49 protein-coding genes are annotated in these 57167 nt (G+C 69.3%); 20 read left to right on the forward strand and 29 right to left on the reverse strand.

Features of this window, described 5'->3' with window-relative positions; all coding sequences use genetic code 11:
* Nucleotides 1–1319, reverse strand: a 1319-nt coding sequence (locus tag AX721_RS00335; RefSeq protein WP_068873937.1) for a methyl-accepting chemotaxis protein, incomplete at its 3' end; no start/stop codon positions are given.
* A gap of 325 nt (nt 1320–1644) precedes the next feature.
* Complete coding sequence (locus tag AX721_RS00340; protein WP_068873938.1) at nt 1645–2238, reverse strand: helix-turn-helix domain-containing protein; 594 nt, start codon at nt 2236–2238, stop codon at nt 1645–1647.
* A gap of 294 nt (nt 2239–2532) precedes the next feature.
* On the opposite strand from AX721_RS00340, the gene AX721_RS27715 reads away from it, so the two are divergent.
* Complete coding sequence (locus tag AX721_RS27715) at nt 2533–3621, forward strand: PEPxxWA-CTERM sorting domain-containing protein (protein WP_068873939.1); 1089 nt, start codon at nt 2533–2535, stop codon at nt 3619–3621.
* Between the two features lie 3 nt (nt 3622–3624).
* A complete protein-coding gene (locus AX721_RS00350; RefSeq protein ID WP_068873940.1) occupies nt 3625–5586 on the forward strand; it encodes a toll/interleukin-1 receptor domain-containing protein in 1962 nt (653 codons plus the stop codon).
* Between the two features lie 5 nt (nt 5587–5591).
* On the opposite strand, the gene AX721_RS00355 is transcribed toward AX721_RS00350, so the two are convergent.
* The 5 genes from AX721_RS00355 to AX721_RS00375 form a co-directional block, all read right to left on the reverse strand.
* Nucleotides 5592–7349, reverse strand: coding sequence for a TRAFs-binding domain-containing protein (locus AX721_RS00355; RefSeq protein WP_068873941.1), 1758 nt, complete (start codon nt 7347–7349; stop codon nt 5592–5594).
* A 328-nt stretch (nt 7350–7677) separates the two neighbouring features.
* Nucleotides 7678–9009: a dicarboxylate/amino acid:cation symporter gene (locus AX721_RS00360; RefSeq protein WP_068873942.1), complete on the reverse strand. Its 1332-nt coding sequence runs from the start codon at nt 9007–9009 to the stop codon at nt 7678–7680.
* 137 nt (nt 9010–9146) lie between these two features.
* The gene (locus AX721_RS00365) at nt 9147–10136 is read right to left on the reverse strand and encodes a TerC family protein (RefSeq protein WP_068873943.1); all 990 of its coding nucleotides are present in this window, start codon (nt 10134–10136) and stop codon (nt 9147–9149) included.
* A gap of 52 nt (nt 10137–10188) precedes the next feature.
* Nucleotides 10189–10386 (reverse strand): YdcH family protein, encoded by a 198-nt coding sequence (locus AX721_RS00370; protein WP_068873944.1) that lies wholly within the window; start codon nt 10384–10386, stop codon nt 10189–10191.
* Between the two features lie 221 nt (nt 10387–10607).
* Nucleotides 10608–11024 (reverse strand): GFA family protein, encoded by a 417-nt coding sequence (locus AX721_RS00375; protein ID WP_068873945.1) that lies wholly within the window; start codon nt 11022–11024, stop codon nt 10608–10610.
* A gap of 110 nt (nt 11025–11134) precedes the next feature.
* On the opposite strand from AX721_RS00375, the gene AX721_RS00380 reads away from it, so the two are divergent.
* Nucleotides 11135–11761, forward strand: a complete 627-nt coding sequence (locus tag AX721_RS00380) for a TetR/AcrR family transcriptional regulator (protein WP_068873946.1) — start codon at nt 11135–11137, stop codon at nt 11759–11761.
* Here AX721_RS00380 and AX721_RS00385 read toward each other — a convergent pair.
* Complete coding sequence (locus AX721_RS00385) at nt 11758–12357, reverse strand: TetR/AcrR family transcriptional regulator (protein WP_068873947.1); 600 nt, start codon at nt 12355–12357, stop codon at nt 11758–11760. The genes AX721_RS00380 and AX721_RS00385 overlap by 4 nt on opposite strands.
* A 161-nt stretch (nt 12358–12518) precedes the next feature.
* Here AX721_RS00385 and AX721_RS00390 point away from each other — a divergent pair, with 161 nt between their 5' ends.
* The 6 genes from AX721_RS00390 (at nt 12519) to AX721_RS27720 (ending at nt 23245) form a co-directional block, all read left to right on the forward strand.
* Nucleotides 12519–13712: an efflux RND transporter periplasmic adaptor subunit gene (locus tag AX721_RS00390; protein WP_068873948.1), complete on the forward strand. Its 1194-nt coding sequence runs from the start codon at nt 12519–12521 to the stop codon at nt 13710–13712.
* A gap of 48 nt (nt 13713–13760) precedes the next feature.
* A complete protein-coding gene (locus tag AX721_RS00395) occupies nt 13761–16934 on the forward strand; it encodes an efflux RND transporter permease subunit (RefSeq protein ID WP_068873949.1) in 3174 nt (1057 codons plus the stop codon).
* An 11-nt stretch (nt 16935–16945) separates the two neighbouring features.
* The gene (locus AX721_RS00400) at nt 16946–18352 is read left to right on the forward strand and encodes an efflux transporter outer membrane subunit (RefSeq protein ID WP_068873950.1); all 1407 of its coding nucleotides are present in this window, start codon (nt 16946–16948) and stop codon (nt 18350–18352) included.
* A gap of 136 nt (nt 18353–18488) precedes the next feature.
* Nucleotides 18489–19571, forward strand: coding sequence for a recombinase RecA (gene recA / locus AX721_RS00405; protein ID WP_068873951.1), 1083 nt, complete (start codon nt 18489–18491; stop codon nt 19569–19571).
* A gap of 267 nt (nt 19572–19838) precedes the next feature.
* Nucleotides 19839–22496 carry an alanine--tRNA ligase gene (alaS, locus tag AX721_RS00410; protein ID WP_068873952.1) on the forward strand — a complete coding sequence of 886 codons (2658 nt, stop codon included), beginning with the start codon at nt 19839–19841 and terminating at the stop codon, nt 22494–22496.
* A gap of 92 nt (nt 22497–22588) precedes the next feature.
* Complete coding sequence (locus AX721_RS27720; protein WP_068873953.1) at nt 22589–23245, forward strand: PEPxxWA-CTERM sorting domain-containing protein; 657 nt, start codon at nt 22589–22591, stop codon at nt 23243–23245.
* A gap of 67 nt (nt 23246–23312) precedes the next feature.
* Here the strand turns inward: AX721_RS27720 and AX721_RS00420 are convergent, their stop codons facing one another.
* Complete coding sequence (locus tag AX721_RS00420; RefSeq protein WP_068873954.1) at nt 23313–23693, reverse strand: VOC family protein; 381 nt, start codon at nt 23691–23693, stop codon at nt 23313–23315.
* 121 nt (nt 23694–23814) lie between these two features.
* Here AX721_RS00420 and AX721_RS00425 point away from each other — a divergent pair, with 121 nt between their 5' ends.
* On the forward strand, nt 23815–24075 hold the full coding sequence (locus AX721_RS00425; RefSeq protein ID WP_068873955.1) for a hypothetical protein: 261 nt from the start codon (nt 23815–23817) through the stop codon (nt 24073–24075).
* Nucleotides 24076–24152: 77 nt separating this feature from the next.
* Here AX721_RS00425 and AX721_RS00430 read toward each other — a convergent pair whose 3' ends face one another.
* Together AX721_RS00430 and bla are read right to left on the reverse strand one after the other, a co-directional pair.
* On the reverse strand, nt 24153–25367 hold the full coding sequence (locus tag AX721_RS00430; RefSeq protein WP_068873956.1) for an NADP-dependent isocitrate dehydrogenase: 1215 nt from the start codon (nt 25365–25367) through the stop codon (nt 24153–24155).
* A gap of 78 nt (nt 25368–25445) precedes the next feature.
* Nucleotides 25446–26504, reverse strand: a complete 1059-nt coding sequence (bla, locus tag AX721_RS00435) for a class A beta-lactamase (protein ID WP_068873957.1) — start codon at nt 26502–26504, stop codon at nt 25446–25448.
* Between bla and AX721_RS00440 the strand changes: the two genes are divergently transcribed.
* The 6 genes from AX721_RS00440 to AX721_RS00465 all read left to right on the forward strand — a co-directional run bounded on the left by AX721_RS00440 (nt 26503) and on the right by AX721_RS00465 (nt 32417).
* Entirely contained in the window at nt 26503–27282 is a 780-nt protein-coding gene (locus tag AX721_RS00440; RefSeq protein WP_068873958.1) for an RNA methyltransferase, read from the forward strand. The genes bla and AX721_RS00440 overlap by 2 nt on opposite strands.
* Nucleotides 27279–28367, forward strand: a complete 1089-nt coding sequence (locus tag AX721_RS00445; protein ID WP_068873959.1) for a nitronate monooxygenase family protein — start codon at nt 27279–27281, stop codon at nt 28365–28367. The genes AX721_RS00440 and AX721_RS00445 overlap by 4 nt, the downstream gene beginning before the upstream one ends.
* Entirely contained in the window at nt 28364–29605 is a 1242-nt protein-coding gene (locus AX721_RS00450; protein ID WP_231733233.1) for a DUF1254 domain-containing protein, read from the forward strand. The genes AX721_RS00445 and AX721_RS00450 overlap by 4 nt, the downstream gene beginning before the upstream one ends.
* Before the next feature lie 47 nt (nt 29606–29652).
* Nucleotides 29653–30978, forward strand: coding sequence for a DUF1254 domain-containing protein (locus AX721_RS00455; RefSeq protein WP_068874004.1), 1326 nt, complete (start codon nt 29653–29655; stop codon nt 30976–30978).
* 358 nt (nt 30979–31336) lie between these two features.
* A complete protein-coding gene (gene rpsD / locus AX721_RS00460) occupies nt 31337–31954 on the forward strand; it encodes a 30S ribosomal protein S4 (RefSeq protein WP_068873960.1) in 618 nt (205 codons plus the stop codon).
* Nucleotides 31955–32042: 88 nt separating this feature from the next.
* Complete coding sequence (locus tag AX721_RS00465; protein WP_068873961.1) at nt 32043–32417, forward strand: hypothetical protein; 375 nt, start codon at nt 32043–32045, stop codon at nt 32415–32417.
* Here AX721_RS00465 and AX721_RS00470 read toward each other — a convergent pair.
* A complete protein-coding gene (locus AX721_RS00470; RefSeq protein WP_068873962.1) occupies nt 32376–33506 on the reverse strand; it encodes a mechanosensitive ion channel family protein in 1131 nt (376 codons plus the stop codon). The two genes, AX721_RS00465 and AX721_RS00470, sit on opposite strands and share 42 nt — an antisense overlap.
* Before the next feature lie 132 nt (nt 33507–33638).
* Between AX721_RS00470 and AX721_RS00475 the strand changes: the two genes are divergently transcribed.
* On the forward strand, nt 33639–35174 hold the full coding sequence (locus tag AX721_RS00475; RefSeq protein WP_156466931.1) for a hypothetical protein: 1536 nt from the start codon (nt 33639–33641) through the stop codon (nt 35172–35174).
* On the opposite strand, the gene AX721_RS00480 is transcribed toward AX721_RS00475, so the two are convergent.
* The 6 genes from AX721_RS00480 to AX721_RS00505 all read right to left on the reverse strand — a co-directional run bounded on the left by AX721_RS00480 (nt 35167) and on the right by AX721_RS00505 (nt 38683).
* Nucleotides 35167–35586: a thioesterase family protein gene (locus AX721_RS00480; RefSeq protein WP_068873964.1), complete on the reverse strand. Its 420-nt coding sequence runs from the start codon at nt 35584–35586 to the stop codon at nt 35167–35169. The genes AX721_RS00475 and AX721_RS00480 overlap by 8 nt on opposite strands.
* Before the next feature lie 9 nt (nt 35587–35595).
* Nucleotides 35596–35943 carry a Grx4 family monothiol glutaredoxin gene (gene grxD, locus AX721_RS00485; RefSeq protein ID WP_068873965.1) on the reverse strand — a complete coding sequence of 116 codons (348 nt, stop codon included), beginning with the start codon at nt 35941–35943 and terminating at the stop codon, nt 35596–35598.
* A gap of 67 nt (nt 35944–36010) precedes the next feature.
* Nucleotides 36011–36244: a BolA family protein gene (locus tag AX721_RS00490; protein ID WP_068873966.1), complete on the reverse strand. Its 234-nt coding sequence runs from the start codon at nt 36242–36244 to the stop codon at nt 36011–36013.
* Nucleotides 36245–36264: 20 nt separating this feature from the next.
* Nucleotides 36265–36882 carry a LysE family translocator gene (locus AX721_RS00495; protein ID WP_068873967.1) on the reverse strand — a complete coding sequence of 206 codons (618 nt, stop codon included), beginning with the start codon at nt 36880–36882 and terminating at the stop codon, nt 36265–36267.
* A gap of 7 nt (nt 36883–36889) precedes the next feature.
* Complete coding sequence (locus AX721_RS00500) at nt 36890–37369, reverse strand: hypothetical protein (protein ID WP_068873968.1); 480 nt, start codon at nt 37367–37369, stop codon at nt 36890–36892.
* 81 nt (nt 37370–37450) lie between these two features.
* Nucleotides 37451–38683: a serine hydrolase gene (locus AX721_RS00505; protein WP_068873969.1), complete on the reverse strand. Its 1233-nt coding sequence runs from the start codon at nt 38681–38683 to the stop codon at nt 37451–37453.
* Between the two features lie 87 nt (nt 38684–38770).
* Here AX721_RS00505 and AX721_RS00510 point away from each other — a divergent pair, with 87 nt between their 5' ends.
* From AX721_RS00510 to AX721_RS27725, 3 genes are all read left to right on the forward strand, one after another.
* Nucleotides 38771–39253 carry a CinA family protein gene (locus AX721_RS00510; protein ID WP_068873970.1) on the forward strand — a complete coding sequence of 161 codons (483 nt, stop codon included), beginning with the start codon at nt 38771–38773 and terminating at the stop codon, nt 39251–39253.
* Nucleotides 39254–39329: 76 nt separating this feature from the next.
* A complete protein-coding gene (locus AX721_RS00515) occupies nt 39330–40340 on the forward strand; it encodes a helix-turn-helix domain-containing protein (RefSeq protein WP_068873971.1) in 1011 nt (336 codons plus the stop codon).
* Between the two features lie 132 nt (nt 40341–40472).
* The gene (locus AX721_RS27725; RefSeq protein ID WP_082765418.1) at nt 40473–41195 is read left to right on the forward strand and encodes a PEPxxWA-CTERM sorting domain-containing protein; all 723 of its coding nucleotides are present in this window, start codon (nt 40473–40475) and stop codon (nt 41193–41195) included.
* 39 nt (nt 41196–41234) lie between these two features.
* On the opposite strand, the gene AX721_RS00525 is transcribed toward AX721_RS27725, so the two are convergent.
* The 11 genes from AX721_RS00525 to AX721_RS00575 all read right to left on the reverse strand — a co-directional run bounded on the left by AX721_RS00525 (nt 41235) and on the right by AX721_RS00575 (nt 57081).
* Nucleotides 41235–43907, reverse strand: a complete 2673-nt coding sequence (locus AX721_RS00525) for a TonB-dependent receptor (protein WP_068873973.1) — start codon at nt 43905–43907, stop codon at nt 41235–41237.
* Between the two features lie 138 nt (nt 43908–44045).
* Entirely contained in the window at nt 44046–44381 is a 336-nt protein-coding gene (locus tag AX721_RS00530) for a DUF1905 domain-containing protein (protein ID WP_068873974.1), read from the reverse strand.
* Nucleotides 44378–45421: an NADP-dependent oxidoreductase gene (locus AX721_RS00535; RefSeq protein WP_068873975.1), complete on the reverse strand. Its 1044-nt coding sequence runs from the start codon at nt 45419–45421 to the stop codon at nt 44378–44380. The genes AX721_RS00530 and AX721_RS00535 overlap by 4 nt, the downstream gene beginning before the upstream one ends.
* Nucleotides 45418–46590: an alanine racemase gene (locus AX721_RS00540; protein WP_068873976.1), complete on the reverse strand. Its 1173-nt coding sequence runs from the start codon at nt 46588–46590 to the stop codon at nt 45418–45420. The genes AX721_RS00535 and AX721_RS00540 overlap by 4 nt, the downstream gene beginning before the upstream one ends.
* A gap of 48 nt (nt 46591–46638) precedes the next feature.
* Nucleotides 46639–48834 carry a phosphoribosylformylglycinamidine synthase subunit PurL gene (gene purL, locus AX721_RS00545; RefSeq protein ID WP_068873977.1) on the reverse strand — a complete coding sequence of 732 codons (2196 nt, stop codon included), beginning with the start codon at nt 48832–48834 and terminating at the stop codon, nt 46639–46641.
* A 47-nt stretch (nt 48835–48881) separates the two neighbouring features.
* Entirely contained in the window at nt 48882–50135 is a 1254-nt protein-coding gene (locus tag AX721_RS00550) for a PepSY domain-containing protein (RefSeq protein WP_068873978.1), read from the reverse strand.
* The gene (locus AX721_RS00555) at nt 50129–52249 is read right to left on the reverse strand and encodes a TonB-dependent siderophore receptor (protein WP_068873979.1); all 2121 of its coding nucleotides are present in this window, start codon (nt 52247–52249) and stop codon (nt 50129–50131) included. The genes AX721_RS00550 and AX721_RS00555 overlap by 7 nt, the downstream gene beginning before the upstream one ends.
* Nucleotides 52250–52324: 75 nt before the next feature.
* Nucleotides 52325–53098 carry an SDR family NAD(P)-dependent oxidoreductase gene (locus AX721_RS00560; RefSeq protein WP_068873980.1) on the reverse strand — a complete coding sequence of 258 codons (774 nt, stop codon included), beginning with the start codon at nt 53096–53098 and terminating at the stop codon, nt 52325–52327.
* 8 nt (nt 53099–53106) lie between these two features.
* A complete protein-coding gene (locus tag AX721_RS00565; RefSeq protein ID WP_068873981.1) occupies nt 53107–54159 on the reverse strand; it encodes a phosphotransferase family protein in 1053 nt (350 codons plus the stop codon).
* A gap of 52 nt (nt 54160–54211) precedes the next feature.
* Nucleotides 54212–55042, reverse strand: coding sequence for a flagellin (locus AX721_RS00570; RefSeq protein ID WP_068873982.1), 831 nt, complete (start codon nt 55040–55042; stop codon nt 54212–54214).
* A 104-nt stretch (nt 55043–55146) separates the two neighbouring features.
* On the reverse strand, nt 55147–57081 hold the full coding sequence (locus tag AX721_RS00575) for a CocE/NonD family hydrolase (protein WP_068873983.1): 1935 nt from the start codon (nt 57079–57081) through the stop codon (nt 55147–55149).
* Nucleotides 57082–57167: the final 86 nt, after the last annotated feature.

The raw sequence follows: 57167 nt of genomic DNA on the forward strand, positions 1-57167 counted from the left end.
TCGTCGATCACGCCGATGATCTGGCTGATCTGGCTGGAGGAGTTCTCGATCTCGCTCATGGCGGCGACCGCGTCGCGGACGACCACGCCCGAGCGCTCGGCGTCGCCCTTGGCGGCGCCCACGGCTTCGCGGGACTGGGCCGCGCCCTCGGCGGTCTTGCGCACCGTGGCGGTGATCTGGTCGAGCGCCGCGGCGGTCTCTTCCAGGCTGGCCGCCTGCTGTTCGGTGCGGCGCGACAGGTCGTCGGAGGCCTGGGTGATCTCGCCGGCGCCGGACCGCACCGCGGTGGCGTTGGTGGCCACCTCGCGCATGGTGTCCTGCAGGGTGTCCATGGCGCGATTGAAGTCGGCGCGAAGCTGTTCGTAGTGCGACGGGAAAGCCTCCGTCAGGCGGAAGGTCAGGGCCCCGGCGGCCAGGCGCTCCAGGCCCTTGGCCAGGCCTTCCACGACCTTCGACTGCTCGGCGGCGGTGGCGGCGCGCTCGGCTTCGCTGGCGGCGCGGGTGGCGTCGGCGGCGCGGCGCTGCTCGCCGGCCTCGCCCTCAAGGCGCACCTTCTCGATGGCGGCTTCCTTGAAGTGCTGGACGGCGGCGGCCATGCGGCCCACCTCGTCCTTGCGACCCTGGGCCGGCACCTCGACGTTGTTGTCGCCCGAGGCGAGCTTGCCCATGGCGGCGGTCATCGCGCTCACCGGCTTGGCGATCGCGGCCGAAAGCAGGGCGCCCATCACCACCGCCAGGGCGATGGCCAGCAGGCTGCCCACGGCCAGCAGGGTGACGGCGAAGGCCTGCGCGGCCGACTGGCCAGCGGCGCGTTGCTTGCCCAGGGTGGTTTCCTGGTCGATCAGGGTCTGCACCGCGGCGCGGACGTCCGTCAGGCGGCCGGTGCTGCCCAGCTGCATCATCGCCGTCGCCTGCTGGGTGGGGTCCTGGCCCGCCGCGATCAGAGGCGCTTCCTCGGCCGCCACCTTGGCGCCGGCCTGCTTGATCTTCGCGATCAGCGCGGCGTCTTCGGGAGCGGCCTTCTCGAGTTCCCCGAGCGTGGTCTTGTAGCGTTCCTCGGCCTTTTCGATCGCCTTGAGGAATTCCGGATCGCCGCTGGCCACCAGGCCGCGGATGGCGTTCTGGCGCTCGACCCGCGCCATCAGCACCTCTTCGGCCAGGCGCAGCTGCTGGACGCTCGAGTTGTTCGCTTCGGTCGCCTGCTTGATGCTCATCAGGCTGACGAACACCGCCGCGCACATGGCGGCCACGACGGTCACCACGACCGCGAAGCCCACGACGAGCTTCTTCGAGATGTTCAGGTTGTTCAGGAGATTCATTGGGGTCTCGGCGTTCTGGCGGATCGGGGGCAAGGAGGCGGCGCGGGGTCAGCCCTCACGGCGTCCAGGGGTGCAATGGACGTACGGCGAGGTGCGGCAGCTGACAGTAGGGGGACTGAAACGACCGCATGGGAATCTCGCCGTTGCCGTGAGGGCTTGACGACGCCGGTGAGGCCCCGCCAATCCGGACAATCCCAAGGGCGGTTTGATTATTGGTAAATTGTGGGAACTGCCTTGGCCGATTGGCGATCGAAGGTCGCCGAATGCCTGCGGCACGACGTCGCAACACCTTGCGAATGCTCGGCGGGCCGATCCTTGGCCGAGACTAGACCTGCGCGCCGAAGGTCGTTTCGCCGGATGCCACGAGCAGCACCTTCGCCGGGGCCGTCGGCGCGACCAGCGCGTAGCCGGCGGCGGCGTCGAAATACACCCCGTCTCCCGCGCGCAGGCTCAGGGGCGCGTAGAGATGGCTGTGGAACTCCACCTCGCCGTCCAGGACCAGGGCATAGGCCTCGCCGCCATGGGTCGCGAGCGGGCCGTGGACGTCCAGCGTGCGCGCCGTGACGTCGACGATGATCGGCGACAGGCTCTTCGACAGCAGGTCCGCGGCGGCGCGACGGCCGGTATTCCCGGCCACCCGCGTCGGCGGCCCCTCGCCGGCGCGCATCACCGACCGGCGGCCGGAGGACGTGGGCTGGGCCTCCGCCTCGCGGGTGACCAGCCCCTCGAGGTCCACCTCGAGCGCGCGGCACAGTCGCATCAGCTTTTCGTAATTGAGGGCGTTCTGCCCCAGTTCGACCCGGGACAACGTCGAGATGGGTACGCCGCTCTCCTCGCTGAGGGCGGCGAGGCTCCAGCCGCGCGAGAGCCGCAGCTTGCGGATCGCTGCGCCGGTCCGATCCGACATGCGGGCGCGCATGACGTCGAGTCCCCTTTGCGTATGCGCAGCGAACCCTAGGCTGATTCACATAACGCGGCACGCGAGCCGAAGCCCGCCCCTGCCCATTATGGGTTGCGGCGCCGGGGTCGCGTGCAAAGCCCGGATCGACGCAAGGCGGCAAGTGTATCGGCGCGCTGGGCGAGCAACGCCGGTTCCGGTTTTCAACTCACACAAGAACCCAATCGCCCTCCAGTGCGCGTGTGGTAGGGTGAAAATTGAGTTAAGGCGGCTCTGCCTCCGCAGGACTGTCATTGATCTTTCAAGGGGGGGCTGATGCGAAGCCTTGCGTATGCGATCGCCTGTGGCGCCCTGCTGGTCGGGACGTCCGCACAGGCCGTTAGTCTCGACATCACCGGGCTGCAGTCCGGCAACATTACGCTGGGGGCCATGAACGCGCCCTGGGCGAACGGCATGATCGCCGACTTCGGCAACGATCTGGGGGCGGCCTACGGCGGCAGCACCGAGACCAAGGTCAAGGTGACGCCCGCCTACGCCAGCTTCGAGAGCGGCGTCGCGGTTTCGGGGCCGAACGCCTCGGCCCAGTCCCATTCCGGACTGGACGTCGAGATCTTCAACAACTCCGACAACCTCGTCTCCATCGACTCGGTGGGCTCGACCATCATTCCGGCGGGCCTCGGCTTCTACATGCAGGACCGGACGGGCGACCCCACCGGCGGCAATGCGTTCACGGGCTACGGCCAGGCGGGCTACTCGTCCTTCGGCTCGCTGTTCACCGAGGATCTGGCGGGCGCGACCTTCGCCACCGCCGGCTTCACCTTCGACATCTACGGCGACGACTACCTCGAGAACCCGTACGCCGAGGCGCTCTACACGCTCTCCGGCAACCTGACGCTGAGCTTCGATGAGGTCGGCAACGTCATCCAGGGCGGCGACATCGAGGCCGCGGGCCTCAGCCTCAACGGCTTCACCACCGCCTACGACAATCCGTTCGCTCTCGCCTACGCCTGGGGCGAGACCGACATCGAGATCATCCTGAACCAGATCCTCGAGACCGGGCAGTCGACCAGCCTCTACTACCGCACCACCGCCTACGCCTCGACCAACACCGCCTGCCTGGACGACGCGGTGACCTGCCTCGTCGCCTATTCCGGCTTCGGCGATCCCATCGGCCGGGGCGGCGGCGTTTCGCTCGCGGCCGCCCGCGGCGTGCGAACCCAGCTGGCCTACGACGGCATCACCGGCATCGTGTTCGATCCGCAGCTGATCGATCCGTTCCGGGTGAACTCCACGGTCATCGGCGGGGGCGCGGTGCCCGAACCGGCGACCTGGATGACCCTGATCCTGGGCTTCGGCCTGCTCGGAGCGGCGTTGCGGCGCCGGCGGGTGCTGGCGTACAGCTAAGGTATGACGCCACACGACGCGGACTCTCACGACCGACAGGACGGAGCCTACGCGTACCGGGCGTTCATCAGCTACAGCCACAAGGACAAGGACCTGGCGCAGCGGCTCCACCGCGAGGTGGAGTCCTATCGCATCCCGTCGAAGCTCATCGGGCGGCAGACCGGTGTCGGCAAGGTGCCGCGGCGCCTGCGACCGATCTTCCGCGACCGCGAGGAATTGCCGGCCTCGGGTGACCTGACGGCGGAGCTCAGCGGCGCGCTGCGCCAGTCGATGTTCCTGGTGGTGATCTGCTCGCCGGCCGCGGCCCGCTCGCGGTGGGTGAACGAGGAGATCCTGCAGTTCAAGCGCGTCCACGGCGATGCGCGGGTGCTGGCCATCGTCGCCGACGGCGAGCCCAATGCCACCGACATACCCGGCCGCGACCACCTGGAATGCTTCCCGCGGGCCCTGCGCTATCGCATCGGCGCCGACGGCGTGCTGTCCGACATTCCGGCCGAGCCCATCGCCGCCGACGTCCGGCGCGAGGCCGACGGGCCGCGGCTCGCCGTCCAGAAGCTGATCGCCGGCCTGACGGGCCTCAAGCTCGACGAACTGGTCCAGCGCGACACCCAGCGGCGGATCGCCCAGATGACCACCATCGCCGCGGGCGCGGTGGTGGGCATGGTGGTCACCGGCGGCTTGGCCTTCTACGCCAACTCGCTGCGGATCGAAGCCAACAAGCAACGCACCATCGCCCAGCACGAAGCCGCCGCCGCGCGGGCGGCCTCGGACTACCTCGTCGGCACCTTCGAGCTGTCGAACCCCGCCACCGAAAACCCCCGGACCATCACGGCGCTCACCATCCTCGGCCGCAGCGCCGACCGGGCGCGCCGCGAACTGGCGGGCCAGCCGGCGATCCAGGCCCGGCTGCTGGCCACGCTGGGCCGGGCCTACAACAATCTGGGCCTGCTGAACGAGGCGCGCACGGCGTTCGAACAGGCGATGCCGGTGATCAACCGGTCCGGGCCGGATGGCGCCGAGGCGATGCTGGTCCTGGCCACCACCTACGAGAAGCAGGGCCTGCTCGAGAAGGGCCTGGGGGCGGTGCGCCACGCCGAGGCGCTGCTGGGTCCCGACCCCAGGGCCAACGCCAGCCTCCGCGCCCAGGCCGCGCTCACCGAGGGCCGCATCCTGACCTCGGCCTCGAAGGTGAAGGAAGGCGTCGCCGCCTTCGACCGCGCGCTGGCCTACTACCGCGCCGCCGACGATGCGCCGGAGGGGGCCCTGGCCACCGTGCTGAACAACCGCGGCCTCCTGCTGTCGGACGACGGCCAGTTCGCGGCGGCGGAGGCGTCGCTGAAGGAATCCCTGGACCTGTTCAGCAAGGAGCTGGGGGCCAACCACCTCTACACGGGCAAGGCCTGGTTCGCCCTGGCGCAGAACGCCTTCAACGCCGGCGACCTGCGCACGGCCCGGGCGCATATCGCCAACGCCCTGCGCATCGAGCGCGGCGTGCTGGATCGCGACAACCCGATCCTGGCCGACACTCTCTCGATGCAGGGCCAGATCTACCAGGGCCTGGGCCAGATGGCCGAGGCGGAACGGTCGTTGCGCGAGGCGGTCTTCATCTATCGCGAGGCGTTCGACGGCCCGCACTACCTGATCGGCATCGCCGAGGTGTACCTGGCGCTGATCGAGTCCCAGCGCGGCGCCACGGCCCAGGCCCTCGCCACCCTGGACGACGCCAAGCGCAACTACGACGCCAGCTATGGCAAGCTCCACCCGAACCACGGCGACCTGCTGGTCAACCGCGCCAAGGTGCTGGCCCGCGCCGGCCGCATCGAACAGGCCCGCACCGACTGCGCGTCCGGCATGAAGATCCTGCGCGACACCCTGGGCGCGGAGGCCAGCTTCACGAAGCAGATGGCGGGCGAATGCCGCGCCCTGACGACCGCCGGCAAGACCCGCGTCGCGGCAGGCGGCTGAGCCGCTCAGTCCGCCGCCGGGTTCCGGGTCAGGCGATACAGCGGATAGACGCCGTAGCCCTTGGGCAGGGCGATCTTGCCCACGTAGTTGCAGTCGAACGGATGGTCCGTCTGCATCTCCAGCACCGCCGCGAACGGCTCGGTGACATAGACCGCGCCCGACGGCGTCACGGGCTCGATCCGCGCCGCGCGCGAGACCTCGCTGCCGTAGTAGGTGGTCCGCCGGGTGACGGGATCGTAGCCGGAATAGGTGGGGCCATAGTGCAGGGCGATCCGCATGGCCGTGCCCTCGCGCACGCCCAGCGCCTTGCAGTCCACCTTCTTCAGCTCCTCGCAGAGATCCAGCGCCGCCGCCGCGGCGGTCGGCGCGTCCTGGAACACGGCGAAGATGGCGTCGCCCCAGGTGTTGCCCTGCCGGATCACGTCGCCGTGGCCCTCCAGCGTGCGGGCCGCCCGCACCATCACGTCCTCCCAGAAGAGGGGAAGGGCGCGCTCGTCCAGCTTCGAAAACCCGGGGTAGTCGGTGAACATCAGCCCGTAGACGCCGCGCTCCACCTCCGACTTCGGCGGCGGCGGAGGCATGACGGGGCGGACGAGGGCGGGGGCGATGACCACCTCGGCCCGGCCGCCGGTGGCGCGCCAGGCGGTGACGTCCGAGCCGCTGAGCGTACGGTCGCCGCGCTCCTCCACGATCACCAGCTGGATCGCCTCGGCGTGGAGCTGGCGGGCCCGCAGGCGCGCCATGCCCATGGTCACCTTGGAGCCGTAGGCGAACTGCTCCATCTCGCCCATGTAGCTCATGTTGCTGGCGAAGGTCAGCGAGGCGGCGCGGTCCTTGATGGCGTGGTAGCGTGCCAACCAGCTTTCGCCGGCCGGCGCCACCGACTGTTCCAGGAAGTCGGGCTCGGCGAACGGCAGCACCACGTGCACCTCCGCCCCGCGCTCCAGCAGCAGCTCGGCGATCAGGATGTCGCTGCCGGCGGCCAGGGCGCCGTAGCCGAAGCCCACGTCCTCGCGCGCGATCACCTCGCGCATGCGGGCGGCCAGGTCGGCCTCCAGCTCCGGGGAGCCGACGAAGATGTTGCCGCAGAACATGGCCACCTTCGGCGGCTCGATCAGCTCCAGCAGGCTGTCCATCCCATGCCCGTCGCCCTCGGCGGCGATCAGGCGGCGCAGCTGCAGCACGGTGGTGGACCGGGCGCCGACGTCGGCGTCCGGCGCCTGCATGGCGCGCACGAGGGCCTCGCGCGCGCCGTCCACGTCGCCCAGCACCGCCAGCGCCTCGGCCAGGGTGGCCAGCGAAAAGTAGCCTGAGCGGCGCTCCGGCGCGGTCTCGGCCGCCACATGCCGCGCCAGCATCCGGGCCAGCCGCGGGCGGCCGGCGATCTTGGCCAGGGTGGCGGCGTTGATCGCCGGGTAGCTGGACTTCGAGAGCCGGAACACCTGGGCGTACAGCAGGCACGCCTCCAGCAACCGCTCGCGATCGGGCGCCCCGGCGTCGAACGCCTGATCCTTCAGGAGCCGGGCCTTGAGCGACAGGGGGTCGACCCCGCCGATCTCCGCCAGCCGGTAGTCGTCATAGAGCTTCAGGCCGCGCTCGGTGTCGCCTAGGCGGGCCAGGGTCAGCACCTCAAGATAGTTCAGCTCCGGGTGCAGGGTGTCGCCTCGACGCACCACCTCGTCGTAGGCGCCCAGGAGGTCGCCGCGGGCCAGGGCGGCGCGGACGGAGGCTGCCCGTCGTTCGGGAGTGGGCGGCGAACTCACGCGGTCCCGCCCGTCCGGCAGCCGGCGGGGGCAGGGGGCGAGGGCGGCCTCTCAAGCGTCAAACCCCGCACGCGCACGCCGTCCCCTTGTTGCGACGAGCGGCGCGGCCTTCGAGGTCGCCCCGACATCGTCCCCCAGGCGGTAACGCTATAGTGACAAGGCGGCCTCGTCCATGGATCGCTCGCGGCGAGGTGGCGCCGCCGCGCTCCTGGGTTGGCTAGAGCGCAATCCGCCGAAGTGGATGCCGGTTCGGCGAAGAGATTGCGCGCAGATCGAAGAGATAGAGCCTTCCGATCCCTTCAAATGGTCCCATTTGAAGGGGAAGGCTCTAGGCGACGGCGGCTTCCGCCGGCGCCGCCCGGCCGTCGTAGACGGCCTGGTCCAGGATGCCCTGCTGCTTGGCCACCAGGGTCGGGACCAGCGCCTGGCCGGCGACGTTCACCGCCGTGCGGCCCATGTCCAGGATCGGATCGATGGCCAGCAGCAGGCCCACGCCCTCCAGCGGCAGGCCCAGGGTCGACAGGGTCAGGGTCAGCATCACGGTCGCACCGGTCAGGCCGGCGGTCGCCGCCGAGCCGATGACCGACACGAAGACGATCAGCAGATAGTCCTGCAACTGCAGCGGCACGCCGTAGAACTGCGCCACAAAGATCGCCGAGATCGCCGGATAGATCGCCGCGCAGCCGTCCATCTTTGTGGTCGCGCCCAGCGGCACGGCGAAGGCGGCATAGGCCCGCGGCACGCCCAGCCCGGTCTCCGTCACCGCCTCGGTGACCGGCAGGGTCCCGATCGACGAGCGCGAGACGAACCCCAGCTGCATCGCCGGCCACGCCGCCCGGAAGAACCTGAGCGGGTTCAGGCCATGCGCCGCCAGCAGGGCCGGATAGACCACCAGCAGCACCAGGAAGAGGCCGACGTAGATCGCCACGGCGAACTGGCTGAGCTGGCCCAGGGCGTCCCAGCCGTACTTGGCCACCGCCGTGCCGAGAAGTCCGATCGTGCCCACCGGCGTCAGGCGGATCACCCACCACAGCACCTTGCGGATCACCACCAGGGCCGAGGCGTTGAACGCCAGGAACGGCTTGCCCGCCTCGCCGGCCTTCAGGGCGGCCGCCCCGACCACCAGCGAGATCACCAGGATCTGCAGCACGTTGAACGACACGCTGGTCGTCGCCGCGCCGTCCGCAAGCTTGGTCGAGGCGGTGAGCCCGAGGAAGTTGGCCGGGATCAGCCCGGTCAGAAAGTCCAGCCAGGTCCCGGTGGTCGCGGGCGCCTTCGCCGCTTCCGCGGCCACCCCGGCGTGGACGCCGGGCTGCAGCAGAACCCCGAGCGCGATGCCGATACCCACGGCGATCAGGGCGGTGATCGCGAACCACAGCAGGGTGCGCCAGACCAGGCCGGCGGCGTTCTGCAGCTGGGCCAGATTGGCGATGCTGGCCACGATGGCCGTGAACACCAGCGGCGGAACCAGCGCCTTCAGGAGCTGGACGAACGAGGCCCCGAGGATGCGCAGGGTCTCGGCCAGGCCGTGGCCCTGCTCGCCGGGCTCGACGCCCAGCTGGCGGGCCAGGAAGCCCAGCGCCAGGCCGACGACCATCGCCGCCAGGACCTGGACGCCGAAGCCGCTGACGAAACGGGAACTCTTTGCGGGCGTCGCCATGGCGCCAATGTAGGGGGCGCGCCGTTCCGCCGCCCGCGGAAAAGTCTGATCGAACCCTCAGGGAATCTCTTTGCCCAAGCCGTGAGCGCTCTTCGCTCCGCGTTCAGGAATCCTGGGGGTCGCTGGGCTGGCGCGCCTCAGTCGAGGCGCGCCTCCGCCGGGGCCATGCCCCGCGTCTTCCACAGCGACCAGCCCACGCCTGCGGCCAGCAGCGCCGCGGTGATCGCCAGCGAATAGGCCGCGGGGAACTTCTCCCAGCCCATCGCCTCGGCGAAGAACACCTTGCCGCCGATGAACACCAGGAGCGCGGCGAGCGCCTGCTTCAGATAGGCGAACCGCGCCACCACCGCGGCCAGGGCGAAGTACAGCGCCCGCAATCCCAGGATGGCGAAGATGTTGGACGTGTAGACGATGTAGGGGTCGGTGGTGATGGAGAAGATCGCCGGCACCGAGTCCACCGCGAAGATCACGTCGGCGATCTCCACCATGACCAGGGCCATGAAGAGTGGCGTGGCGAACCACACCAGCTTCCCGTTGCGGTCCGGCTGCTTCACGAAGAAGAAGTGGCCATAGAAGCCCTGGGTCAGCCGGATGCGGCGTGCGAGCCACCGATAGACGGTGCTGTCGTGCGGATCCTTCGGGGCGCCGTCCGCAAAGAACATCTTCACGCCCATGACGATCAGGAACGCCGCGAACACCCACAGCAGCCAGGCGAAGCTGGACACCAGGGCGGCGCCGAAGCCGATCATGATCCCGCGCAGCACGATGACGCCGAGCACGCCCCAGAACAGCACCCGGTGCTGGTAGGCGCGGGGAACGGCGAAGGCCGCGAAGATCGTCGCGATGACGAACACGTTGTCGAGCGCCAGGCTCTTCTCGATCAGGAAGCCGGTCACATATTCCAGCCCGGCCTGCCGGCCGAGCTCGGCCCACACCCAGGCCCCGAAGCCGAGGCCCAGGGCGATGTACCCGCCGGACAGCAGCAGGCTCTCGCGCACCCCGATCTCATGCTGATCGCGATGCAGCACCCCAAGGTCGAGGGTGAGCAGCACCACCACGAGCCCTGCGAAGGCCAGCCACATCCAGAGCGGCTGGCCGAGCACGGCCGCCGTGAGAAATTCGGTCATTCTCGGATTTCCAGGAGACGGGGAGGCGCGGGCTGCGCGCCTCCCCAGGGCCTCAGGCGTGGCTCATGCGGACGCTGACAGGCGCCAGCCCGGCCTCGGCCAGGAACAGCTCGTCCTTCACCTGCAGCTTGCGCCGTTTCAGGTCCTGGATGGCGAGCTGGTCGGGGGCCGGCTTGGCCTGTTCCCTGCGGATCAGCTGTTCGAGCTGCCGATGGCGATGACGCAGGCGCCAGATGCGATGGTGGTTCATTGTTGCTCCTCCGTTTGGAGGCGCGCCCGGGACCCGAACGGGGGGCTAGCTGGGGGAGAGCAACCGATCCGGACCCCAGGCGCACCTGTGCGGTCCGACATCACGATCACAGACGATCGTCAGAGGGGCCCGGTCCCGCAAGACCGAGATTGGAGCGCCGCCGAAGCTCCGCAAGCCCCGCCGCCGCAATTTTTTCGGCGGGGCCCAACGGCGGCGGCGCCTCACATCTGGGGCGGCATCCTGTCGAACGCCGGCAGGCCGGGCCGCGGGGCGTCCCAGCTCGCCGCGCTCGCCGCGTAGACGTGCATCTGCGGCTTGAAGACCTCGAGGTCGTCGAGGCTGGACGCGCGGAGGAACAGCATGCCGGGCAGGGCCGGGTTCGTGGAGAAGACCGGAGCGCCGCAGTTGGGGCAAAAGGCGCGGGTCACGGGATTGCCGCTGTCGGAGGGGCGCACATAGCCCTTCACGTCACCCGTGAGGCTCACGGACGACTCTGGAACGGCCAGATGGGACGAATGACCCGATCCGCTGGAGCGGCGGCAGTCCTCGCAGTGGCAGTGACCCGCCATCATCGGCTCGGCGTCGCAGGTATAGCGCACGGCGCCGCACAGGCAGCCGCCGGAGAAAGGCGTCGGCAACGGAAACTCCCTCGATAAAGATCGCTGACGCCCTTTGTGTTGGGCTCGCCCAGAATATGTTCAAGAACATATTCTGGGTCGCTGTAGTGGCTCCCGGGGGAGGTGTTGGATTGCCCTATCGGCCCGAGCACAAGTCCGAGACCCGCGCCCGCATCGTCGAGTGTGCGCGCGTGCTCTTCAATCGCCACGGCTACGACAACGTGACGATCGACATGCTGATGGAGGCGGCGTCGCTGACGCGCGGCGGCTTCTATCATCACTTCCGGAACAAGGAGGAGGTGTTCGGCGAAGCGGTCGCCAGCTTCCTGATGGGGCGCGGCGCGAGGTGGCGTGCGGAGGCGGGCGTCAATCCCCTGGATCCCGCCGTCGAAGACGGCGCCAACATGCTGCGAAGCTACCTGTCCGCCGAGCATCTGGGCGACTTGGAGGGGCAATGCCCGATGATCGCGCTGCCCTCCGACGTGGGTCGCGCGGGTCCGGCGGTGCGGGAGGCCTACAAATACCTGCTGGAGGCCATGGTCGGCCTTTATGAACGGGCCTTACCGAGCGGAACCATGGACCGAAGGACGACGGCTCTGGCCCTGGCCGCCCTGAGCGTCGGCGGCATGGTGCTTGCGCGGACCCTGCCCGAGAACGAACTGGTTGGCGAAGTTCGCGACGCCGCCTTGGCCAAGGCCCTGGAATTGTTGGGCCCCGGCCAGGCGACGCGAGCCGGGGCGCCGGGCGGGTCCGCCTAGCCCAGGAACGCCTTGATCAGCGTCCGCGCGGTGGTGGCCATCGAGCGGACGGGGCCGGATTCCTGCAAGGTCACGCGCGAGACGTGGCCGCCCTCCAGCAGCATCATCAGGGCGTCGGCCAGGCCGCTGTCCTTGGCGCCGGCCGCGGCCGCCATCTCGGCGAGCCGGCGGTGCATCTCGCGCTTGTGCTCCACGGCCACCATCCGCGCCGGGTGGTCGGGCTCGTGCAGCTCCAGGGCCGCGTTCGACAGCGCGCAGCCGTGGCTGTCCTCGCAGGTCTTGTTGGCGAAGCCCTCGAACAGCGCCTCCAGCTGGCGGCGCGGGTCGCCGGCGTAGGGGGCGATCACCTCGTCCCACCAGGCCAGGCCGTTGCGCGATTCCTCGCGCAGGCATTCGGCCACCAGTTCGTCCTTGGACGGGAAGTTCCGGTACAGCGTCATCTTGGTCGCGCCGGCCTCGGCCGCGATGGTCTCGACCCCCACGGCCCGGATGCCGCGCTCGTAGAACAGTTCCTTGGCCGTATCGAAGATCCGGTCGCGGGCCGACTTTCGCGTGAGGCCGGCGGTGTCCGCCGCGCCGCTGCGATCAGCTTCCATCCCCATTTTTATCGTTGTCCTTCCATTGACGTGCGAGTGACCGGTCAGTATCTATTGCGCAGATGATACCGAACGGTCTCGTCACATCTTCAATGTGCGCCTAGGCGAACCGGTTTTCAAGCGCCGGGCCCTGCGGCGCAAAATCACTCCCGGAGACGGTCATGCGTGTGTGGACCCTGGCGCGGACAGGCGCCCTTCTGGCTCTTTCTTTGTTCGTCGCCGGCTGCGGCGCCCAGGCCCAGGACAAGGCGGGCGAGCCCCCGCCGCCGCAGGTCACCACCGCCGCCGTGGTCACCCGGGACCTGCGCCCCTGGGACGAGTTCACCGGCCGGCTGGAGGCCGTCGATACGGTTCAGGTCCGCCCGCGGGTCGGCGGCTACGTGGATGGCGTCCGCTTCACCGAAGGCGCCGTGGTCCGGCAGGGCCAGGTGCTGTTCCAGATCGACCCGCGCCCGTTCCAGGCCGAGGTCGCGCGCCTGACCGCCGAGGTGGCGGCCAACCGGGCCAAGCTGGAGCTCGCCGCCGCCAACCGCCAGCGCGCCGAACGCCTGGTCGAGGAACAGGCCCTGTCGCGCAGCGAGTACGACCGCCTGGTGTCGGAGGAGAAGGCCCAGCGCGCCGTCCTGGACGCCGCCGCCGCGGCGCTGGACTCGGCACGGCTCAATCTGGAATTCACCCGCATCACGGCCCCGATCAGCGGCCGCGTCTCTCGGGCCATCGTCACGCCGGGCAACCTGGTCACCAGCGCCGACGTCCTGACCACCGTGGTCTCGGACACGCCGATCTACGCCACCTTCAACGCCGACGAGCAGACCTACCTGCGCTACGCCGCCTCGGCGCGCAGCCGGCCGGGGCCGGTCTATCTCGGCCTGATGACCGACGAGGGCTACCCGCATGAGGGCCGGCTGGTGTTCGTCGACAACGTCGTCAACGCTCGGAGCGGCACCATCCAGGGGCGGGCGCTGTTCCAGAACGCCGACGGCCGGTTCACCCCGGGTCTCTTCGCCCGCATCAAGCTGGTGGGCGAGACGGCCGAGCCGACGGCCCTGGTCCCCGACCGCGCCATCGCGGCCGACCTCGGCAAGCGCTTCGTCCTCGCCGTGGGGCCGGGCGACGTGGCCCAGTACCGGGCCATTGAGGTGGGCCCGCGGGTCGGCGACCTGCGGATCGTCCGCAGCGGCTTGAAGCCCGGCGAGGTCATCATCGTCGGCGGCGGCCAGCGCGTGAAGCCCGGCCAGAAGGTCGCGCCCACCCGCACCGTGATCAAGCTGCCCGAAGCCGAACTGGCCCAGGTCGAGGCCCGCCCCGCGCGGATCGCCCTGGCCGATACGAAGGCTGCGACGAGCGCCCGCTAGGCGTCGTCGCAAGCCCCCCTTTCCGAACTCACGCCCGGACTCCGTCCAATGAACTTCTCGCAGTTCTTCGTGAACCGCCCGCGCTTCGCTGCGGTGCTCTCGATCATCATCTTCGTGGTCGGCCTCATCGCCCTGCCGCGCCTGCCGATCAGCGAATATCCCGAGGTCGTGCCGCCCACGGTCGTGGTCCGCGCCGTCTATCCGGGCGCCAATCCCGCCACCATCGCCGAGACGGTGGCCTCGCCGCTGGAACAGGCGATCAACGGCGTGGAGGGGATGCTCTACCAGTCGTCCCAGACCACCGCCGACGGGGTGATGACGCTCACCGTCACCTTCGCGCTTGGGGTCGACCTGGATAAGGCCCAGGTCCAGGTCCAGAACCGCGTGGCGCAGACCTTGCCCAAGCTGCCGCAGGAAGTGCAGCGCGCGGGCGTGGTGACCAACAAGGCCTCGCCCGACCTGACCATGGTCGTCCACCTGATCTCGCCCGATCAGCGCTACGACATGCTGTACCTGTCCAACTACGCCCAGCTGCGGGTCCGCGACCAGCTCGCCCGCCTGGAGGGCGTGGGCGACGTGCAGATGTTCGGCTCCGGGCCCTACGCCATGCGCGTCTGGCTGGATCCCGAGAAGGTGGCGGCCCGCGGCCTGACCGCCGGCGACGTGATCCGCGCGATCCGCGAGCAGAACGTCCAGATCGCCGCCGGCCAGCTCGGCGCGCCGCCCGCGCCTGGGGCGGCGGATTTCCAGGTGGCCATCAACGCCCAGGGCCGCCTCAGCGACGAGGAGGACTTCCGCAACATCATCATCCGCACGGGCGCCGCCGGCGAGATCACCCGCCTGGGCGACGTCTCGCGCGTGGAACTGGGCTCCAACAGCTACGCCCTGCGTTCGCTCCTGAACAACAAGCCGGCCATCGCCCTGCCGATCTTCCAACGCCCCGGCTCCAACGCCCTCGATATCTCCACCCAGGTCCGCGAGACCATGGAGACGCTGAAGAAGGACTTCCCGGAAGGCGTCGACTATCGGATCGCCTACGACCCTACCGTCTTCGTCCGCGGCTCGATCGATGCGGTCACCCACACCCTGGCCGAGGCCATCCTGCTGGTGGTGCTGGTGGTGGTGCTGTTCCTGCAGAGCTGGCGCGCGTCGGTGATCCCGCTGATCGCCGTGCCCGTCTCGCTGGTGGGCGCCTTCGCCGTCATGCACATGATGGGCTTCGGGCTGAACACCCTGACCCTGTTCGGCATGGTCCTGGCCATTGGGGTGGTCGTGGACGACGCCATCGTGGTGGTCGAGAACGTCGAGCGGAACATCGAGCTGGGTCTGGCGCCCGCCGAGGCGGCCCGCCGGGCCATGACCGAGGTCACCGGCCCGATCATCTCCACCGCCCTGGTGCTGTGCGCGGTCTTCATCCCCACCGCCTTCATCAGCGGCCTGACCGGCCAGTTCTATCGCCAGTTCGCCCTGACCATCGCGATCAGCACCCTGATCTCGGCGTTCAACTCGCTGACCCTGTCGCCGGCCCTGGCGGCGGTGCTGCTGAAGCCGCATGGCGCGCCCAAGGACCGGTTCCAGCGCCTGATCGACCGCGGCTTCGGCTGGCTGTTCGGCCCCTTCAACCGCTTCTTCGCCCGCGCCTCCGACGGCTACGTGGGCGGGGTGGGGCGGCTGCTCGGCCGTTCGAAGGCCGCGCTGGCGGTCTATGTGGTGCTGATCGGCTTCACCGGCCTGGTGTTCGCCACCACCCCGTCCGGCTTCGTGCCGCCGCAGGACAAGCAGTACCTGGTGGCCGCCGCCCAGCTTCCGGACGCCGCCTCGCTCGACCGCACCGAAGCCGTCATCCGCCAGATGAGCGACATCGCCCTGAAGACCCCGGGCGTCGAGGACGCCATCGCCTTCCCCGGCCTGTCGATCAACGGCTTCACCAACAGCCCCAACGCCGGGATCGTCTTCGTCACCCTGAAACCCTTCGACGAGCGCAAGGGCAAGGCTCTCTCCGGCGTCGCCCTGACCGAGCAGCTCAACGCCAAGTTCGGGGCGATCCAGGACGCCAACGTAGCGGTCTTCGCGCCGCCGCCGGTGATGGGCCTGGGCCAGATCGGCGGCTTCAAGATCCAGATCGAGGACCGCGCCGGCGTCGGGGCGGAAGAGCTCTACAAGCAGACCCAGGCCGTGGTGGAAGCGGCCTCGAAGGAGCCTAGCCTGGCCGGCGTCTTCTCCGGCTTCCAGATCAACGTACCCCAGGTCACCGCCGACATCGACCGCGAGAAGGCGAGGGCGCAGGGCATGTCGCTGACCGACCTCTTCGAGACCATGCAGGTCTATCTGGGATCGCTCTATGTGAACGATTTCAACCGCTTCGGCCGGACTTATGAGGTAGACGTGCAGGCCGACCAGAAGTTCCGGCTGGATCCGGAGGACGTCCTGCGCCTGCAGACCCGCAACGGGGCGGGCGACATGATCCCGCTGGGCGCCTTCGTGACCCTGCGCCACACGTCCGGGCCGGATCGCGTGCCGCACTACAACGGCTACCTCTCCGCCGAGATCAACGGCGGTCCAGCCCCGGGCTACAGCTCGGGCCAGGCCGAGGCGGCCATGGAGCGGATCGCCCGCGAGACCCTGCCCAATGGCATGAGCTACGAGTGGACCGACCTGACCTACCAGCAGATCCTGGCGGGCAACACGGCGATCTACATCTTCCCGCTCTGCGTGCTGCTGGCCTTCCTGGTGCTGGCCGCCCAGTACGAGAGCTGGACCCTGCCGCTGGTGGTCATCCTGATCGTGCCGATGTGCCTGCTCTGCGCGCTGGTGGGCGTGCGGCTGACGGGCGGCGACAACAACATATTCACCCAGATAGGTTTGATTGTCCTCGTCGGCCTCGCCTGCAAGAACGCGATCTTGATCGTTGAATTTGCACGGGAAAAGGAGGCACATGGGGTCCCCACCTGGGACGCCGTGCTCGAGGCCTGCCGCCTCCGCCTGCGCCCGATCCTGATGACCTCCCTGGCCTTCATCATGGGCGTCGCCCCGCTGGTCTACTCCAGCGGCGCCGGCTCCGAGATGCGCCGGGCGATGGGCGTGGCGGTGTTCTCCGGCATGCTGGGCGTCACCCTCTTCGGCCTGATGCTCACCCCCGTCTTCTACCTCCTGATCCGCAAGACAGTCGGTCGCCGGGGCCCCCGCCTCGTCGCCGCCGACCTGCCGCACGCGGCCGAGTAGGAACCTCTGCGATGACCAAGCTCATTGGCCCCCTGGCGGCGGCGCTTCTGCTGTCCGCCTGCGCCGTCGGCCCGCGATACGAGGCGCCCAAGACCTCGCCGGCGACGTTCGCGGTCAAGTCCGAAACCTTCGCCGCCGCGCCCTTCGAGGCGGCCTGGTGGACCGCCTTCGAGGACCCGATCCTCGACGACCTGGAACGCCGGGCGCTGGCCGGAAACCTGGATCTGCGGGTGGCGGTGGCCCGGGTCCGCGAGGCCCGCGCCCTGTTTCGCGACGCCCGCCTGGACCAGCTGCCTCGCGTCACCGCAGCAGGCGGCTACGCCGATGGCCGGACGCCCCAGCCGGGCGGGCTGCCGGTCACCGACAGCACGTGGCAGGCCGGCTTCGACGCCGGCTGGGAGATCGATCTCTTCGGCCGCGTCCGCCGCCAGGTGGAGGCCGCCCGCGCCGACGTGGGGGCCGCCGAGGCGGATCTCCGCGACGCCCAGGTCCTGATCGCCGCCGAGGTGGCGCGGAACTACTTCGAGTACCAGGGCGCCCGCGACCGTCTGGCCGTGGCCCGCCGCAACCTGGAGACCCAGCGCGACACCCTGCGCCTGACGAGGTCGCGCTTCGACGTGGGCCTGGGCGACGCCGTCGGCGTGGCCAGCGCCCAGGCGGCCCTGTCGTCCACCGAGGCGAGCATCCCGCTCTTCACCATCCAGGCGACCCAGGCGGCGCACCGGCTGGCCGTGCTGGTGGGCGAGCGGCCCGGCGCCCTGGACGCCCAGCTGGCGCCTGAGCGTCCGCGCCGCGTGCTGGCCCGGGCCCTGCCGATCGGGGACGCCTCGGCGCTGCTTCGCCGCCGCCCCGACGTGGCCGCCGCCGAGCGCCGCCTGGCCGCCCAGACCGCCCGCGTGGGCGTGGCCACCGCCGATCTGTTCCCGCGGGTGACGGTCACCGGCTTCGTCGGCTTCCTGTCCGGCGACCTGTCGTCCCTGGGCGGCGACGCCAGCCGGATGTGGAGCGTCGCGCCCGCGGTCTCCTGGCCCGCCCTCGATTTCGGCGGCGCCCAGGCCCGCCTGCGCGTGCAGCAGGCGCGCAGCGAGGCGGCTCTGGCGACCTACGAGCAGACGGTCCTCTTGGCGCTGGAGGACGTGCAGAACGCCCTAGTCGCCTACGCCCAGACCCAGTCCCGCGTCGCGAGCCTCGCCCAGCGCTCGGCCGCCTCCAGACGCGCCGCCGAACTGGCCCGCGTTCGCTACCGCGAGGGCGCCACCGACTTCCTGACCCTGCTGGACGCGGAGCGGACCCTGCTCGAGGCCGAGGACGCCGAGGCGGCCGCCCAGACCACGCTGAACACCCAGGTGGTCGCCCTCTACAAGGCCCTGGGCGGCGGCTGGGAGTCCCCGCCCGCGACGGCCCTCGCCCGGAACTAGCTGCGTCAAATCCGGACGTAAGGCCGAAAAGAACATGTTGCGAACATAGAACGAAGCCGGTACGTCTGAGTCCTGCGAAGGGCCCGGTGGTTGGGCCCGTCCGATTGGCGGAATCGTGGGATAGAGGGTGCATGGCATGGCACAGTCGGCATTGAAGCTCGTGGGCAAAGAAGACGGTGAAAAGCAGCGCGCCCTCGAGGCAGCGCTGACCCAGATCGACCGGGCGTTCGGCAAGGGCTCGGTCATGCGGCTGGGCGAAAAGGGCAAGGTCGAGATGGAGTCCTACTCCACCGGCTCGCTCGGCCTGGACCTGGCGCTGGGCATCGGCGGCCTGCCCAAGGGGCGGATCGTGGAGATCTACGGCCCGGAATCGTCGGGCAAGACCACCCTGGCGCTGCACGTGGTCGCCGAGGTGCAGAAGTCCGGCGGCACCGCCGCCTTCGTCGACGCCGAGCACGCGCTCGACCCGGGCTACGCCCACAAGCTGGGCGTGAACCTGGACGACCTGCTGGTGGCCCAGCCCGACACGGGCGAGCAGGCGCTGGAGATCACCGACACCCTGGTGCGCTCGAACGCCGTGGACGTGATCGTGATCGACTCGGTGGCCGCCCTGACGCCGCGCGCCGAGATCGAGGGCGAGATGGGCGACAGCCTGCCCGGCCTGCAGGCGCGCCTGATGAGCCAGGCGCTGCGCAAGCTGACCGCCTCGATCTCCAAGGCCAAGACACTGGTCATCTTCATCAACCAGATCCGCATGAAGATCGGGGTGATGTACGGCTCGCCGGAGACCACGACCGGGGGCAATGCGCTGAAGTTCTACGCCTCGGTCCGCCTCGACATCCGCCGCACCGGCTCGGTGAAGCTGCGGGACGAGATCGTCGGCAACAACGTCCGGGTGAAGGTGGTCAAGAACAAGACCGCGCCTCCGTTCCGCGAGGTCGAGTTCGACATCATGTACGGCCAGGGCATCTCCAAGCTGGGCGAGATCATCGACCTGGGCGTGAAGGCCGGCGTGATCGAGAAGTCGGGATCCTGGTTCTCCTGGAACAGCCAGCGCATCGGCCAGGGCCGCGACAACGTCCGCGAATTCCTAAGGCAGAACCCCGACATCGCCGACCAGATCGAAAAGCAGGTCCGCGGCGCCAAGGACGTCATCGAAGAGGAACTGCTGGTCGGGCCCAGCCCGGGCGAGACCGACGAGGAAGACGGTTCCCTCTAGGGAGCGCTTCACGGCGGCTCACGCCCCGGGGCGGGCCTTTCCGCCAACCCCCGGTCCGTCCCGACGCGCCACCCGACGCGGGGGCCGCCGGCGATCCTCAGGAGGCTGGACGCTCGGGGCGAACCCCCGGGCGTCCTTTCTTTTGGCGGCGCCTCACTCGACGGGGCGCGCCTTTTCCTTTGGCGGTCCGGCCGAGGTTTCGTAAAGGGTCGGCGGTCCCCACCTGGGGGGTGGCGACCTGTCCAACAGTTTGATGAATGTAGCCCGATGCCGAGCCTGAACGAGATCCGGACCCACTTCCTGGACTTCTTCCAGCGGAACGACCACGCCGCCGTTCCGTCGGCTCCGCTCGTGCCGCAGAACGACCCGACGCTGCTGTTCGTCAATGCCGGCATGGTGCCGTTCAAGAACTACTTCACCGGCGCCGAGACCTCGCCCTGGCCGCGGGCGGCCAGCTCGCAGAAGTGCGTCCGCGCCGGCGGCAAGCACAACGACCTCGATAACGTGGGCTACACCGCCCGCCACCACACGTTCTTCGAGATGCTGGGGAATTTCTCCTTCGGCGACTACTTCAAGGAACAGGCGATCACTCACGCCTGGACCCTGCTCACCAAGGACTTCCAGCTTCCGGCCGAGAAGCTGACGGTGACCGTCTATCACACCGACGACGAAGCCCACGCCCTGTGGAAGAAGATCGCCGGCCTGCCCGACCACAAGATCATCCGCATCCCGACCAGCGACAACTTCTGGTCCATGGGCGACACCGGTCCCTGCGGCCCGTGCTCCGAGATCTTCTTCGACCACGGCGACCACATCTTCGGCGGCCCGCCCGGCAGCCCGGACGAGGACGGCGACCGGTTCGTGGAGATCTGGAACCTCGTCTTCATGCAGTTCGAGCAGTTCGCCGACGGCACGCGCACGGCGTTGCCCAAGCCGTCGATCGACACCGGCATGGGGCTGGAGCGGATCGCCGCCGTCATGCAGGGCGTGCACGACAATTACGACGTCGACCTGTTCCGCACCCTCATCGCCGCCAGCGAGGACGCCACGGGCGTGAAGGCGGAGGGCGAGGCCAAGCCGTCGCACCGCGTGATCGCCGACCACCTGCGCTCGTCCAGCTTCCTGATCGCCGACGGCGTGCTGCCGTCGAACGAGGGGCGCGGCTATGTCCTGCGCCGGATCATGCGCCGCGCCATGCGCCACGCCCACCTGCTGGGCGCCGACGAGCCGCTGATGCACCGCCTCGCGCCGACGCTGGTGAAGGAGATGGGCGAGGCCTATCCCGAGCTGCGCCGCGCCGAGCCCGCCATCGTCGAGACCCTGCGCCAGGAAGAGGAGCGATTCCGCCGCACGCTCGGCCGCGGCATGACCTTGCTGGACGAGGCGACCGCCGGCCTTGCGGAGGGCGCCGTCCTGTCGGGCGAGACCGCCTTCAAGCTCTACGACACCTACGGCTTTCCGCTTGACCTGACCCAGGACGCCGTGCGCGCCAAGGGCCTGACCGTGAACCTCGACGAGTTCGACGCGGCCATGAAGCGTCAGCGCGACATGGCGCGCGAGGCCTGGACCGGCTCGGGGCAGGTGGCGGCGGCGGCCGAGTGGTTCGCCATCCGCGACCGCCTCGGCCCCACGGTCTTCGTCGGCTATGACAACACCGAGGCCACCGGCGAGCTGCTGGCGCTGGTGGAAGCCGGTCACGAAGTCGACGCGGCCGGAACCGGCGCGAAGGTGCAGGCCCTGTTCGACCGCACGCCCTTCTACGCCGAGAGCGGCGGCCAGGCGGGCGACCGCGGCGAGATCGAGTGGGACGGCGGCCGCGCCCGCGTCACCGACGTCCAGAAGCAGGCGGGCGACCTGCACGTGCACGACCTGGAGATTCTGGAGGGCCAGCTCGCGCCGGGCGCCCGGGTCCGGCTCGCGGTGGACGCGGAAAATCGCGCCACCACCCGTTCGAACCACTCGGCGACCCATCTGCTGCATGCGGCCCTGCGCAACGTGCTCGGACCGCACGTCACCCAGAAGGGCCAGATGGTCGACGGCGAACGGATTCGCTTCGACTTCAGCCATGGCCAGCCCCTGACCCCCGATGAGATCGATCGGATCGAGGCCGAGGTGAACGCGGTGGTCCGCCAGAACCTGGCGGCCGAGACCAAGAACATGCGGCCGCAGGAGGCCATCGAGGCGGGCGCCATGGCCCTGTTCGGCGAGAAGTACGGCGACACCGTCCGCGTGCTGACCCTGGGCCAGGCCCTCGGGGGCGACGGCGCCTATTCGGTGGAGCTGTGTGGCGGCACCCATGTGGCGCGGACCGGCGACATCGCTCTCTTCAAGGTTGTGTCGGAGCAGGGCGTTGCCGCGGGCGTGCGACGGATCGAGGCCCTCACCGGCGAGGCGGCGCGCCGCTGGCTGCTGGACCAGGCGGCGGTCGCCAAGGGGCTGGCCGAGCAGTTCAAGGTTCCGGTCGCCGAGGTGGCGGCCCGGGTGGAGGCGCTGCAGCTCCAGGCCCGAAAGCTCGAGAAGGAACTGGGCGACGCCAAGCGCCAGCTCGCGATGGGCGGCGGCGGCGGCGCGGCGGCGGGCCCCGAGGACATCGGCGGCGTGCAGGTGATGGCCCGTGTCATGGACGGCGTCGGCGGCAAGGACCTGCGGCCCATCGCCGAGGAATTCAAGAAGCAGCTTCCCGACGGCGTCATCGTCCTCATCGGCACGGCGGACGGCAAGGCGGCGGTGACCGTCGCCGTCACCGGCGCGGCTCAGGCCAGGTTCAATGCCGCTGACCTGGCCAAGGCCGGCGTTCTGGCGATGGGCGGGCAGGGAGCCGGCGGCCGTCCCGACTTCGCCCAGGGCGGGGCGCCCGACGGCGACAAGGCGGCCGACGGGCTGGCCGCGGTCAAAACTGCCATAAGTGGCAAAAATCCCCTGTGAGTTGTCAATGCTGGCGGCACACCAAGGCCGCGCTTAAGGTCCCGTTTACGTTTCAGGGCCTCAGGCAGGCTGTTGGGGGTTATAGGATGAGCATGAAATTCGTTGCGGCGCTCGCCGCCACCGCCGGTCTCGCGCTCGCGGCCACTCAGGCCAATGCGACCGTCTTCGCCGGCAACTGGGAATTGACGACCTACCAGGCCAGCGATCCCGGCTTGGTGCTGAACGTCTACAACATCGGCTCGACGAGCTTCAATGTGGACCTCGGCGCCGAGGATCCGCAGTACGATCCCCTGTTCTATCTCTACACCAACGAGACGCACCTGAACCCGGACGACCTCGCGGCTTCGCAAATCTCGCTGAAGTTCACCTTCACCTCGCCGGAGGGCAATGACGGCCCGCTGGTGATCGGCGGGACCACGCAGGGCTACTACGAGTTCTTCGGCTTGATCCAAGGCGGCCAGCTGACCTGGGCCAACGGCGGCCAGGCGCAGCTGCAGTGGGGCTTCAACAACCCGAACCTGATCACGCCGGGCATCATGACCCTCTCGGTCAACGGCGGCGAGTTCAACGAAGGCTTCCTGGGCCTGAACGAGGGCAAGAAGCATGGCCTGAAGGTCAAGGCGAAGTTCGACTGGGACCAAGATCCGACCTTCGGCGCGGTGCCGGAGCCGGGCACCTGGGCCCTGATGATCGGCGGCTTCGGCATGGCCGGCGCCATGATCCGCCGTCGCCGGGCGATCGCCGCCTAGGCGCACAGCGTATTCGAGACTGCGGACGGCCGGGGCTCAGCCCCGGCCGTTTTGCGTTGCGCCCCAGCTAGGCCAGGTAGACGCAGTACTTGTTGCCGACAGGGTCCCGGAAATAGGCGGCGTAGAAGCCGCTCGTGGCCTCCGGCGGGCGGAAGCCCGGGCCGCCTTCGTCCGAGCCGCCGGCCGCCAGCGCCGCGGCGTGGGCGGCCTTCACCTGATCCTGGCTCTCGGCTTTGAACGCGACCATGATGCCGTTTCCCGCACGGGCGGCCTCGCCGTCGTAGGGGCGGCATATCCCGATACAGGGCTCGCCGTCCTTCGGCCCATAGAAGGCCCACCCCGGAAACGGCTCGCTTCGCGCCCAACCGAGGGCGCCCAGGGTGGCGTCGAAGAAGGGCAGCGCCGCCTCGACGTCGTGCGCCCCGATGGTCACATATCCGATGCTCATCCGATCCTCCCGCAAAGAAGGACGACACTACCGGGCGGCACGAACAAAGCAAGAACATTGACTTGTTCGTCAGTCAGGCGTTCCCTTGACCTCGACGCCTGGTTTTTCCGGAGGACCCGACATGGAAGACCGCAGTCATTTCGGCGAGCAGACGCAGGACGTGGTCGAACACGAGCGCACCTACCACGCCTTCAGCATCCTGGTCCGATGGTCGATGCTGGCGATCGGCAACGCCATCTTCTGGTTCACCCTGTGGTTCGCCACCCCGGCGGGCTTCCTGGGCTCGACCGTGGCGGCGATCGCCACCTTCATCCTCGGCTATATCGTCCTCATCCGGCGTGAGGAGAAGCAGCCGCTGAACCTCTGGGTGGAAGGCCGCTGAAACGAAGCGCGCCGCGCACGGTCGCGCACGGTCTCCCATGCGCGGCGCGGATCTCTGCCGGTGAAGCCGGTCGTCGATTAGGCGGCGAGGGCCTTTTCGAGGTTGGCCGCCACCTTGTCGATGAAGCCCTCGGTCGTCAGCCAGCCCTGGGTGTCGCCGACCAGCAGCGCCAGGTCCTTGGTCATCGAACCGCTCTCGACCGTCTCGACGCAGACCCGCTCAAGCGTCTCGCAGTACCGGTTCAGTTCCGCGTTGCCGTCGAGCTTGGCGCGGTGCTTGAGGCCCTGCGTCCAGGCGAAGATCGAGGCGATGGAATTGGTCGAGGTGCTCTCGCCGCGCTGATGCTGGCGGAAGTGGCGCGTGACCGTGCCATGGGCGGCCTCGGCCTCCATGACCTTGCCGTCCGGCGTGATCAGCACCGAGGTCATGAGGCCCAGCGAGCCGAAGCCCTGGGCGACCTGATCCGACTGCACGTCGCCGTCGTAGTTCTTGCAGGCCCAGATGAAGCCGCCGTTCCACTTCAGGGCCGAGGCGACCATGTCGTCGATCAGGCGGTGCTCGTAGACGAGGCCCGCAGCCTTGAACTGGTCGGCGAACTCGGCCTCGTAGATCCCCTGGAAGATGTCCTTGAAGTTGCCGTCGTAGGCCTTGAGGATCGTGTTCTTGGTCGACAGGTACAGCGGATACTTCCGCTGCAGGGCGTAGGCGAACGAGGCCCGCGCGAAGTCGGCGATGGAATCGTCCAGGTTATACATGGCCATCGCGACGCCCGAGCCCGGGTAGTCGAAAACCTCGTGCTCGATGACCTTGCCGTCGGCGCCCTCGAACTTGATGGTCAGCTTGCCGGGGCCGGGGACCTTGAAGTCGGTGGCGCGGTACTGGTCGCCGAAGGCGTGGCGGCCGATGATGATCGGCTGGGTCCAGCCGGGGATCAGGCGCGGCACGTTCTTGCAGATGATCGGCTCGCGGAAGACCACCCCGCCCAGGATGTTGCGGATCGTGCCGTTCGGCGACTTCCACATCTTCTTGAGGTTGAATTCCTTCACCCGGGCTTCGTCCGGGGTGATGGTCGCGCACTTGATGCCGACGCCGTGGCGCTTGATCGCCTCGGCCGCCTCGACCGTCACTTTGTCGTCGGTGGCGTCGCGGTGCTCCATGCCGAGGTCGTAATAGTCGATCTGGAGATCGAGGAACGGAAAGACGAGCTTGTCCTTGATCAGCTTCCAGATGATGCGGGTCATCTCGTCCCCGTCGAGGTCTACGACGGGGTTGGCGACTTTGATCTTGGCCATGAGGGGCGGGCGCTCCGGGCGTAATGCGTTTGGGGCCGTATAGCCGCCACAGACGCCGACGCAAAGGCTCCCGAAGGGTTACCCCACCGCTCTGAGCGCCGCGCGGGCCACTTCGGCGATGATCCGGTCGCGGCCGGCCTCGTCCAACGTCGATCCTGAGAGGAAAACCGCCAGGGCGTACGATCGTCGGTCTGCGAGCGTGAAGATCCCGACGTCGTTGTGGGCGGTGCTGATTCCCTGGTCGACCCCCGACGTTCCGGGTCGGTGGGCGAGGAACGCGTCCCTGGGCAAGCCGGCCCGGATCCGGCCGACGCCGCGCCGGGTGCGGCCCATCAGCTCGAGCAGCCGCTTCGTCGAGGCCGGCGAGACCAGCTCCTGGCGGTCCAGCATCTGCAGCAGTTCCAGCATGCCGCGAGGGGTGGTGGTGTCGCGCGGGTCGGACATGTAGCGGCGCATGGCGGCGAGACGCTCGGGGGCGGGAACCGCCGCCTGCGCCTCCGCGAAGCGGGCGCCGTCGCGCCAGGCCGGCCTGAACGAGGGCATCCCGTAGACATCGGGCTGAAGCTCGCGCTCGTAACGGTCCACCCGCACTTCCGGCACGCGACGGGCGGTAAGCCACGCGGTCACCGCGCCGGGCCCGCCGATCCGCTTCATCAGGACGTCGGCGGCGGTGTTGTCGCTGTCGACCACCATGGCCTCGAACAGGGCCTGGGCGGTGTAGTCGCGCCGCGCCGGCCACCCGGCCGCGATCGGAGAGACGGCGGGGGAAAGCTGTTCCTCGGTGAGAACGAACGGCTCGGTGAGCATCAACCGACCGGCATCCGCCTCGGCCAGCACCGCCGCGGCCAGGGGCAGCTTGAAGACGCTCTGCATGGGAAAGCGGCGGTCGCCGTTGAAGGTGTAGGTCTGGCCGCTCTCGAGGTTGGAGAGCCCCACGCCGAGGGACGCCGGGCGGGCGGCGCCGGCGATGGCGGAGATCGCCCGGCCCAGGCCTTCAATGTCGATCCGCGGCGTCGTGGCGACCGTCACCGGCATCTTCGGCTCGCACGCCGCCAGCAGGCCCGCCGGCGCGGCGACGAGCAGGGCGCGACGGTCGAGGGTTGCCTTCCGGCGAGCGGGCTCTTCTAAACGCGGCATGGCCGAAGCGTCTCCTATCCCGCCTGTCATTATCCTGAACGCGCCACAGCTGGCCGAGAACATCGGCGCGGTCGCCCGTGTCATGGCCAATTTCGGCCTTGCAGAACTCAGACTTGTGAACCCCCGCGACGGTTGGCCCCAAGAAAGGGCCTGGGCCCTGGCGTCCGGCGCCGAGTGGCCCCTGAACGCGGCGCGGGTCTACGACACGGTGGCGCAGGCCATCGCCGACCTGAACGTCGTCTTCGCCACCACGGCGCGGCCGCGCGAGCTGACCCTGCCGATCCTCACGCCCCGCAGCGCGGCAAGCGAGTTGGCGCAGGCCTGCGGACGCGGCGAACGCTGTGGCCTGCTGTTCGGGGGCGAGCGGGCGGGGCTGGAAACCGCCGACATCGCCCTCTGCCAGGCGGTGATCACCATTCCCATCGATCCCAAGTTCCGCTCCCTGAACCTGGGCCAGGCGGTGGCGATCAACGCCTACGAATGGCGGATGACCGTGGCCGACGCCGCGCCGCCGGCGTTCCGGCCCGGTCCCGGCCCGGCCACGGGGGAGGCGATGCTGGGCCTCTACGAACACCTGGAGCGGGAGCTGGAGGCCGCGGGCTTCTTCCACCCGCCGGAGAAGACCCCGAACATGGTCCAGAACCTGCGCTCGGCCCTGGGCAAGGCGAAGTTCACGGACCAGGAGGTCCGCACGTTCCGCGGCGTGATCACCGCGCTCAGCCGCGGGCGCGGCAAGGTCCTAGAGAAGATCGCCCGCAAGACGGACCCGCAGGAATGAGCCTCCAAACCCTCCTGGACAGCCTGCCGATCCCGATCATCCAGGCGCCGATGGTCGGCGCCTCGCTGGAGGCCCTGACGATCGCGGCGAGCGAGGCGGGTGGCATGGGGACCCTGGCGGCCGGCGCGCTGCCGCCCGCCGACATCGGGCCGATGGTTCAGGCGGTCCGGGATCGAACATCCAAACCCTTCGGGGTGAATCTGTTGATGGCGCCGAAGGCGGAGCCAGGCGCAGGTGAGATCGACGCGGCGCTGGCCCGGCTCGCGCCCTGGTACGCAGAACTCGGCGTCCCGCCGCCCGAGGCGCCCAACCAGTTCGCGCCCGACTTCGAAGCCCAGTTCGACGCTCTCGTGGCGGCCGCGCCCCCGGTGGCCTCCTTCACCTTCTCGATCCTGACGCCGGCGCAGGTCCGGCGGCTGCAGGCGGCGGGGACTTACGTCGTCGGGACCGCAACCACGGCCGCCGAGGCGCGGGCGTGGGCGGAGGTCGGGGCGGACGGGATCTGCGCGCAGGGGTTCGAGGCCGGCGGCCATCGCGGCCACTTCCTCGCCGACATCGAGGCCAGCCTGGTCGGCACGCTGGCCCTCGTGGCGACCATCCGCGCGTGCGTCGACCTGCCGGTCATCGCCGCGGGCGGGATCATGGACGGGCGGGGCGTTGCGGCGGGGCTGGCCTTGGGCGCGTCGGCCGTCCAGATGGGCACGGCGTTCCTGCTGGCGGACGAGGCGACGACCTCGGCGCCCTGGCGGCGGGCCGTGGCCGAGCCAGCCGACGATCCGACGCGGCTGACAAGGGCCTTCACCGGCCGCTATGCCCGTGGAATCGAGAACAGGTTCATGCGTCTGATGCATGGGGTGCAGGACGACGTCCCCGCCTATCCTGTCCAGAACCGGCTGACCCAGCCGTTGCGCGCCGCCGCCGCAAAGGCCGACGACCCGGAGATGCTGTCTCTCTGGGCCGGCCAGGCGGTGCGGCTCGCACGGCCGGGACAGGCGGGCGACATGATCCGGGCATGGTGGGCGGAAGCGGCAGAGGTCGCCGACGCGGTCGCCGCCCGGACCCGGAGAGGACTGGAGCGCGAGTGACCGACCTGAAGACCGCGGCGAGGGACGCCTACATCTACACCCTGCCGCTGATCGAGCTGGCGACCACCCGCCAGCGGGGGCAGGCCGTGGGACACAAGATGGGCGTCTTCGCCCACGTGCGGCATCTGGCCAACCACAAGCACCGGGCGGTGACCACGCCCAACACCGACACCCTCTATTCCACGGCCCAGATCGACCTGTCGGCGGGACCTGTGACCATCACCCTACCGCCCGCCGGCGACCGCTATCTCTCGCTGGCGCTGATGGACGCCTACACCAACAACTTCGCCATCCTCGGCACGCGGACCACCGGCCCGGACGGCGGGACCTTCCGGCTCGTGGGACCACGCGAGGCGGTGGAGGGCTGGAACGTCGTCCGCTCGCCCACCGACCACGTCTGGGCCCTGGCGCGGATCCTCGTGGCGAGCCCGGAGGATCTGGAGGCCGCCCGCGAGGCGCAGGCGGGCATCTCGCTGCAGGGGCGGGCCTCGGAGACGCCAGGGCCCTACGCGCCACGCTCGGCCGACTGGCGGGAGTACTTCGCCAGCGCGGCGGCGCTGATGGCGGCCAACCCGCCGCCGGTGACGGACCTGGGCCTGCTGCGGACGCTGGCGCCCCTGGGTCTGCTGGACGGCTTCGATCCCACCCGGTTCTCATCGGCCGAGGTCGCCGAGATCGAGGCCGGCATGGCGGAGGGGCGCAAGGCCGTCCGCGGGGGAGGGGGCCTCTCGGGCACGGAGTTCATCCAGGGCTGGTCCTATCCGAGCTCACGGCTGGGCGATTTCGGGCAGGACTACCTCCTGCGCGGCGCCGTGGCCCTGGGAGGGCTCGCCGCCCTGCCGCCGGCCGAGGCGATGTACCTGCAGGCCGAGGGGCCGCTGCCGCGCAAGCTGTTCGACGGGACCCAGGCCTGGCGCCTGCACTTCCCCGCTGGCCAGCACCTGCCGGTGAACTCGTTCTGGTCGCTCAGCCTCTACGAGGCCACCGACGACGGGCAGTTCTTCTTCTGGGACAACCCGTTGAACCGCTATGCGATCGGCGATCGCACGCCGGGGCTGCAGATCAACGCCGACGGCTCGCTCGACATCTGGATCGGCCACGAAAGCCCAGGGACGGATCGGGAGAGCAACTGGCTGCCCGCCCCGGCCGCTCCCTTTGCGCTCTTCATGCGCGCCTACCTGCCCAGGCCCGAGTTGCTTCAGGGCTATTACCGTATGCCTCCGCTCGCGGTTGCCTGAGACAGCCGCGCCCATCAGGTTCCGCCCACTTGAGGGAGGCGTTGCAGGTGAACAGGCGTGAGCTTCTGGCGGCGGTGGCCGTGGTGGGGATGATTCCGGGAGCGCGGGCGTTCGCGGCCGCCGGCGACCTCAGGTCCGCCGCTCGCGAGGCCTGGCTCTACGGCCTTCCCTGGATCGAGATGGCGGCGGCCCGCGATCGGATGCTGGGCAACAAGGGCGGGCAGCCCGCCGGTCTCAACGGGTTCGGCCACAGCCGGCAGCTGATCGGTCCCGAGGGGCTCACCATCACCTCGCCGAACAACGACACGATCTATTCCAGCGCCTGGCTGGATCTGACCGAGGGCCCGCTGACGCTGACGGTCCCGCCGACGGGCGACCGCTACATCTCGCTGGCCGGGATGAACATGTACACGGACAACGACTTCGTCCTGGGCACGCGCACCACGGGCGGCGCCGGCGGGCGTTACACCATTGTCGGACCGGGGCAGGCGGGGGCGGGGCCCAATACCGTGCGGCTCAACACCGCGCATGGCTGGCTGCTGGTCCGAACGCTGGTCGACGGGCCGCAGGACCTGCCGGCCGTCCACAAGATCCAGGATCAGCTGCGCCTGTCGGGTCCGGCGGGCGTGCGCCCGGCCAAGGCCTATGCGACCCGGCACTCGCCGGCGCTGGAGTACTTCGCGTCCCTGGCGGAGCTCCTGAAATCGGATCCGCCGCCGGCGACGGACGGCGTCCTCTTCCGCCGGGCCGCGCCGCTGGGGCTGACGGCCGCCGGCGGGTTCGACGCCAAGCGGTTCGACGCGGCCGCGGTGGCCGAGATCGAGGCCGGCGTCGCCGAGGCCAGGAAGGCCATCGAAGGCATCCGGCCGGGCGCGTCGGTGCAGGGCTGGACCTACCCGCGGCATACGCTGGGCTACTTCCATCAGGACTATCTGTTCCGGGCCGCCGTGGCGGTGATCGGCCTGGCCGCGCTGCCGCCCGCCGAGGCCATGTATATGCAACCGGTCGCCGAGAAGGGCCGGATCTTCGAAGGGAGCGGCCCCTATCGCATGCACTTCCCGGCCGGCCAGATGCCGCAGGTGAACGCGTTCTGGTCGCTGACCATGTACCGCCCGACGAAGGACGGACAGTTCTTCCTCGTGGAGAACCCGATCAAGCGCTACTCGATCGGCGACCGCACGCCGGGCCTCAGGACGAACGCGGACGGCTCGCTGGACCTATGGATCGCGCGCAGCGACCCCGGCGGCGACATGAGCGCCAACTGGCTGCCGGCGCCGCCCGACGGCCCGTTCAGCCTGAGCTTCCGCGCCTATCTGCCGACCCCCGACTTCCAGGACGGCCGCTACCGCCTGCCGGCGCTGCAGCAGGTTTGAGGCGAGGCCGGCGGCATGTATCCAGCGTGATCGGCCGACCGCCCCGGCGACAGGGGAGGCCGGCCTCACGGCGGGCTGTCCGGCCAGGGTCAGCCCGCTGACTTGACTTCGATACTCTGGATCGACGCCCTTGGCGGCCGTGTCAGGAGACGGCGACGCGCTGGCGGGCGCGTTGACCTGGCGCAAATTACGCGGGTTTCTTGACTCGCGAGCCGTCGGCCGTCATACACCGCGCCTTCCAGCCGCCGGGGCACGCCTCGTGTGGCCGGAAACCTATGACGGGTTGATGCGAAGCCGCCGTTGAGATCGCGATCCTCATCCGAAGGGTCGCCGGCTCGGATCGAATGAAGAGTGGAATATGTCCAAGCGCCATAGCGCCAAGTACAAACTCGACCGCCGGATGGGCGAAAACGTCTGGGGTCGCCCGAAGTCTCCGATCAACACGCGCGCCTACGGCCCCGGCCAGCATGGCCAGCGCCGGAAGAGCAAGGTCTCGGACTTCGGCCTGCAGCTCCGCGCCAAGCAGAAGCTGAAGGGCTACTACGGCAACATCACCGAGAAGCAGTTCGTCCGCATCTATACGGAAGCGGCGCGCCGCAAGGGCAACACCTCGGAAAACCTGATCGCCCTGCTCGAGTCGCGCCTGGATGCGGTCGTCTACCGCTCCAAGTTCGTCCCGACCCCGTTCGCCGCCCGCCAGTTCGTCAACCACGGCCACGTCCTGGTGAACGGCAAGCGTGTGAACATCGCCTCCTATCGCGTGAAGCCGGGCGACGTCGTCTCGGTCCGCGAGCGCTCGCGCAACATGGCCCTGGTCCTGGAAGCCCTGCAGTCGTCGGAGCGTGACACGCCCGACTACATCACGGTCGACGCCAAGGGCATGGCCGCCACGTTCGTCCGCGCGCCGGAACTGGCCGAAGTGCCGTATCCGGTGAAGATGGAACCGAACCTCGTGGTCGAATTCTACGCCTCGTAAGGCGTCGCCGACCTCGAAGCGATTTCGCGAAGGCCCCGGAGAGATCCGGGGCCTTTTGCTTTGGCCGCCGCTGTGGCGCAGTGGCGCGATGAATCGCCGGCTCTTCGTCCTGACCGCCCTGGCCCTCTGCGGCTGCGCGACCGCGCCGCCTCCCATCCTGGCGCCGGCCGGGACGGGGCTTGCCGAGTTGGAGCCGCTGTATCGGGCCGAGGCCGGGCGGGACGCCCTGACCATCGGCGTCGCCTCCAACGGCTGCACGGCCAAGGACGACTTTGCCTTCTATGCGGAGCGGAAGGGCGAGGCGATGACCCTCGCCTTCGGCCGCAAGCGCCTCGACACCTGCCGGTCGTTCGCCATGGGCAAGACGGACCTCGCCTTCACCTGGGCCGAGCTCGGCGTGCCGCCGCGGACGCCGGTGTTCCTACTGAACCCGCTGCTCGCCTGGACGGGGCCGGGACACTGAGCCGTCGTCCGCGGCGGGCGCGCGCACTTCGATCCGATCGACCGGCAGCGCCTCCGGGTGGTCCTGGCGGAGCCATTCGATCATGCGCTCGCGGATTTCGCAGCGAAGGTCGAAGGCGGCGCCGGCCCCAGCAGCGCTGGCCAGAATCCGCACCTCCACCGTGCGCTCCTTCAGGTCGGTGACCTGCACCACGGAAACCTTGCGGTCCCAGTGGGGCGAGGCGTCCAGAACCTCCTTCAGCTTGCTGCGGATCGCATCCACGGGGACATGGTAGTCCACGTACAGCATCACGACGCCCAGCATGTCGGCGGACTCCCGGGTCCAGTTCTGGAACGGCTTCTCCAGGAAGTACTTCAGCGGCACGATCAGCCGCCGCAAATCCCAGATGCGGATCACCACATAGGTGGACGTGATTTCTTCCACGTTGCCCCACTCGCCCTCGACGATCACGGCGTCGTCGATGCGGATCGGCTGAGTAAGCGCGATCTGGACGCCGGCCAGCAGGTTGGAGAGCACGGGCTGTAGCGCCAGGCCGACGATGATCCCGGCCGCGCCGCCCGCGGCCAGCAGGCTGACGCCAAGCTGCCGCACGCCCGGGATCGTCATCAGGGCGAAAGACGCCGTGAGCAGGACGACCAGGGTGGCCAGGGCGCGCCGGAGAATCCGGATCTGGGTGTAGTGCTTGCGGGCCATGAGGTTGTCGGCCACGTCGATCCGATAGCGCCGCAGATAGAGATCCGAAGCGATGTCCAACGCGGTCATCGCGGCCCAGCCCCAGAGCAGAATGAAGGCGATCAACAGGCCGTGCTGGACGAGGTTGGCCTCGCGGACGGGCAGCGGCGCGGCATGGATCGCCCAGGCGACCGCGATGAGCCCCAGCGCGAGCCTGGCCGGCCCTCGGGTCCGGAGCAGCAAGGGCCGCCAGAACGAGTCCTTCGCCCGCAGCCGTCGCCTGAGGATCCGCACGACGCCGCCGTAGAGCAGCTGCGCGGCCAGGAGGGCGACGGCGATGAGGATCAGGCTGAACACCCAGGCGGGCGCCCAGTCGAAGCGGGCTTCGACTGTTCGGACGAGTTGGTCGAGCGTCATGAAGGGCCAACCCGCGACGCGGCGGATTGTTCACGGAGGGCTGGCGATCCGGCCCCGCCCGGGCGGCAGGGCCCTCGACACGCTAGGAGCGCGAACCTAGTCTTTCGCAACTGATGGTCCCGGGGGGCGATAGTGTTTCGAGTCGTTCTGCGCGCGCTGATGGGCGTGGCCGCGCTGCTGTTGCTGGCCGGGTCGGCCGAAGCCGCCTGGGTGCGGGTGGAGACTGACAGGTTCGTGGTTTACGGCCAAGGGGGCGAACAATCGGTTCGCGACTTCGCGACCAAGCTTACGACCTATGACTGGGTGCTACGCAACTTCCATCCGTCCACGAAGGACCGGAAGGCTGAAACCAAGGTTCAGGTCTTCCTCCTCGCGAGCCAGGATGACCTGAGGCGTGTGGAGCCACGTATCAGGAAGTATACGCGCGGCTTCTACAGGGCAATGAACGAAGGTGTGTTTGCCTTCGCCGTGAAGAACGGCGGAGGGCTGGATGCGGACGACGTTCTTTTCCACGAATACGCGCATCATTTCATGCTGGAGAACTTCCCGTCTGCATACCCGGCTTGGTTCGTCGAGGGCTGGGCTGAGTATTTCATGACGACCGAGATCACCAAGGATCGGGTCAGGATCGGTGGTTACAATCCCGCGCGCGCCAATGCCATCTTCGCCGAGACCTGGCTGCCCTTGGAGGATTTGCTCTCCAGAACGACCGCTGAGACGCGTCCGGAGAGGACGAATGCCTACTACTCCCAGGCCTGGCTGCTCACGCACTACATGCGCAGCGACGACACCCGCGCGCGGCAGCTCGATCAGGCGCTCAGAGCGATCGCCGACGGCAAAGATCCGATTCAATCATTTCAGGTCGCCACCGGAGGAACGCTGGCCGAACTCTCTGCGTCGTTGAGGAAGTACCGCAGGCTGCAGACCATCAGCATAGACAACCCCGGCCTTGCGCCACGAATGGCCGTAACGGTGCTGCCCCGGAGCGCCGACGACCTTCTGCTCGACAACCTGCGGCTCGTACTGTCGCCGACCGGGCGCGTCGACGCCGGGCTTCTGGCCGGTATTCGCCGCAAGGCCGCGAAGCACCCTGGCGATCGTCTCGCGGAGCAGACGCTTGCGCGCGCCGAGTTCGTGATGGGTGATGTGGCTCTCGGCGAATCCATCATGAAGCGACGCCTCGAGGCCAAACCCGACGATCTGGAAGATCTGCTGTTGGCGGGGACGGGTCAGGTGATGGCGGGGATGCGGACGGAAAGCGAACGAGACGTGCGCTATCGTGCGGCCCGGCCGCTGCTGGCCAAGGCTTACCAACTGGACAAAGGGGACTTTCGCACTCTCTTTGCCTATGCGCTCAGCCGCTCGATCGAGCCTACGTTTCCGACCGAAAACGATCTGGCCGCGCTGGCCGAAGCTCGCTACCCGGCGCCTGCGGTGCAGGAGAGCTCGTTTCGCCTGGGCATGGCGCTCTTGCAGAAGGGGCGCCGCGAGGATGCGGCGAACGTGCTGGCGCCGGTGATCAACAGTCCGCACGGCGGCCGCGCTGCGGAACAGGCCCGCACTCTGTTGAACCAGGGCCGCATCGGCAAGCTAGACCTCACCGAGCCGGATGAGGACGAGCCGCCGCCGCCGCCGCCGTCAGGGCCGGCCGCGCCGGCCCCTAGGTGAACATCTCCGGGATCCAGTCGGGCACGCGGCGCGGGCGGCCGGTGGCCTGTTCGATGAGGACCCAGGTGGTGTGGACCTGGGCGCACATCTGCCCGTCGGGCCCGTCGATGCGGATGAAGCGGTCGAACCGCGGTCCGCTGGGCGCCGCGGCGACCCAGGTCCGTCCCTGGGCGGTCTCGCCGGGCAGCAGGGCGCGGCGGTAGTCGACCTCGTGGCGGAGGGCGATCCAGGCCCACTTGGCCTGAGCGTCCGCGGGGGCGCGGCTCTTCCAGTGGGCGACGCCCATGTCCTGGGCCCAGCGCAGGTAGACCACGTTGTTGACGTGGCCGTTCTCATCGACGTCGTCCGGGGTCGGCTCGAACGTCAGGCGGAAGACCTGCCGGCCCTCCGGCGGTTCGAGCAGCTTGGTCACGCGCCGGTCTTAAGCGTCGGTGAGGAGGCCCTGCTCTTGCAGCATGGTCTTGAGCTCACCCGACTGGAACATCTCCTTGACGATGTCGCAGCCGCCCACGAACTCGCCCTTCACATAGAGCTGCGGGATCGTCGGCCAGTCGGAGAAGGTCTTGATGCCTTCGCGCAGCGGCTCGCTCTGCAGCACGTCCACGCCGACGAACTCCACGCCGAGGTGGTCGAGGATCTGGACCGTCACCGCGGAGAAGCCGCAGCGGGGCTGTTCCGGCTCGCCCTTCATGAACAGGATCACCGGATGCTCGGCCACGGACTTGGCGATCCAGTCGTGGACGGGGTTCTGGGTGGCGGTGTCGGTCATCGGACGCCCTTTCGGCGCAAAGTCTTGGCCCAAGAGCTAGGGAGCCGTGGGCGCGGGGTCAAGCGCGTCAGGCTGGCGCGGAGGTCTCCAGCGCCAGGGCGTGCAGTTCGCCGCCCATCCGGCCCTTCAATGCGGCGTAGACGAGCTGGTGCTGGCGCACGCGCGGCAGGCCCTTGAAGGCGGACGACACGATGCGGGCCTTGTAGTGGTCGCCGTCGCCGGCCAGGTCCGTGATTTCGATCTCGGCGTCGGGGAAGCCCTCGCGCAGCGCGGCCTCCAGGTCGGGTTGGGACATCGGCATGACGCCGACTTAGGCCGAGGTCAGCCCGAGGTCCAGAGCAGGGAGAGCCCGAACGCGCCCATCAGGCCCGCCGCGCCCCGGTCCAGGGGCTTCTGGGCCCGCGCATACGCCTGGGCGGCGCGAAGGGCGGAAAAGGCCAGCGCCAGGCCCGTCTGCCAGGCGAGGCAGGTGACGGTGACCACGGCGACGGCCGCCCAATGCACCCAATGCGGCGTCTCCGGACCGACATAGGCGGAAAAGACGCTGGCGAAGAACAGGACGGACTTGGGGTTGGTCAGGCAGATCGCCAGGCCCTGCCAGAAGGCGGCCCGCGTCGCGCCGGGCGGCGGCTCGGCCGCCTCGGGCTCCGGCTTGGCGCGCCAGAGGGCGATGGCGAACCAGATCAGGTAGAGGCCGCCCACCACGCGCAGGATCTTGTAGAGCCACGGCGCGGCGGCCAGCACGGCGGCCAGGCCCACTGCGGCGGCCACGCACCAGATCACGCAGCCCAACGTCGTGCCGAGCGCCGTGGCCAGCGCCGGCCCACGCCCACGGCGCATGGCGATCCGCATCGTCAGGAAGTTCGATGGCCCCGGGATCACCGAGGTTCCCAGCGCCAGCAGGAAGAGGGCGCCCAGGGAGATGATGTGTTCGGTCATGGTCCCTTCAGGCCGTGCGTGTGAAGGCCATGATCCAGTTGGTCTCCCAGGTCTGGCCGTCGTCGTACGAGAAGGCCTGGCTCCAGCGGGCGGAGGCCGAGGTGATCTCCTCCCAGCGATAGACCACCTTCACCGGCCGGTCGCCGTCCACATCCTCGCCGTAGAACAGGCCAATGCCGTTCTGGAAGCGGCCGAAGACCGGATCCTGCAGCGTACCGGTCTGGCTGTTCACCCAGTAGATGGCCCAGAGACCACTCGCCACATCGAAGGTGCGGAACGAGAGACCCTGGAAGCCGCGCTCGGGGAAATCGTTCTCGTCGACGTTGCACAGGCCGCCCATCAGGCCCTGGCAGAAGGTCGTGCCGTGGAAGACGTCCCAGTCCTGCGCGCCGACCCCCCGCGCCTTGAGGCGGCGATGCTCCACGGCCCAGCGGCCGTAGAGGAAGTGGAAGTCGCGCCGACCGTCGTCGTGGGCGTCGTAAGCCATGTGATGTCCCTCGCTCTTGGGGACAGGCATAGCCGGCGGCTGCTGACACCTGCGTGTCAGCAGCGCGCGACGCGCAGAGCATCAGTCGATGATCGCGGAGTAGATGATGTTCTTGAGCTGGCCGCGGAAGTTGAAGGTGCCGGAGGGCATGAGCTGGGTCATGAACACCACGCAAAGGTCTTCTTTCGGATCGACCCAGAAGATCGTCGAGGCCGCTCCGCCCCAGTAGTAGTCGCCGCTGCCGAGGCCACCCGACTCCACCTCGCCCAGGGTGGAGGCGAAGCCCAGGCCGAAGCCGACGCCGTCGTAGGCGGTCTCGGAGAAGCCGCCGATGGCCAGGTCGGTCAGCTGCTTGCCGCCGGGCAGATGGTTCATGTGCATGAGGGCGATGGTCCGCGGCCCCAGCACCCGGTGTCCGTCCAGCTCGCCGCCCCGCCGCAGCATCTCGCAGAACCGCAGGTAGTCGGCGCTGGTCCCGGTCAGGCCGCCGCCGCCGGACTTGAAGCCGGGCTCGTAGTTGAAGCCGGAGGTTTCGGGATCGTCGATCAGCTTGAGCTTCTTGTCCGGCCCGCGCTGATAGTTGGCGGCGAAGCGGCCCTTCTTCTCCGGCGCCACCTGGAAGGCGGTGTCCTTCATGCCGAGCGGCTGGAAGATCATCTCGTCCAGGTACTGCGCGAACGGCTTGCCGGAGATGATCTCGACCAGGGCGCCGCAGACATCGGTGGCCAGGGAATACATCCAGGCCGTGCCCGGCTGGTAGCGCAGCGGCACCTGGGCCAGCTTGTCCATGAACTGCATCATGGTGTCCGCGCCGCCGATCGAGCGGACCTTGAGCTCGCGGTAGATCTTGTCGATCGGATGCTGGATGCCGACGCCGGGCAGGCCGCCGCCGTAGGTGAAGCCGGCAGTGTGGGAGAGGACGTCGCGGAACGTCACCGGCCGGTTCGGCCGCTCGGTCTGCATGGCCTCGCCTTCGCCCGAGACCCAGACCCGATGGTTCTTCCACGACGGCACGTAGCGGGAGACGGGGTCGTTGAGCTGGAAATAGCCCTGCTCATAGAGCGTCATCAGCGCGACCGAGGTGATCGGCTTGGTCATGGAATAGATGCGATAGATCGTGTCGTCCCGGGTGGGTTTGCCGCGCTCGGCGTCCATCAGGCCGAGCGAGCGGAAGTAGGCGAGGTGCCCGTGGCGGGCGACGCTGACCTGGCAGCCGGCGATCTTGCCGGAGGCGATATAGTTGCGTTCCAGATGCTCGGTGATGCGTTCCAGGCGGCCGGCGTCGAGGCCGGTCCACTGCGACTGGGCGTCCATCCAAAATTCCTCCCGGCAGTATGGCTTTCTCTTGAATGACGGCATCATGACCGCCGAACAGGTGTTTGGCCAAGGGGCGAGGGACGGATGGACGAGCTGGAGGCCCTGGCGGCCGAGATCGGCGAGGCGCTGAAGGCGCGGGGCGAGAAGGTCGCCGTGGCGGAGAGTTCGTCCGGAGGGCTGATCTCGGCGGCGCTGCTCAGCGTGCCGGGCGCCAGCGCCTACTACCTGGGCGGGGCGGTGGTCTATACGCCCAAGGCCCGGGTGCTGCTCACCGACATTCCCCGCGAGGCGCTGGAGGGCATGCGCTCGGCCAGCGAACCCTACGCCCTGCTGCTGGCCCGCAACCAAGTGGAGCGCTACGGGGCGACCTGGGGCGTCTCCGAAACCGGCGCGGCGGGGCCGACCGGCAACGCTTACGGCGATGCCGCGGGCCACACCTGCGTGGCCGTGTCGGGCCCGGTGGAGGCGGTGCTGACCATCGAGACTGGATCGAGCGACCGGTCGGCCAACATGCGCGCATTCGCCGCCGCAGCGCTGGACCTTCTGAAACGCGCGATCGCGGATTGAGGCCGCTGGGCCTGCCGAGCCTTCCGGCGCAGCGATTCTGGGCTAACGCTGCGGGCTGCATTCGGAAACCCGGGTCTTGGCCGACAGCATCCCCTTTCTGAGCTTCGAGAGCGCGGACGTGCCGCCGGGCGAGGGGCGGGTGCGCTGGGCCGCCTTGGTCGGCGCTTATGACGTGACTCTGCCGGAGGGGCAGGTCGAGGCGGACTTCGCCGTCTCGTCGGAATCCTGGCTGCTGGGCGATATCGTGGTCACCCGGGGGCGCCTCACGCCCGTCGAGCTCGACCGCTCCGTGGCGAGGATCGCCGCCGACGGGCGGGACACCTTCACGTTCGGCCTGGTCACCCGCGGCCACCTGGCGGGCGAGTTCGACGGTCGGTCATGCGACCTGCGGCCGGGGCAGGTGTGCGTCATCGATTTCTCGCGGCCCTGGCAGGCCCGTTCGTCGCCGGCTGAGTTCATCCTGGTGGCGGCGCCCCGGGCGGCCCTGATGGCGCTGGCGCCCCAGGTCCGCGACCTGCACGGCCGCCTCCTCGACGGCGCGACCGCCCGGATCCTGGCGGAACACTTCGCCGCCCTGGTCAGGCACCTTCCGGAAGCCAGGGCGGCCGATGTGCCGGTCATCCGGCGGACGACGCTGAGGATGATCGCCGAAAGCCTGGAATCCCTGGCGCCCGACAACGCCGATGGCCCGGATCTGCCGCAAGGGCGCATCGTCGGTCGGGTGCGCCGGCACATCGAGGACGAACTGGGCTCGGCCGACCTCTCGCCGGCGACCATCTGCAAGGCGCTGGGGGTCAGCCGCCCGACCCTCTATCGCGCCTTCAGGCCCAGCGGGGGCGTCGTCCGGCATATCCAGCGGCGGCGGCTGGAGGCCGTGCACGTGCTGCTGTCCGACCCGGCCGAAACGCGGGGGCTGGCGGAACTGGCCCAGGACTTCGGCTTCTCCAGCCATGCGCATTTCAGCACGGCCTTCCGGCGTCGCTTCGGCTACGCGCCGCGCGACCTGCGCGCAGGCGGCGCCAGCAGCTCGGTCGGCGGCGGGGCGCTGTTGTTCCAGACCTGGATGCTGGAGCTGAACAGCCGCTAGGCGGCGATTGAGACGCTGGTGAAAGCCGGGCGCGGGATTTTGAGACCCCCGCGGAACGTCGACGCGCCCGCGGCGGGCTACCTCTTGGGGGCGCGGGCCTCGGCTCGGCGCTGGCGGGCTGGGGGCAAGTGGATGTGGAAAGAACTCTGCGCGGCGCTTGCGGCCGCTGGACTGATGGCGTCGGCGTCCCCGGCGGGCGCGGCCGCCGTGCTGGACGTCAACAACTACAAGGCGTTCAGTCCGGTCTCTGGCTGGGAGGCCTCCTCCTACTATCAAGGTGGCCCGTTCCCGTTCGAGTACCTCACGACCACCCTTTACCAGACCTGGACCGTCGGTCTGTCCGGCTATCTCGCCGGCATCGACATCTATGGCCGGTACACAGGCGCCGACGGCGACTTCCGGGTTGAGGTCTTCAAGGGCGGCAATCCCACCGCCGCCGGCGCGTTCTCGAACGCCAACCTGCTGGGCGTGGTGAGCCGGCCGTTGGCGACACCTCAGCCCCCTGGCGCGGCGTACCTGATGTCGTTCGACTTCACGTCGGCGAACATCTTCGCCGAGGCCGGCGACAAGCTGACGTTCCGGATGAGCGTCGATCCCTGCGCGATGCGGACGTGCGTTCGCCGGTTCAGCACGATCCCGAACGGTTCGGGCGGCCAGACCACCAACGGCTATGCGGGGGGCGGCCTGTTCAGCAAGCAGGGCTTCGGCGCGATCACCGCGCTCAACACCGACGCCAATTTCCGGACCTTCATGGCGCCCGTGCCCGAGCCCGCGACCTGGGCGGTCATGATCGTGGGGTTCGCCCTGGCGGGTTCAGGCCTCCGCCGGCGCCGCGCGGAGGCCTCGGTGGCGTAGCGGACCCCCTCCGCCTTGTGGGGAGAGGGCCCGTCGCGGTCAGAACTGGATGTTGGCCCCGGCGAAGACGGTGCGGCCGCTGCTCGTCGTGTTCCACAGGCGCTTGGCCTGGGCGCCGTTGAACTGCTCCTCGCGTTCGTCGGTGAGGTTGACCCCGTCGATCGTCAGCCGGATCCGATCCGTCAGCTGGTAGAAGGCCGCTGCGTCGACGTAGGTGGTGGCCCGGAAGCCGCCGCCGTCGATCGGGTACTCGGACCGATAGTTGGCTGAGACCCGCGCCCCCCACTTCGGCGTCTCGTAGTAGAGCGTGACGTTGTAGGTCAGGTCGCTCATCCCGAAGATCTCGCCGGTCTCCCCGCTGGGATAGGTGGTCTTGGAGTCGATGAAGGTCACGTTGGCGACGACCCCCATGTCCTTCAGCGCGCCCGGCAGGAAGAAGAAGTCGCTCTGGGCGCTGAGTTCGACGCCCGTGAGCGTGGCGTCGTTCAGGTTGATGGGGCGGGTGAACTCGTTGACCAGCCGTGAGCCCGAGACGCCAGCGATCAGGTTGTCCGGCAGGCCCGTGCTGGAATACGGCACGTTGGTCACCCGCTGGCTGACCACGAACCCGTCGATCTTCTTGTGGAACAGGCCGGCGGAGACGATGCCGATGTCGCCGAAGTACCATTCCGCCGACAGGTCGAACTCGTCCGAGGTGTAGGGGTCGAGGTCGGGGTTGCCCACGTTGACGGTCAGGAAGCCGGTGGCGGAATCCAGGCTGACCGTGCCGTTCATGGCGTAGGCGGTGAGCGACGGCCGGTTGATGTTCTGCGCCGCCGCCAGCCGGATCTGGAGATTTTCGGTCACCTCCATCACCGCGTTGAAGGCCGGCAGCACGCCCGAATATTTCGACTTCACGCGGATCGGGCCGACATTGGCCGTGCCCGACGAGGTGAGCTCGGTCTCATAGGCGCGCAGGCCGAGATTGCCGCGGACGGTCCGGCCGAACAGGTTGCCGGTCCAATCGAGCTGGGCGTAAGCGGCCTTGGTGTCCTCCTCAACCGCGTAGATGGACCGGGGCGCGCCCAGGGTGCGGGTCACCCCGTACTTCGCCAGGGCCTTGTCCCAGTCGACGATCAGCCAGGACTGGTCGTCATGCTCGTCGAAGATCTCGTAGTAGTCGTTGACGCGGTCATCGAGGGTCCCGTTCTCCCAGGCCGTCTTCAGCAGGTCGTCCGTCGCCTGCTGGAAGCCCGAGTTGCGGAAGCCCCTGAACGAGGCGCCGGTCTTCAGCGTCGCCGCCTCGCTGATCACATAGGCCACGTTGAACTCCGCGTTCTCGAGTTTCGTGGACTGGTAGGTCGCCGAGAAATCGATCTCGTGGGCGCGGTAGTTGTTCGGGTCGGTGGTGTCCCACTTGTAGGTGTTGTGGGCGTTGTTCCCGCCGGCCGTGTAGTCGGTGATCAGGCCGCCGAACGCCTCGGTGTAGAACTTGTCCGAGACGGGGATATCGTAGTCCGAGGTCTCGCGGCCGATGTGGCCCGACACGCTGAGGCGCTCGGAGAGCTCCCACTCGCCGGTCAGCACCAGCTGGTCGAATTTGTTCTCCGTGCTCTGCCGGCGGGTCTCTGTGGCGAAGACCGTATTGTTCACGTCGGCGTAGGTCACCGAGTTGAACCGGTCGTAGCGGACCTCGTTCAGCCGCGGCGGCGGGGTGGTGATCCCCGAATGGCGGACCGAGCCGCCGAGGATCGTGGACGCCTGCGAGGCGCGCGTCGCCAGGTGCAGTTCGTTGCGGTCGTTGGTGAACTCGCCGTGGAGCGCGTCGAGGGTGAGGGTCATGTTCTCGACCGGCCGCCATTGTACGGCGGCGGTGAGGCCCAGACGTTCCTGATCGGAGCTCCAGACCGAGAGGCGGTTGCCCCGCTGGAAGACCAGCGTACCCGCATTGATGAGCGCCTGATCCGCGGCGCTGAGCCGCGAGATGTCCGTGCCGCCGGAGGTCACACGGCTGGGGGAATAGGTGTTGTAGCCCTGCTCTTCGGTCTCCCGCTTGGAATAGGCCGCCGAGATCAGCACCCCGAAACGGTCGTCCCAGTTGCGGCTGAGCATGCCGGCGAAGCGGGGCTGGAAGTCCTTGGTGGCCGAGTTGGTGCCGCCCTGCAGCGACAGCGCCGCGCGCGTGCCGTCGTAGGCGAACGGCTTGGCCGTATAGAGACCCACCGTACCGGCCATCCCGCCTTCGTCCTGTTCGGCCGAGAACGACTTGCGCACTTCAACCTTGGTGAAGAGCTCGGACGCGAAGATGTTGAAGTCGAAAGCCCGGTCCCGCGAGGTCTGGCCGCGGCTGTCCATCGGCGAATCGACGTTGCCCAGGACTTCCATCCCGTTGAGCTGCACGCGGGTGAAGTCGGGCCCCAGGCCACGCAGGCTGACCCGCCGGCCCTCGCCGCCCTCGCGGGTGATCGCCAGGCCGGGCAGGCGCTGCAGCGACTCCGCCAGGTTGAGATCGGGGAACTTGGCCATGTCCTCGGCCACGATGACGTCCGAGGTGACCTCGGCCGAGCGCTTCAGCTCGCGCGCCGCCGCGAGAGAGCCCCGGAACCCGGTCACCACCAGCTCCTCGACCTCGCCGCCCGCCGCCTCCTGGGCCTGGGCCCCGCCGCTCAGCAGCGCGAACGCAATGATGCTGGTCGCTGCGCCCGCGGCGAGCGTCTTCCTGGAATTGTACATGATGCCCCTACTGTCCAACGGCCCGCCGGGTCCGGCTCGCGGTCCGGCGGGTGGGAGGGCGTTAGAGGGGCCCGGTGACAGGCCTTTGATGGTTGCGGCACGGCTTTATGACTGGGCATTGGCCCGGCGGGCTGTCCGCTAGGCGCGCGCCGGCCGGCCGTTCCGCGGCCGAACCGCCATTTCGACGGCGACAGCATCGCCCGCGGTGATGTTCGCCTTGCGACGCACGGCGTCCTTGAGCGGCAGCAGATAGCCCCCGTCCTTGGGGAAGAGGGATGTCTCGAAGGCGACTTCGCCGATCCGCGCGTCCACCGGGACCACGCCCCACCCATAGCTTGCGGCGCGGGCGGCCTGACGGACCAGCTCCACCTGCTCGGTCGGCACGGCGGCGAAGAAATAGGGCGACGGGCCGCGCCAGTGGATCACCTCCGCTTCGAAGGCGATCGCGGCGAAAGCCTCGTCGTGCGGGATCATCCGCCCAGCGTCGGATCGTCCCCGACCCGGACCAGCATCTTGCCGAAATTGCCGCCCTTCAGCATCTCGGCGAAGGCGGCCGGGACGGTCTCGAGACCCTCGCGAATGTCTTCCAGGTAGCGGACCTTCCCGTCGGCGACCCACGGCGTCATGTCGGCCAGGAAGGCGTCGTGATGGGTCTCCACGTAGTCGCCCACGAAGAGGTTCTGCACGCGGACGCCCCGGGCCTCCGCCGCGGCCTTCTCCGCCGCGCCGGCGTTGACGTCGGCCGCGTCGCCATAGTGGGCGATGAGCCCGCAGATGGTCATCCGCGCGCCGGGATTGAACAGCGGCAGGACCGCCTCGAACACCGCCCCGCCCACGTTCTCGAAATAGACGTCGACCCCGGCGGGACAGGCGGCCTTGAGATCCTCCGCGAAGGTGGGGCTGAGGTGGCTGACGCAGGCGTCGAAGCCGAGATCCTCGATGACGAACCGGCACTTCTCCGGCCGGCCGGCGATGCCGACCACTCTGGCGCCCTTCAGCCGCGCGAGCTGCCCCGCGATCTGGCCTACGCCGCCGGACGCGGCCGAGACGACCACGGTGTCGCCCGGCTTCGGATCGCCCTGCAGGATCATGCCGGCGTAGGCGGTCAGGCCCAGCATGCCGAGGACGCCGACGGCGTGGGAGAGCTTGCCGCGCGTCGGATCGAGCTTGCGCGGGACCATATAGCCGGGGCGGGGCACGCCGTCGCCCATCAGGCCGTAGGCGGCCCAGCCGTTGGTGTTGAACACGAAGTCGCCGGCCTCGAGGCCATCGATATGACTTTCGACGACCTGGCTTACGGTCCGGGCATGGCAGGGGGCGCCCTTCGGCTCGACGCCGCGGCGCTTGTAGCCCCACTGATAGGGATCGAGGCTGACATAGATCGTCCGCGTCAGGGCCTGGCCAGGACCCGGCGCAGGGATGGGCCCTTCGCGCAGTTCGAAGGTGTCGGCGGCGGGCCAGGCGGGGACGGGCCTGTCGGCGAGCGTCCAGTAGCGGTTCACGGTATCGCTCATTGCGACGCCCCGCGGCCCTCGATGCGGACGATGTCGACCAGCACGTCGCCCTGGACCAGGTGCATCAGATCGTAGCGGTCGAGGGTGGGGTCGATGTGGCCCGGCGCCAGGGCCACGCGCTCGCCGCGCGCGACGGGCTCGCCGGCGGGCCGGCTGATCATGCCGTGCTCGTCGCCGAAGAAGCGATAGGCGCAGGCCGCGAACTTGGGGGTTAGCGGCTGGGGCATGGGGCCTTCGGTGGAGAAGGCCTTCAGCCCCGCGTCGAGTGTCACCCACTTCGGATGGTTGGCGCTGATCACCGTGGCGACGATGGTGGCGGCCTGTTCGAAGGCGCCGTCGGGATCGTCCTTCAGCGCGTCGCGGTACTCCTTGTCCATGAAGGCGTAGGAGCCAGGCTGGACCTCGTTCAGCACGCCCTGGGCGGCATCGGCGGCGAAGGTGCCCGTGCCGCCGCCGGTGACGACCTCGACGGTTCCGCCGGCCGCGCGGATGGCGGCGATGGCGGCCTGCAGCGCCTTCATCCCCTCGGCGGCGGCCGCGGCGCGGGCGTTGGCCCCCTGGATGTGCTGCCAGCCTCCGCCATACCCCTGGACGCCGAGCAGCTTCAGGTTCGGCTGGGCGAGGACCGCCCGCGCCACGGCGGCGGCCTGATCGGCGTCGTGGCAGCCGGTCCGGCCCATGCCCACGTCGATGTCGATCACCACCTGGATGGTCCCTTGCGCCGCAGCGCCCAGTTCGGCGGCGGCGTCGGGGTGGTCCACGACGATCCGGAAGTCCGGCAGATCCGCCGCCAGGCGGGCCGCGCGGGCGGCGTTGGCGGTTCCGGCGATGGGGGAGGTGACCAGGATCTGGCCCACGCCTGCGGCGGCCAGCGCCTCGGCCTCGGCCAGCTTGGCGCAGCAGACCCCCGCGGCGCCCGCGGCGATCTGGCGGCGGGCGAGGGCGGCGGTCTTGTGGGACTTGGCGTGGGGCCGCAGCGCCAAGCCGACCTGCGCCGCCCGCCGCGCCATCTTGGCGACGTTGCGGTCGAAGGCGTCGAGATCCAGGACCGCGGCGGGCGTGGGGATCAGGTCCGCGGAGCCCGGCTCGCCCAGGTGCGCCAGGGCGAAGGCTACATGCGGCCGCGCGGCGAGGGGGCCCAAGCGGTCGCGGACGGCGTCTCGGTTCATGTCAGCCCCTTGGAACTCGCCGCGACCGCCCGATCTCGAAACGCCGCCTCAGTCGCCCATGAAGGCCGGCATCCAACCCTCGTGGGCCTTGCGGAGTTCGGCAAGCGGAAGGTCGAGCGCGGCCTCGATGCGGATCGCCTCGCCGCCGGCTTCGCCCAGGATGGCGGCCGGAACGCCCGCCGCCCGGCAGGCGGTGAGCACCGGCGTCGGATCGTTGAGGGCCACAAGGTAACGGGCCTGGTCCTCGGCGAAGAGGGTGACCCAGGGCACGCCCTCCAGCCGCAGGTCGCAGCCGACGTTCGAGGCCAGGCACATCTCGCAGAGCGCCGCGGCCAGGCCGCCGTCCGACAGGTCGTGGACCGTCTGGAGCTGGCCCGACTGGATCAGGCCGCGGACCACGTCGCCGGTCCTGCGCTCCAGGGCCAGGTCCACCGGCGGCGGCGCCCCATCCTCGCGGCCGGCGATCTCGCGCAGGTACATGGAGGCGCCGAGCTCGCCCCTGGTGGCGCCGATCAGCACCAGGACGTCGCCGGCCTTGAGCGACCCGAAGTCCGCGCGGCGGGCATAGTCGGCGATCAGGCCCACGCCGCCCACGGTGGGGGTGGGGGGGATCGCCGCGCCATTGGTCTCGTTGTAGAGGCTGACGTTCCCGCTCACGACCGGGAAGTCGAGGGCCGCGCAGGCCTCGGCCATGCCCTCGATGGCGCGGACGATCTGGCCCATGATCTCGGGCCGCTCGGGGTTGCCGAAGTTCAGGTTGTCGGTGATCGCGATGGGGGTCGCGCCCACGGCGGTGAGGTTGCGCCACGCCTCGGCGACGGCTTGCTTGCCGCCCTCGTAGGGATCGTTCTGGACATAGCGCGGCGTGACGTCGGAGGTGACGGCCAGGGCCTTCTTCGTGCCGTGCACCCGCACGATGCCCGCATCCGCGCCGGTGGCGGAATCCTCCAGCGTGTCGGCCATGACGTGGCGGTCGTACTGTTCCCAGAGCCAGCGCTTGGACGCCATGTCGGGGGCGGACATCAGCTTCAGCACCGCGGCCTTGAGGTCGCCCGGCGTCGGGGCGTCGGCCAGCTCGATCCGCGGCTGCAGCGCCGGGGCGACCCAGGGGCGGTCGTAGAGCGGGGCGTCGTCGAACAGCGGCGCCAGGGGCACGTCGGCGACGGTCTGGCCCTTGTGCTTCAGCACCAGATGGCCGGTGTCGGTGGTCTTGCCGATGATGGCGGCGTCCAGGCCCCACTTCTCGAAGATCGCGTGGCCTTCGGACTCCCGGCCCGGCTTCAGGATGGCCAGCATCCGCTCCTGGCTTTCCGACAGCATCATCTCGTAGGCGCTCATGCCCTCTTCGCGCTGGGGCACGGCGTCGAGGTCGAGCTCGATGCCCACGCCGCCCTTGCCGGCCATCTCGACCGATGAGGAGGTCAGCCCCGCCGCGCCCATGTCCTGGATCGCGGCGACGGCGCCGGTGGCCATCAGCTCCAGCGTGGCCTCGATCAGCAGCTTCTCGGCGAAGGGGTCGCCGACCTGGACCGTGGGGCGCTTCTCCTCCGACGCATCGTCGAACTCCTGGCTGGCCATGGTCGCGCCATGGATGCCGTCGCGGCCGGTCTTGGAGCCGAAATAGACGACCGAGAGACCCGCCGAGGGGGCGGCCGAGTAGAAGATCTTGTCCGCGTCGGCCAGGCCCACGCACATGGCGTTGACCAGGATGTTGCCGTCGTAGCCGCGGTGGAAATTGGTCTCGCCGGCCACGGTGGGCACGCCGACGCAGTTGCCGTAGCCGCCGATGCCGCTGACCACGCCCGAGACCAGCCGCTTGGTCTTCGGATGGCTGGGATCGCCGAAGCGCAGGGCGTTCAGCAGGGCCACCGGTCGCGCGCCCATGGTGAAGACGTCGCGCATGATGCCGCCCACGCCCGTCGCCGCGCCCTGGTAGGGCTCGATGTAGGAGGGGTGGTTGTGGCTCTCCATCTTGAAGATGCAGGCTTGGCCGTCGCCGATGTCGATGACGCCCGCGTTCTCGCCCGGGCCGCAGATCACCTTGGGGCCCGAGGTGGGAAACTTCACGAGGTGCTTCTTCGAGGATTTGTACGAGCAGTGCTCGGACCACATCACCGAGAAGACGCCCAGCTCGACATCGTTCGGCTCGCGGTTCAGGCGGCGGACGATGAGGTCGTATTCGTCGGCCTTCAGGCCGTACTCGGCGGCCTTTTCGGCCATGATCTTCGAAGGCGCGGCGCTCATGGCGCGCCTTCTAGCGGGACTCTCCGGCGTGCGCGAGGGGGCGGGCGTCAGTCGCCGCCCATCTGGAACACCTGGGGCAGCAGGACGAAGGCGGTCAGCACCAGGCCCAGCGCCGGCCAGCGCCACCAGCCCATGCCGACCCACGCGCGGGCAAGGACGGCGCGCAGGCTCCCGGGGCGCCGTTCGGCCCGCAGCAGCCGCAGGCTGTAGATCGCCACGCCCGAGACCGAGAGGCCGGTAAGGAGGGCTCCGAACAGGAACCAGACGATCTTGGTCGGCAGGCCGCCCCAGGTCCCGAAGTGCAGCGGGTCGGCCATTTCGGAGATGCGCTGGTGGACGGAGAGCTCGCGGCCGTCGGCGACCAGGCGGGCCTGGCCGGTCGCCGCCTCAGTCCAGACGCTGTTGGCGCGCGGTCGGACCAGGATCGCCTCGTCCTGGCCCTGGAAGACGAAGGCGCCGGACTTTGCCGTCGGGAAAGCGATGTGCTCGATCCGCAGGTCGGGATTGGCGGCCCGGGCGGCGGCGAGACTGGCGGGCAGCCGGGCCGCGATCTCAGAGGAGGAGAGCCGGGCCGCTTCGACCTTGGCGCGCGGCAGGGGGGGCGCCTTCAGGCCCGTGCTCTCGGCCAGGTACCAGACGCCGGTCAGAATCATCAGCACGACGAACCACAGGGTCCACACGCCCGCCAGGCGGTGGAAGTCCCCGAAAGCGGTGCGTGCGTCGGTGAAGCGGATCGGGCGGAAGAAGCCGCGCCACCACTTCTTGTAGACCACGAACGAGGTGAGCAGGCTGATCAGCAGCAGCACCGCCAGGGACGAGACGATGGGCACGCCCCACTTCACCGGCATCATCAGGTGGCGATGCATGTTGCGAAAGATCCGCTTGGCGCCCACCCAGTGGCCATCGCCCTGAACCACGCCGGTGGTGGGATGGGCATAGACGAAGGCGCGGCCGCCTCCCGGCAGCAGAATGGTCGCGGTGACCGCGAAGCCGCGATCCGGCGGCGCATCCAGGTTGGCGATCTTCGCGTCCGGCGCGTGGCGGGCCACGTTCCGGGCCACCGCGGCCCAGTCCACCGGCCCCTCAACGGTGGTCGGGTCCACCCGCATCGCCGGCCGCAGCACCCAGTCGATCTCGTTGGAGAAGACGGCGATGGTTCCCGTCAGGAACACGAAGCTGAGCAGGATCGCCAGCTTCAGTCCCACCCACTGGTGGACCGCCCACCAGAGGCGGGCGGCCTTGGGCTTGCCGCGCCGAACCGCCGGCGCGGCGCCGATGCGGGGGCCGGCGGCGTCTACCACTGGCGCGACAGCTCCAGGAACACCGAGCGCGGGGCGCCGGGGAAATGGCCCGTGCGGTCAATGAAGCCCGACGCGGCGTAGGTCTCGTCCAGCAGATTGTTGATCCGCAGCAGGGCCTGCCACGGCCCGCGGGTGTAGATCACCGAGGCGTCGAAGATGGTGTAGGGCCGCACCTTCTGGCCGCTGATCGAGGTGCGGACGTCCACGTAGTCGCCACCCAGCGCCACGGCCAGGCCCAGGTCCGGAAACTGGTATCGGGTCCAGAAGCCGAACTTGTTCTCCGGCGCGTTGGCGAAGCGATCGCCAACGGCATTGGACAGCACCGTGCGGCCGTTGTCCTCGGTGATGCGCGTGTCGTTGTAGGCGTAGGACGCGGTCAGCACCCAGTTGGGCGTGACGTCGGCCGAGACGTCGAACTCGACGCCCTTGGAGGTGATCTCGCCGAAAGCGACCTGGTCGTTCACGCCGTCGCCGTCCACATCGCCCCGGGGGTCGGCCTGAAGGATATTGGTGCGGACGATGTGATAGATGGCGGTGGTGGTCTGGATGCGGCCGCCCAGCAGCTCGGTCTTCACGCCGCCTTCGAACATCTCGCCCTCGGTGGGGGCGAAGGGGCCGCCGGCCAGAGGCGTCTGGCTGCTCGCCGACTGCGGCTCGAAGCTCTGGGCCCATTGGCCGTAGAGCGAGACATCCGGGCGCAGGCGGTAGACCAGCCCGGCGCGCCAGGTGAGGGAATCGTCCTCGAAGCGCGCCGCGCCGGTGTCGTCCTCGAACTCATCGTAGCGCGCGCCGACGGTGGCGATCAGCTGGCCCACCGTGGCCTCGTAGAGCAGGTAGCCGCCCATCCGCTTCTGGTCGGTGAAGGTGCGCGTGAAGGCGGGCAGGGCGTAGGTCGAGGTCGAGACCACGCCGTACACCGGATTCAACAGGCTGAGCGGCGGCGGGAAGCCCGCGCGGACGGTGGTCCCGCCCGTGAGGTTGCGGTTGTCCAGGGTGGCGTCCTGCTTGAACCAGTCGCCGCCGAAGAGGACCCGGCTTTCCACGGCGCCCACCTCGCCCGACCAGACGCCGTTGAAACCCAGCGACCAGTAGTCCTGCTTGCGGATCTGGTCGCGGAACTGGCGGCGGGTGGAATCGACCACGCCGTCGCCGTTGGAATCGAACAGGCCCTGGGGCTCGTGATACTGCTGGGTCTCCAGGCTGTTGCTGAAGCGGATCCCGGCGCTGAGGGTCAGGCTGTCGGTCGGCTGGAGGTTCACGAGCGCCTGCAGCACGTCGGCCTCCAGGTTCAGGAAGTCGGTCGGCTCGTTGTGATTCCAGCGACGGTCGGCGAGGAACCGGCCGGTGGCGTCCACTGGCACGCCGCGCAGGCGGTTGGCGGGGAGGTCCTGTTCGTAGCGGGTGGCCTGCAGCGTCACGTCGCCCCGCTCGAATTCGTAGCGCAGGCCGCCATCCAGGATCAGAACCTCGTTGCCGGCGCCGCGGCGGGGGCCGTTCTGGTCCTCGTAGAACACGCCGGCGCGCGCGCTCAGCCCGCTGACCGGCAGGGCGCCGTTGATCTCGGCCGAGGCGCCCTTGCGGCCCTCGGTCCCATAGACGCCGGCCACCCGGGCCGAGAACATCTCGCTGGGCTTCTTGGTGACGTAGTTGAACAGGCCGCCGGGGGCGCCCGGGCCATACAGCATGCCGGCGGGGCCCTTCAGGAACTCCAGGCGCTCGACGTTGAAGAGCTGCGGCACCGAGAAGCCGGCGTAGGGGTCGCCGCGCAGGCCGTCGAAGAAGATCTCCTCCTGCCGGAAGCCCCGCGCGGTGACGCCGGCGTAGGAGAAGAAGCTGACCCCCGAGATGTTGCGGTAGAGGTCCTGGGCGTCGCGTGCGCCCTGGTCGCGGATCAGCTCCGCATTGATCACCTGGACGGTCTGGCTCGACTCCAGCGGCTCGGTGGGCAGACGGCCGACGGTGACCTCCTCGACCCGGTACAGCTTCTGGGCGCGTCCCGTGACCACGATCTCGTCTACGGCCGGCGCGGCCGCATCGTCGGCGGCGAGGGCGACGCCCCCGTCCAGGACCGAGATGGACGTGGCGGCGAACAGCGCCGCGCGAAGCTTACTCATCAAGGCAACCCCCTACTGCGAATGCGTCTGCAAATCACTCGCAACTAGGTCGTTGTCAAGCTGGGCCTGCGCCGGTCAGCGGGTCTGGCCCCCGTCCACAGGCACGACGGCGCCGGTGACGAAGCTGGCCAGGGGGCTCATCAGGAAGGCGGCGACGGCGCCGATCTCCTCCGGACGGCCGAAGCGGTTGAGGGGCACCTCGCGCTTGATCCAGCGGGTCCAGGCTTCGGCGCGCGGACCCGTGGCGTTGGCCTCCCAGGATCCGCCGGGGAAGATGATGTTGCCGGGGGCGATGGCGTTGACGCGCACGTTCTTCGGGCCGGCGATCCGCGCCAGCTCCTTGGTCAGGTGGTTCATCCCCGCCTTGGCCGTGCCGTAGGTCAGCGGCGTGCCCAGCGCGCCCAGGCCGGCGATGGAGCTGATCAGCAGCACGGAACCGTCGCCGCGGGGCGTCATCCGGCGCAGGGCCGCGCGGGCGAGGCGCCAGGCGGAGTCGAGGTTCTGGGTGAAGCCGGCGTCCCAGGTCTCGTCGTCCACCTCGAAGCCGGGCGGGCAGGGGTGCAGGCCGACATTGGCGACCGCGCCGAAGATCGGGCCGAGCTCGTCCTCGGCGCGGGCGACCGCGTCCTCGATGACCTTGGTGTCCCGCATGTCGCCGGAGATCGCGAGCAGCCGGTCGGCGCCGTAGGCTTCGGCGAGGCGGGCGCGGGTTTCCTCCAGCGCTTCGGCGCCGCGGGCGGTGATGGCGAGCTTGGCGCCCTCCGCCAGGCAGGCCTCCACGATGCCCAGCCCGATGCCGCGGCTGGCGCCGGCGACGAAGATGACCTTGCCGTCCAGTTGCAGGTGCATGGGCGCTCCTATTCGCGGCCTTCGAGGATCGCCAGCGCCTGTTCGGCCAGCGGCGGGCAGCCGTTGACGGCCTCGCGCTCGCTGGCCAGCACGCCGGCCAGGGTGCGGGCGTAGACGCCCTGGGAGATCGAGGCCAGGCGGAAGATCGAGAAGGCCATGAGGAACGGCCAGTCCGGAATCTCGCCCCGGCCCGTGCGCCGGCAGTAGGCGGCCACGTACTCGGCCTCGGTGGGGATGCCGCTGGCCGCCAGGTCGACGCCGTCTAGGCTGCCCCAGCTCGGCGAATGCGAGCGCCAGATGAAGGCGTTGTAGGCGATGTCGGCCAGCGGATGCCCGATGGTCGAGAGCTCCCAGTCGAGGACGGCGATGATCCGCGGCTCGGTGGGGTGGAACATCACGTTCTCGAGCCGGTAGTCGCCGTGCGCGATCGACACCGACTGGTCGGCGGGGATGCGGGCCGGCAAGGCCTCGATCAGGGCGTCCATCGCAGGAATCGTCTCGGTGGCGGCGTCGCGGTACTGGCGGGTCCAGCGGGCCACCTGTCGCTCGAAATAGTTGCCCGGCCGGCCGTAGTCGCCCAGGCCCACGGCCTCGACGTCCACCTGATGCAGCTTGGCGAGCGTGGCGTTCAGGTCGTCGTAGATGGCGGCGCGTTCCGGCGGGGTCATGCCGGGCAAGGACGCATCGCGGAAGATCCGGCCTTCCAGGTAGTCCATGACGTAGAAGGCCGTGCCGATGACCTCGGGGTCCTCACAGAGCGCGCGCATCTTCGGGACCGGGATGTGGCCATCGAGGGCCTTCATCACCCGGTACTCCCGGTCCACCTGGTGGGCGCTGGACAGCAGCTGGCCCGGCGGCTTCTTGCGCAGGACGTAGTGGCGGCCGGTCCCGCTGGTCAGCAGGAAGGTGGGGTTGGACGCGCCGCCCTGGAACTGGCGCACGCGCAGGGTCTCGCCGATCTCCGGCAGTTCGGCCTTGAGCCAGGCGTGGAGCCGGGCTTCGTCGAAGCGGTGCTTGTCGACGACATCGCGGACGGGAGGATCGGTGGCGGTCGCGGTCATGGCCGCCAGACTGACGCGCCGGGCGCCGGGGTCAATCGTGTCCTAGGGGCAGCTACCGGAAGAGCTGGAGCAGGTAGGACGGCTGCTGGTTGGCGATCCGCATGGCCACGATGGCCAGCTGCTGGCGCACCTGCAGCGCCTGCCAGCGGGCGCTCTCCTTGGCGAGGTCGGCGTCGACGAGGTTGCCGATCCCGGCCTCCAGCGCATCCTGCTGCTTCTCCACGAACTTGAGATGGCTCTCCAGGCGCTTGGAGCCGGTCCCCAGGCGGGAGATCGCGTTGTTGACGTTCGCCGTGGCCGTCGCGACGTCGGCGACCGAGGTGGGCGTAAAGCTTCCCATCAGGTCGGCGGGCAGGCCCGAGAGCAGCGCGCCGCTCGTCGACAGGTCCAGGTGGTCGACGTCGATGGTCGAGGTGGCGCTGGTGTTGGCGAGGGCGCGGACCCGGTCCGTCGATCCACCACCGGCCAGGAGATTGAGACCCCCGAAGCTGGCGTTCTGGACGGCGGTGTCGATCTGGCGGCGCAGCGCCAGATAGTTTTCGTTGATCGCGATGCGGGCCGGGTCCGAGGCGGGGTAGTCCGCCGCGGAGACCGCCAGGGCCTTCATCTCGTTCAGCAGTTCGGAGACGGACTCGGCGGCGGTGATCGCGACGTCGACCACGCCCATGCCGCGCTGAAGCGAGCTCTTGACGGCGTCCAGGCCGCGGACCTCGGCGCGCTGGTTCTGGGCGATGGCCCAGATGGCGGGGTTGTCCTTGACGCTGTTGACCTTGCGGCCGGTCGTGATGCGCATCTGCACCTCGGCCATCTCCGCATTGATCGCGTTGAACGTGGCGATGGCGACCATCGAGCCCACATTCGTATTGATGCTGTTGAACGGCATCACGCGACCCAGGAACCTTTCGGGACGGCCCGTGGGCCGTGGAGCGTTCTGCCCCACGGCCAGGATGCACGGTCAGGTTTAGCCAACCGTTACCGCACGCCGTTCTATTGCAGCGGAACCACCGGCAGCTCGATGGACGAGGCGGTGTCGCCGGTCAGGTAGATGCGCTGGGTGGCCTTCCTGTAGTCCGACGGCTTGGCGAAGAAGACGTTGGGCACGAAGGTCTGCGGGTTGCGGTCGTAGAGCGGGAACCAGCTGGACTGGACCTGGACCATGATCCGGTGCCCCGGCTTGAACACGTGGTTCGTGGGCGGCAGCTCGTAGCGGTACTTCTGCACCTTGCCGGCCGGGATCGGCTTGGGCGTCTCGAAGCTCTCGCGGTAGCGGCCGCGGAAGATCTCCATGGCCACGCCCAGTTCGTAGCCGCCCATCTGCGGGTCGGACGGCACGGTGTCCGGATAGACGTCGATCAGCTTCACGACCCAGTCCGAGTCCGTGCCGGAGGTGGAGGCGAACAGGTTCACCACCGGTTCGCCGGAGATCTTGAGCGGCTCTTTCAGCGGCTCGGTGACGAAGGTCAGCACGTCGGGGCGGCCGTCCACGTGGCGCTGGTCCGAGGTCAGCCAGAAGCGCCACTGGTCCGGATCGTCCCAGCGCACCGGCCGGCGCACGTAGGGGACGGGCTTGGCCGGGTCGGACACGTACTCCTCGTAGGCCCCGCCCTGGGTCGGCTTGTCGAAGGAGAGGCCCAGGCCAGGCGTCAGGTAGATCGGCTTCATCCCCGCGGCGCAGCCGCTTTCGCAGGCCAGCGGATACTTCTGGAGCCGGTTCCACTCCATGGCGCCGGAATCGAAGATGAAGACCGGCGGAATGTCCGCCTTGGGGCCGTTCGTCTTCAGATGCTGATCCAGGAACGGCTTCATCACCTTGGTGCGGAACTCGGTGGCCGTGTCGCCGGGCAGCTTCAGGTTCGGCCCGAGCTGGCGCTGCTCGTAGTTGACCCCGGAGTGCCGCCAGGGGCCCAGCGCCAGGAAGTTCATGTCGTTACCCGCATCCTTGGCCTCGGTGGCCTGGTAGGCCTTGATGGCGCCGTAGATGTCCTCCTGGTCCCACAGGGCCCCGACCCAGAGGGTGGGCACCTTCAGCGGCTGCTTGGCCAGGATCTTGTCCAGGGCCTGGCCCTGCCACCACGCGTCGTAGCTCGGATGCTCGCTGATCTTGCGCCAGGCCGGGATCTGGTCGAGGCCTGCGGCTTTGGCGTAGTCGCCCGCCGAGCCGGCGCGCAGGAAGTTGTCGTAGTCGTCGAAGCCCTGGCGCGGGATGTCGTCGCCTTCGCCCTTCACCGTCATCTGGCTGGTGAACCAGTCGAAGTTGATCATCCGGAACGCGCCGTTCTGGAACCAGTCGTCGCCCATCCAGCCGTCGACCATGGGGCTCTGCGGCACGGCGGCCTTCAGCGCGGGGTGCGGATTGATCAGGGCCATGGCCGAGGTGAAGCCGGGATAGGACGAGCCGGTGATCCCGACGCGGCCGTTGCTCTCCTTCAGGTTCTTCACCAGCCAGTCGATGGTGTCGTAGGCGTCGGTGGAGTGGTCGACGTCGGTGCTGTTCAGCGGGCCGCGCAGGGGCCGGTTCAGGACGTAGTCGCCCTCCGAGCCGTACTTGCCGCGGACGTCCTGGTAGACCCGGATGTAGCCGTCGGCGAGGAAGGGCTCGTCCACCTGCTGGCCGGTGGCGGCGGCGTGCGGCGAGAGCGCCCGCTGGGCCGCGCGCTTGGCGTTGTAAGGCGTCCGGGTCAGCAGGATCGGCGCGTCCTTGGCCCCCTTGGGGATGATCATCACCGTGTAGAGCTTGGTCCCGTCGCGCATGGGGACCATTTCGACCCGCTTGACGTAGTCGTAGGCCGCGGTCGGCCACTGGAAGTCCTTGGCGATGTCCGGCGTCATCGTCGGCGTGGGCGCCTGGGCGGCGGCCGGGGCGAACGACAGGGCGAGCGCGGCGCAGGCGGCGGCGCTTCGAAGCAGAAGTTTGAAGGTCATGCGGATCCTCGGGGAGTCGTGGCGTGACCTTAGGGCCGGATCCCCGTGAGCCGCAATTCCGCCGCGACGGGCGGTCCTAGAGCGCA

The organism is Phenylobacterium sp. CCH9-H3 (genome assembly GCF_001557235.1).
GTDB lineage: Bacteria > Pseudomonadota > Alphaproteobacteria > Caulobacterales > Caulobacteraceae > Phenylobacterium.

Coding starts and splice junctions, on each gene's coding strand:
- AX721_RS00340 (WP_068873938.1), bottom strand. CDS start 2,238: ATGCGCGCCCGCATGTCGGATCGGACCGGCGCAGCGATCCGCAAGCTG.
- AX721_RS27715 (WP_068873939.1), top strand. CDS start 2,533: ATGCGAAGCCTTGCGTATGCGATCGCCTGTGGCGCCCTGCTGGTCGGG.
- AX721_RS00350 (WP_068873940.1), top strand. CDS start 3,625: ATGACGCCACACGACGCGGACTCTCACGACCGACAGGACGGAGCCTAC.
- AX721_RS00360 (WP_068873942.1), bottom strand. CDS start 9,009: ATGGCGACGCCCGCAAAGAGTTCCCGTTTCGTCAGCGGCTTCGGCGTC.
- AX721_RS00365 (WP_068873943.1), bottom strand. CDS start 10,136: ATGACCGAATTTCTCACGGCGGCCGTGCTCGGCCAGCCGCTCTGGATG.
- AX721_RS00370 (WP_068873944.1), bottom strand. CDS start 10,386: ATGAACCACCATCGCATCTGGCGCCTGCGTCATCGCCATCGGCAGCTC.
- AX721_RS00385 (WP_068873947.1), bottom strand. CDS start 12,357: ATGGAAGCTGATCGCAGCGGCGCGGCGGACACCGCCGGCCTCACGCGA.
- AX721_RS00390 (WP_068873948.1), top strand. CDS start 12,519: ATGCGTGTGTGGACCCTGGCGCGGACAGGCGCCCTTCTGGCTCTTTCT.
- AX721_RS00395 (WP_068873949.1), top strand. CDS start 13,761: ATGAACTTCTCGCAGTTCTTCGTGAACCGCCCGCGCTTCGCTGCGGTG.
- AX721_RS00400 (WP_068873950.1), top strand. CDS start 16,946: ATGACCAAGCTCATTGGCCCCCTGGCGGCGGCGCTTCTGCTGTCCGCC.
- recA (WP_068873951.1), top strand. CDS start 18,489: ATGGCACAGTCGGCATTGAAGCTCGTGGGCAAAGAAGACGGTGAAAAG.
- alaS (WP_068873952.1), top strand. CDS start 19,839: ATGCCGAGCCTGAACGAGATCCGGACCCACTTCCTGGACTTCTTCCAG.
- AX721_RS27720 (WP_068873953.1), top strand. CDS start 22,589: ATGAAATTCGTTGCGGCGCTCGCCGCCACCGCCGGTCTCGCGCTCGCG.
- AX721_RS00420 (WP_068873954.1), bottom strand. CDS start 23,693: ATGAGCATCGGATATGTGACCATCGGGGCGCACGACGTCGAGGCGGCG.
- AX721_RS00425 (WP_068873955.1), top strand. CDS start 23,815: ATGGAAGACCGCAGTCATTTCGGCGAGCAGACGCAGGACGTGGTCGAA.
- AX721_RS00430 (WP_068873956.1), bottom strand. CDS start 25,367: ATGGCCAAGATCAAAGTCGCCAACCCCGTCGTAGACCTCGACGGGGAC.
- AX721_RS00440 (WP_068873958.1), top strand. CDS start 26,503: ATGGCCGAAGCGTCTCCTATCCCGCCTGTCATTATCCTGAACGCGCCA.
- bla (WP_068873957.1), bottom strand. CDS start 26,504: ATGCCGCGTTTAGAAGAGCCCGCTCGCCGGAAGGCAACCCTCGACCGT.
- AX721_RS00445 (WP_068873959.1), top strand. CDS start 27,279: ATGAGCCTCCAAACCCTCCTGGACAGCCTGCCGATCCCGATCATCCAG.
- rpsD (WP_068873960.1), top strand. CDS start 31,337: ATGTCCAAGCGCCATAGCGCCAAGTACAAACTCGACCGCCGGATGGGC.
- AX721_RS00465 (WP_068873961.1), top strand. CDS start 32,043: ATGAATCGCCGGCTCTTCGTCCTGACCGCCCTGGCCCTCTGCGGCTGC.
- AX721_RS00470 (WP_068873962.1), bottom strand. CDS start 33,506: ATGACGCTCGACCAACTCGTCCGAACAGTCGAAGCCCGCTTCGACTGG.
- grxD (WP_068873965.1), bottom strand. CDS start 35,943: ATGACCGACACCGCCACCCAGAACCCCGTCCACGACTGGATCGCCAAG.
- AX721_RS00490 (WP_068873966.1), bottom strand. CDS start 36,244: ATGCCGATGTCCCAACCCGACCTGGAGGCCGCGCTGCGCGAGGGCTTC.
- AX721_RS00495 (WP_068873967.1), bottom strand. CDS start 36,882: ATGACCGAACACATCATCTCCCTGGGCGCCCTCTTCCTGCTGGCGCTG.
- AX721_RS00500 (WP_068873968.1), bottom strand. CDS start 37,369: ATGGCTTACGACGCCCACGACGACGGTCGGCGCGACTTCCACTTCCTC.
- AX721_RS00505 (WP_068873969.1), bottom strand. CDS start 38,683: ATGGACGCCCAGTCGCAGTGGACCGGCCTCGACGCCGGCCGCCTGGAA.
- AX721_RS00510 (WP_068873970.1), top strand. CDS start 38,771: ATGGACGAGCTGGAGGCCCTGGCGGCCGAGATCGGCGAGGCGCTGAAG.
- AX721_RS27725 (WP_082765418.1), top strand. CDS start 40,473: ATGTGGAAAGAACTCTGCGCGGCGCTTGCGGCCGCTGGACTGATGGCG.
- AX721_RS00525 (WP_068873973.1), bottom strand. CDS start 43,907: ATGTACAATTCCAGGAAGACGCTCGCCGCGGGCGCAGCGACCAGCATC.
- AX721_RS00530 (WP_068873974.1), bottom strand. CDS start 44,381: ATGATCCCGCACGACGAGGCTTTCGCCGCGATCGCCTTCGAAGCGGAG.
- AX721_RS00535 (WP_068873975.1), bottom strand. CDS start 45,421: ATGAGCGATACCGTGAACCGCTACTGGACGCTCGCCGACAGGCCCGTC.
- AX721_RS00540 (WP_068873976.1), bottom strand. CDS start 46,590: ATGAACCGAGACGCCGTCCGCGACCGCTTGGGCCCCCTCGCCGCGCGG.
- purL (WP_068873977.1), bottom strand. CDS start 48,834: ATGAGCGCCGCGCCTTCGAAGATCATGGCCGAAAAGGCCGCCGAGTAC.
- AX721_RS00555 (WP_068873979.1), bottom strand. CDS start 52,249: ATGAGTAAGCTTCGCGCGGCGCTGTTCGCCGCCACGTCCATCTCGGTC.
- AX721_RS00560 (WP_068873980.1), bottom strand. CDS start 53,098: ATGCACCTGCAACTGGACGGCAAGGTCATCTTCGTCGCCGGCGCCAGC.
- AX721_RS00565 (WP_068873981.1), bottom strand. CDS start 54,159: ATGACCGCGACCGCCACCGATCCTCCCGTCCGCGATGTCGTCGACAAG.
- AX721_RS00570 (WP_068873982.1), bottom strand. CDS start 55,042: ATGCCGTTCAACAGCATCAATACGAATGTGGGCTCGATGGTCGCCATC.
- AX721_RS00575 (WP_068873983.1), bottom strand. CDS start 57,081: ATGACCTTCAAACTTCTGCTTCGAAGCGCCGCCGCCTGCGCCGCGCTC.